The sequence below is a fragment of the Pseudomonas sp. Pmew2 genome (assembly GCF_058129885.1).
Genome location: NZ_CM176702.1, coordinates 4,219,078 through 4,276,748, shown reverse-complemented (window position 1 = coordinate 4,276,748; position 57,671 = coordinate 4,219,078). Strand labels below are relative to the sequence as shown.

The 57,671-nt window shown below is 59.9% G+C and carries 48 protein-coding genes and 2 pseudogenes (2 of these 50 only partly in view); 24 read left to right on the top strand and 26 right to left on the bottom strand.

All coding sequences use genetic code 11. From position 1 onward, the window contains the following. On the bottom strand, nt 1-1,662 hold the 5' portion of the coding sequence (locus AC4ANK_RS19590; protein WP_002554488.1) for an IlvD/Edd family dehydratase. It extends 81 nt beyond the left edge of the window; the window shows 1,662 of its 1,743 coding nt (coding positions 1-1,662); its start codon is at nt 1,660-1,662; its stop codon lies beyond the left edge, outside the window. A gap of 214 nt (nt 1,663-1,876) precedes the next feature. Here AC4ANK_RS19590 and AC4ANK_RS19585 point away from each other — a divergent pair, with 214 nt between their 5' ends. The 5 genes from AC4ANK_RS19585 (at nt 1,877) to AC4ANK_RS19565 (ending at nt 6,241) form a co-directional block, all read left to right on the top strand. Next, complete coding sequence (locus AC4ANK_RS19585; protein ID WP_002554487.1) at nt 1,877-3,190, top strand: MFS transporter; 1,314 nt, start codon at nt 1,877-1,879, stop codon at nt 3,188-3,190. A gap of 35 nt (nt 3,191-3,225) precedes the next feature. After that, a complete protein-coding gene (gene araD1 / locus AC4ANK_RS19580) occupies nt 3,226-4,218 on the top strand; it encodes an AraD1 family protein (RefSeq protein ID WP_002554486.1) in 993 nt (330 codons plus the stop codon). Between the two features lie 127 nt (nt 4,219-4,345). Further along, nucleotides 4,346-4,630, top strand: a complete 285-nt coding sequence (locus tag AC4ANK_RS19575) for a DUF5629 family protein (protein ID WP_005781808.1) — start codon at nt 4,346-4,348, stop codon at nt 4,628-4,630. 80 nt (nt 4,631-4,710) lie between these two features. Then, nucleotides 4,711-5,883, top strand: a complete 1,173-nt coding sequence (locus AC4ANK_RS19570) for a lactonase family protein (protein WP_002554485.1) — start codon at nt 4,711-4,713, stop codon at nt 5,881-5,883. 175 nt (nt 5,884-6,058) lie between these two features. Beyond that, complete coding sequence (locus AC4ANK_RS19565) at nt 6,059-6,241, top strand: hypothetical protein (protein ID WP_011169181.1); 183 nt, start codon at nt 6,059-6,061, stop codon at nt 6,239-6,241. 281 nt (nt 6,242-6,522) lie between these two features. Here AC4ANK_RS19565 and AC4ANK_RS19560 read toward each other — a convergent pair whose 3' ends face one another. The 10 genes from AC4ANK_RS19560 to AC4ANK_RS19515 form a co-directional block, all read right to left on the bottom strand. Then, the gene (locus tag AC4ANK_RS19560) at nt 6,523-10,167 is read right to left on the bottom strand and encodes an AAA family ATPase (RefSeq protein ID WP_044423719.1); all 3,645 of its coding nucleotides are present in this window, start codon (nt 10,165-10,167) and stop codon (nt 6,523-6,525) included. Further along, on the bottom strand, nt 10,164-11,408 hold the full coding sequence (locus AC4ANK_RS19555; protein WP_002554482.1) for an exonuclease SbcCD subunit D C-terminal domain-containing protein: 1,245 nt from the start codon (nt 11,406-11,408) through the stop codon (nt 10,164-10,166). Before AC4ANK_RS19555 ends, AC4ANK_RS19560 begins: the two co-directional genes overlap by 4 nt. A 41-nt stretch (nt 11,409-11,449) precedes the next feature. Then, on the bottom strand, nt 11,450-13,108 hold the full coding sequence (locus tag AC4ANK_RS19550) for a BatD family protein (RefSeq protein ID WP_002554481.1): 1,659 nt from the start codon (nt 13,106-13,108) through the stop codon (nt 11,450-11,452). Beyond that, on the bottom strand, nt 13,105-14,823 hold the full coding sequence (locus AC4ANK_RS19545; RefSeq protein WP_002554480.1) for a VWA domain-containing protein: 1,719 nt from the start codon (nt 14,821-14,823) through the stop codon (nt 13,105-13,107). Before AC4ANK_RS19545 ends, AC4ANK_RS19550 begins: the two co-directional genes overlap by 4 nt. Beyond that, entirely contained in the window at nt 14,820-15,878 is a 1,059-nt protein-coding gene (locus tag AC4ANK_RS19540; protein ID WP_460384737.1) for a vWA domain-containing protein, read from the bottom strand. The genes AC4ANK_RS19545 and AC4ANK_RS19540 overlap by 4 nt, the downstream gene beginning before the upstream one ends. Continuing rightward, the gene (locus AC4ANK_RS19535; RefSeq protein WP_002554478.1) at nt 15,871-16,365 is read right to left on the bottom strand and encodes a DUF4381 domain-containing protein; all 495 of its coding nucleotides are present in this window, start codon (nt 16,363-16,365) and stop codon (nt 15,871-15,873) included. Before AC4ANK_RS19535 ends, AC4ANK_RS19540 begins: the two co-directional genes overlap by 8 nt. Continuing rightward, nucleotides 16,362-17,306 (bottom strand): DUF58 domain-containing protein, encoded by a 945-nt coding sequence (locus tag AC4ANK_RS19530; RefSeq protein ID WP_002554477.1) that lies wholly within the window; start codon nt 17,304-17,306, stop codon nt 16,362-16,364. Before AC4ANK_RS19530 ends, AC4ANK_RS19535 begins: the two co-directional genes overlap by 4 nt. Before the next feature lie 4 nt (nt 17,307-17,310). Continuing rightward, nucleotides 17,311-18,270: an AAA family ATPase gene (locus AC4ANK_RS19525; RefSeq protein WP_002554476.1), complete on the bottom strand. Its 960-nt coding sequence runs from the start codon at nt 18,268-18,270 to the stop codon at nt 17,311-17,313. A gap of 210 nt (nt 18,271-18,480) precedes the next feature. Next, the gene (locus tag AC4ANK_RS19520) at nt 18,481-19,227 is read right to left on the bottom strand and encodes an amidohydrolase family protein (RefSeq protein WP_002554475.1); all 747 of its coding nucleotides are present in this window, start codon (nt 19,225-19,227) and stop codon (nt 18,481-18,483) included. A 46-nt stretch (nt 19,228-19,273) separates the two neighbouring features. Then, a complete protein-coding gene (locus AC4ANK_RS19515) occupies nt 19,274-19,633 on the bottom strand; it encodes a hypothetical protein (RefSeq protein ID WP_002554474.1) in 360 nt (119 codons plus the stop codon). A gap of 366 nt (nt 19,634-19,999) precedes the next feature. On the opposite strand from AC4ANK_RS19515, the gene AC4ANK_RS19510 reads away from it, so the two are divergent. Next, nucleotides 20,000-24,859: an NAD-glutamate dehydrogenase gene (locus AC4ANK_RS19510; protein WP_002554473.1), complete on the top strand. Its 4,860-nt coding sequence runs from the start codon at nt 20,000-20,002 to the stop codon at nt 24,857-24,859. 86 nt (nt 24,860-24,945) lie between these two features. Here the strand turns inward: AC4ANK_RS19510 and mntP are convergent, their stop codons facing one another. Together mntP and acnB are read right to left on the bottom strand one after the other, a co-directional pair. Beyond that, nucleotides 24,946-25,515, bottom strand: a complete 570-nt coding sequence (mntP, locus tag AC4ANK_RS19505) for a manganese efflux pump MntP (protein ID WP_460384741.1) — start codon at nt 25,513-25,515, stop codon at nt 24,946-24,948. Between the two features lie 278 nt (nt 25,516-25,793). Further along, nucleotides 25,794-28,394, bottom strand: a complete 2,601-nt coding sequence (acnB, locus tag AC4ANK_RS19500; RefSeq protein ID WP_002554471.1) for a bifunctional aconitate hydratase 2/2-methylisocitrate dehydratase — start codon at nt 28,392-28,394, stop codon at nt 25,794-25,796. Between the two features lie 402 nt (nt 28,395-28,796). On the opposite strand from acnB, the gene AC4ANK_RS19495 reads away from it, so the two are divergent. The 5 genes from AC4ANK_RS19495 (at nt 28,797) to AC4ANK_RS19475 (ending at nt 33,500) form a co-directional block, all read left to right on the top strand. Continuing rightward, on the top strand, nt 28,797-29,267 hold the full coding sequence (locus AC4ANK_RS19495; RefSeq protein ID WP_002554470.1) for a DUF1289 domain-containing protein: 471 nt from the start codon (nt 28,797-28,799) through the stop codon (nt 29,265-29,267). Between the two features lie 96 nt (nt 29,268-29,363). After that, on the top strand, nt 29,364-29,975 hold the full coding sequence (locus tag AC4ANK_RS19490) for a MiaE family protein (RefSeq protein WP_002554469.1): 612 nt from the start codon (nt 29,364-29,366) through the stop codon (nt 29,973-29,975). A gap of 149 nt (nt 29,976-30,124) precedes the next feature. Next, complete coding sequence (locus tag AC4ANK_RS19485; protein WP_002554468.1) at nt 30,125-30,613, top strand: MarR family winged helix-turn-helix transcriptional regulator; 489 nt, start codon at nt 30,125-30,127, stop codon at nt 30,611-30,613. A gap of 76 nt (nt 30,614-30,689) precedes the next feature. Further along, nucleotides 30,690-31,898 carry an HlyD/EmrA/EmrK family protein gene (locus tag AC4ANK_RS19480; RefSeq protein WP_002554467.1) on the top strand — a complete coding sequence of 403 codons (1,209 nt, stop codon included), beginning with the start codon at nt 30,690-30,692 and terminating at the stop codon, nt 31,896-31,898. Nucleotides 31,899-31,961: 63 nt separating this feature from the next. Next, nucleotides 31,962-33,500 (top strand): DHA2 family efflux MFS transporter permease subunit, encoded by a 1,539-nt coding sequence (locus tag AC4ANK_RS19475; protein ID WP_002554466.1) that lies wholly within the window; start codon nt 31,962-31,964, stop codon nt 33,498-33,500. Nucleotides 33,501-33,683: 183 nt separating this feature from the next. Here the strand turns inward: AC4ANK_RS19475 and AC4ANK_RS19470 are convergent, their stop codons facing one another. Next, nucleotides 33,684-35,138 (bottom strand): TrkH family potassium uptake protein, encoded by a 1,455-nt coding sequence (locus AC4ANK_RS19470; protein ID WP_002554465.1) that lies wholly within the window; start codon nt 35,136-35,138, stop codon nt 33,684-33,686. 173 nt (nt 35,139-35,311) lie between these two features. On the opposite strand from AC4ANK_RS19470, the gene AC4ANK_RS19465 reads away from it, so the two are divergent. Then, nucleotides 35,312-35,872 (top strand): nitroreductase family protein, encoded by a 561-nt coding sequence (locus tag AC4ANK_RS19465; protein WP_002554464.1) that lies wholly within the window; start codon nt 35,312-35,314, stop codon nt 35,870-35,872. On the opposite strand, the gene AC4ANK_RS19460 is transcribed toward AC4ANK_RS19465, so the two are convergent. From AC4ANK_RS19460 to AC4ANK_RS19435, 6 genes are all read right to left on the bottom strand, one after another. Further along, nucleotides 35,869-37,218 carry a sensor histidine kinase gene (locus AC4ANK_RS19460; RefSeq protein WP_031595702.1) on the bottom strand — a complete coding sequence of 450 codons (1,350 nt, stop codon included), beginning with the start codon at nt 37,216-37,218 and terminating at the stop codon, nt 35,869-35,871. The genes AC4ANK_RS19465 and AC4ANK_RS19460 overlap by 4 nt on opposite strands. 86 nt (nt 37,219-37,304) lie before the next feature. Then, on the bottom strand, nt 37,305-37,790 hold the full coding sequence (locus AC4ANK_RS19455; protein ID WP_002554462.1) for a Spy/CpxP family protein refolding chaperone: 486 nt from the start codon (nt 37,788-37,790) through the stop codon (nt 37,305-37,307). 109 nt (nt 37,791-37,899) lie between these two features. After that, nucleotides 37,900-38,577, bottom strand: a complete 678-nt coding sequence (locus AC4ANK_RS19450; protein WP_002554461.1) for a response regulator transcription factor — start codon at nt 38,575-38,577, stop codon at nt 37,900-37,902. 7 nt (nt 38,578-38,584) lie between these two features. Next, a complete protein-coding gene (locus AC4ANK_RS19445; protein ID WP_002554460.1) occupies nt 38,585-38,998 on the bottom strand; it encodes an SH3 domain-containing protein in 414 nt (137 codons plus the stop codon). Between the two features lie 143 nt (nt 38,999-39,141). After that, complete coding sequence (locus tag AC4ANK_RS19440; protein ID WP_002554459.1) at nt 39,142-39,441, bottom strand: YciI family protein; 300 nt, start codon at nt 39,439-39,441, stop codon at nt 39,142-39,144. A gap of 1 nt (nt 39,442) precedes the next feature. Continuing rightward, a complete protein-coding gene (locus AC4ANK_RS19435; protein WP_002554458.1) occupies nt 39,443-40,039 on the bottom strand; it encodes a septation protein A in 597 nt (198 codons plus the stop codon). Nucleotides 40,040-40,104: 65 nt separating this feature from the next. Here AC4ANK_RS19435 and AC4ANK_RS19430 point away from each other — a divergent pair, with 65 nt between their 5' ends. From AC4ANK_RS19430 to arfB, 8 genes are all read left to right on the top strand, one after another. Then, complete coding sequence (locus AC4ANK_RS19430) at nt 40,105-40,968, top strand: PHP domain-containing protein (RefSeq protein WP_002554457.1); 864 nt, start codon at nt 40,105-40,107, stop codon at nt 40,966-40,968. Between the two features lie 13 nt (nt 40,969-40,981). Further along, a complete protein-coding gene (locus tag AC4ANK_RS19425) occupies nt 40,982-41,611 on the top strand; it encodes an L-threonylcarbamoyladenylate synthase (protein ID WP_002554456.1) in 630 nt (209 codons plus the stop codon). After that, nucleotides 41,611-42,429, top strand: a complete 819-nt coding sequence (locus AC4ANK_RS19420; RefSeq protein ID WP_002554455.1) for a segregation and condensation protein A — start codon at nt 41,611-41,613, stop codon at nt 42,427-42,429. The genes AC4ANK_RS19425 and AC4ANK_RS19420 overlap by 1 nt, the downstream gene beginning before the upstream one ends. A 15-nt stretch (nt 42,430-42,444) precedes the next feature. Further along, nucleotides 42,445-43,230 carry an SMC-Scp complex subunit ScpB gene (gene scpB / locus AC4ANK_RS19415; protein WP_044318422.1) on the top strand — a complete coding sequence of 262 codons (786 nt, stop codon included), beginning with the start codon at nt 42,445-42,447 and terminating at the stop codon, nt 43,228-43,230. Between the two features lie 271 nt (nt 43,231-43,501). Next, nucleotides 43,502-43,693 (top strand): DUF1289 domain-containing protein, encoded by a 192-nt coding sequence (locus tag AC4ANK_RS19410; RefSeq protein ID WP_002554453.1) that lies wholly within the window; start codon nt 43,502-43,504, stop codon nt 43,691-43,693. A 184-nt stretch (nt 43,694-43,877) separates the two neighbouring features. Beyond that, nucleotides 43,878-45,104, top strand: coding sequence for a 23S rRNA pseudouridine(2605) synthase RluB (gene rluB / locus AC4ANK_RS19405; protein WP_002554452.1), 1,227 nt, complete (start codon nt 43,878-43,880; stop codon nt 45,102-45,104). Between the two features lie 271 nt (nt 45,105-45,375). Continuing rightward, the gene (locus AC4ANK_RS19400) at nt 45,376-46,785 is read left to right on the top strand and encodes an amino acid permease (RefSeq protein WP_002554451.1); all 1,410 of its coding nucleotides are present in this window, start codon (nt 45,376-45,378) and stop codon (nt 46,783-46,785) included. A gap of 31 nt (nt 46,786-46,816) precedes the next feature. After that, on the top strand, nt 46,817-47,230 hold the full coding sequence (gene arfB, locus AC4ANK_RS19395) for an alternative ribosome rescue aminoacyl-tRNA hydrolase ArfB (RefSeq protein ID WP_002554450.1): 414 nt from the start codon (nt 46,817-46,819) through the stop codon (nt 47,228-47,230). 145 nt (nt 47,231-47,375) lie between these two features. On the opposite strand, the gene AC4ANK_RS19390 is transcribed toward arfB, so the two are convergent. From AC4ANK_RS19390 to phhA, 4 genes are all read right to left on the bottom strand, one after another. After that, complete coding sequence (locus tag AC4ANK_RS19390) at nt 47,376-48,575, bottom strand: MFS transporter (protein ID WP_002554449.1); 1,200 nt, start codon at nt 48,573-48,575, stop codon at nt 47,376-47,378. A gap of 138 nt (nt 48,576-48,713) precedes the next feature. Beyond that, nucleotides 48,714-48,893: a hypothetical protein gene (locus tag AC4ANK_RS19385; RefSeq protein ID WP_002554448.1), complete on the bottom strand. Its 180-nt coding sequence runs from the start codon at nt 48,891-48,893 to the stop codon at nt 48,714-48,716. Between the two features lie 464 nt (nt 48,894-49,357). After that, complete coding sequence (locus AC4ANK_RS19380) at nt 49,358-49,714, bottom strand: 4a-hydroxytetrahydrobiopterin dehydratase (RefSeq protein WP_031595694.1); 357 nt, start codon at nt 49,712-49,714, stop codon at nt 49,358-49,360. Between the two features lie 35 nt (nt 49,715-49,749). After that, complete coding sequence (gene phhA / locus AC4ANK_RS19375; protein WP_460384749.1) at nt 49,750-50,547, bottom strand: phenylalanine 4-monooxygenase; 798 nt, start codon at nt 50,545-50,547, stop codon at nt 49,750-49,752. A 267-nt stretch (nt 50,548-50,814) separates the two neighbouring features. Between phhA and AC4ANK_RS19370 the strand changes: the two are divergent. Beyond that, nucleotides 50,815-52,344, top strand: a pseudogene (locus AC4ANK_RS19370) (sigma-54-dependent transcriptional regulator); the annotation flags it as partial. A 148-nt stretch (nt 52,345-52,492) separates the two neighbouring features. Here AC4ANK_RS19370 and AC4ANK_RS19365 read toward each other — a convergent pair. Beyond that, a complete protein-coding gene (locus AC4ANK_RS19365) occupies nt 52,493-52,759 on the bottom strand; it encodes a DUF2790 domain-containing protein (protein ID WP_002554445.1) in 267 nt (88 codons plus the stop codon). A gap of 315 nt (nt 52,760-53,074) precedes the next feature. Between AC4ANK_RS19365 and acs the strand changes: the two genes are divergently transcribed. The 3 genes and pseudogenes from acs to AC4ANK_RS19350 form a co-directional block, all read left to right on the top strand. Further along, nucleotides 53,075-55,030, top strand: coding sequence for an acetate--CoA ligase (acs, locus tag AC4ANK_RS19360; RefSeq protein ID WP_002554444.1), 1,956 nt, complete (start codon nt 53,075-53,077; stop codon nt 55,028-55,030). 531 nt (nt 55,031-55,561) lie between these two features. Further along, nucleotides 55,562-56,338 (top strand): ABC transporter substrate-binding protein, encoded by a 777-nt coding sequence (locus AC4ANK_RS19355; RefSeq protein WP_002554443.1) that lies wholly within the window; start codon nt 55,562-55,564, stop codon nt 56,336-56,338. A gap of 84 nt (nt 56,339-56,422) precedes the next feature. Continuing rightward, nucleotides 56,423-56,761 (top strand): annotated as a pseudogene (locus tag AC4ANK_RS19350) (ABC transporter permease subunit); the annotation flags it as partial. 181 nt (nt 56,762-56,942) lie between these two features. On the opposite strand, the gene AC4ANK_RS19345 reads toward AC4ANK_RS19350, so the two are convergent. Continuing rightward, nucleotides 56,943-57,671: the 3' portion of an IS91 family transposase gene (locus AC4ANK_RS19345; protein ID WP_460384752.1), read on the bottom strand. The gene runs 501 nt beyond the window's last position; 729 of the gene's 1,230 nt are visible here — the last part of the coding sequence; the start codon falls outside the window, past its right edge; it ends in the stop codon at nt 56,943-56,945.

Genomic DNA, 57,671 nt, shown 5'->3' with positions numbered 1-57,671 from the left:
ACGGTCCACGTACAGTTGGCGATAGCCACCGAGTAACAGCTGCTGCGGTGCCTGCCAATCGGCGAGGCGTGCCGCCAGTTCGGCTTCCGGGATGTCCAGATGCAGACGTCCGCCAGCGCAGTCCAGCTCGATCCAGTCACCTTCCTTGACCACGGCCAATGGCCCGCCGGCTGCGGCTTCCGGTGCCACATGCAAAACCACTGTGCCGTAGGCCGTGCCGCTCATACGTGCATCGGAAATACGCACCATGTCAGTCACGCCCTGCGCCAGCAGCTTGGCTGGCAAGCCCATGTTGCCGACCTCGGCCATGCCGGGATAACCCTTGGGGCCACAGTTCTTGAGGACCATGACCGACGTGGCGTCGATGTCCAGATCCGGATCGTTGATCCGCGCCTTGTACATTTCAAAGTTCTCGAACACCACCGCCCGGCCCCGATGCTGCATCAGTGCTGGCGTGGCGGCAGACGGTTTGAGCACTGCGCCGAGGGGGGCGAGGTTGCCGCGCAATACGCAGATACCGCCATCGGCGCGAATCGGATTGTCCAGCGCACGGATTACCTGGTCCTCGCCATAGATCGGTGAATTGCAGGTGTTTTCGCCAATGCTTTTACCATTGACCGTAAGTGCGTCCGGATTGGGCAGCAAATTGGCTTCGTTCATGCGCCGCAGCACGGCAGGCAGGCCACCGGCGTAGTAAAACTCTTCCATCAGGAAGCGCCCTGAGGGTTGCAGGTCGACGATGGTCGGCATACCGCGGCCCATGCGCGACCAGTCGTCCAGGTCCAGGTCGACGCCGATGCGCCCGGCAATCGCCTTCAGGTGAATAACGGCGTTGGTCGAACCGCCAATGGCCGCATTGACCCGGATGGCGTTTTCGAATGCGGCCTTGGTGAGAATCTTTGACAGGCGCAGGTCTTCACGAACCATGTCCACCGCACGCATGCCGGACATGTGGGCCAGCACGTAACGTCGCGAATCCACCGCAGGAATGGCGGCGTTGTGTGGCAATGAAGTGCCCAGCGCTTCGGCCATGCAGGCCATGGTCGAGGCCGTGCCCATTGTGTTGCAGGTGCCTGCCGAGCGAGACATGCCGGCTTCGGCGGACAGGAATTCATCCAGGCTGATGGTGCCGGCCTTGTAGGACTCATGCATCTGCCAGACGATGGTGCCGGCGCCGATGTCCTTGCCCTGATGCTTGCCGTTGAGCATCGGTCCGCCAGTCACGACGATGGCAGGGATGTCGCAACTGGCGGCACCCATCAGCAGGGCAGGCGTGGTTTTGTCACAGCCAGTCAGCAGCACGACGCCATCGATGGGGTTGCCGCGAATCGCTTCTTCAACGTCCATGCTCGCCAGGTTGCGAGTGAACATTGCGGTAGGGCGCAGGTTGGATTCGCCGTTGGAAAACACCGGAAACTCGACCGGCCAGCCGCCTGCTTCGATCACGCCACGTTTGACGTGTTCGGCGATCTGCCGGAAATGCGCGTTGCAGGGGGTCAACTCCGACCAGGTATTGCAAATGCCGATGATCGGTTTGCCCTGGAACTGATGGTCGGCAATACCCTGATTCTTCATCCAGCTACGGTACATGAAGCCATTCTTGTCAGCGGTGCCAAACCACTGGGCAGAACGGAGGGTCGGTTTTTTATCGGAGTCAGACATGATCGGCTCTCTTATTGTAAGACTTAATGGCGATGCTGCTGGCTAAGGTAAGCCTAAAAAACGCGTATTGGAAGAGTTGTCAGTTCAAATAGTATTACTATATAGTCAGTCGTAGACGAGGGATCATCCTGGCATATGTGCAGCTTCATTCGGCACCCAGTCACAGAGGTGATCCCCGCAGGTTCCATAACAAAAACAATGGGAGACCGCCTACATGAGCCAGGAATTGCGGCTTATACGCCGCATTACGTTCAAACTGATTCCATTTCTTATCCTGCTTTACCTGATCGCTTATGTGGACCGCTCTGCCGTGGGCTTTGCCAAGCTGCACATGGGCGCCGACATCGGTATCGGCGACGCGGCCTACGGGCTGGGTGCCGGACTGTTTTTCATCGGCTACTTCCTGTTTGAAATCCCCAGCAACCTGATGCTCGAGCGTTTTGGCGCACGCCGCTGGTTCGCACGAATCATGATCACCTGGGGCGCGATCACCATCGGCATGGCCTTCGTCCAAGGGCCGCACAGCTTCTATGTGATGCGTTTTCTGCTCGGTGCTGCCGAGGCGGGCTTCTTTCCCGGTGTGCTGTACTACATCACCCAGTGGTTTCCGGTGCGCCATCGCGGCAAGATCCTTGGCCTTTTCATCCTCTCGCAACCCATCGCCATGATGATCACCGGGCCGGTGTCCGGTGGTTTGCTGGGCATGGACGGCATACTCGGCCTGCATGGCTGGCAATGGCTGTTCATCGTCATCGGCACGCCAGCGATTCTGTTGACCTGGCCGGTGCTGCGCTGGTTGCCGGACGGTCCGCAACAGGTCAAATGGATGGACCAGACCGAGAAAGACTGGCTGACCGGTGAGCTGAAAAAGGACCTGGAAGAATACGGCCAGACTCGCCACGGCAATCCCTTGCATGCCTTGAAAGACAAGCGCGTGCTGCTGCTGGCGCTGTTCTACCTGCCGGTGACGTTGAGTATCTACGGTCTGGGCCTGTGGCTGCCGACGCTGATCAAACAGTTCGGTGGCAGTGACCTGACCACCGGCTTTGTGTCTTCGGTGCCGTACATTTTCGGCATCATTGGCCTGCTGATCGTGCCGCGCAGTTCCGACCGCCTCAACGACCGTTACGGGCATCTGGCCGTGCTGTATGTGCTGGGTGCCATCGGCCTGTTCTGCAGCGCCTGGCTGACCCTGCCGGTGGCGCAGCTGGCTGCATTGTGTGTCGTGGCGTTTGCGCTGTTCTCCTGCACGGCGGTGTTCTGGACATTGCCAGGGCGGTTCTTTGCCGGTGCCAGTGCCGCAGCCGGTATCGCGCTGATCAATTCGGTCGGCAACCTGGGCGGCTACATCGGGCCGTTCGTGATCGGTGCGTTGAAGGAAATCACCGGCAGCCTGGCATCGGGCCTCTATTTTCTGTCGGGCGTCATGGTCTTCGGGCTGCTGCTGACCGGCATCGTCTATCACGTGCTGGAGCGCAAGCATGTGCTGCCAGTGTCCGACTTCGCGGCGAGTGCCAAGGCGAGATAGGTTTTCAGCGGCCCATTATCTGGAAGGAGAATTTCATGCGGTTAGTACAGTTTGAATTGAGCGACGGTCAGCGCCGGGTCGGTCTGGTCGACGGTGATCAGGTACGTGAGGTCCAGGGTGTCGAAAGTGTTCGCGAGCTGGCGCTGGCGGCAATCGAGGCGGGTTCGGCTCTGGCGCACCAGGTCGAGCAGCGTGGCGTTGGCGAGACGCACGACTATTCGCAGTTGCTTGAGGCGTTGCTGATCCTGCCGCCGCTCGACCATCCTGATCCGGCGCACCTGCTGGTCAGCGGCACCGGGCTGACCCATCTGGGCAGTGCGTCGGCACGCGACAAGATGCACCAGCAGTCCGGCGACGAAGCTTCGATGACCGACACCATGCGTATTTTCAAATGGGGCGTCGAAGGCGGCAAGCCGGCTGCGGGGCAGGCCGGTGTTCAGCCAGAGTGGTTCTACAAGGGTGATGGCAGCATTGTCGTGCGCCCCGGCCATTCGTTTTCGCTGCCGCCCTTTGCCGAAGATGGCGGGGAAGAGCCCGAGCTGAGTGGCCTGTATGTGATCGGTCATGACCGCAAGCCTTATCGTCTGGGCTTCGCCATTGGTAATGAATACTCCGACCACGTCATGGAACGTCGCAACTACCTGTATCTGGCGCATTCGAAACTGCGCGCTTGTTCGTTCGGGCCGGAGTTGCGCGTGGGCGACTTGCCGCAAAGCCTGTCGGGCACCAGTCGGGTCTGGCGCGACGGCAAGGTGCTGTGGGAAAAAGAGTTCCTCAGTGGCGAAGCGAACATGTGCCACAGCCTGGAAAACCTTGAATACCATCACTTCAAGTACGCACAGTTCCTCAGGCCCGGTGACGTGCATGTGCATTTCTTCGGCACCGCGACACTGTCGTTTGCCGATGGCGTGCGCACCCAGCCGGGCGATCGTTTCGAGATCAGTCAGGCCGAGTTCGGCAAGCCGCTGGTCAACGGTTTGGCACCGAGCGAGCCGGTGTTTCAGCCGGGCGGCATCGGCAAGCTGTAAGCGCAGTCCCTGTTTGATTGCTCACCGTGCCAGCGCTCGGCGCTGGTACGGCTCTACTTACGCTCCGACTGTATCTACGCCTGCCTTTTGCCCTATCATTCGCGCTTTTGCTGGCCGGATGAATTTCATGACTACCACACCCACCACACTGCTCGCCGCACTCGAAGCCACCACCATGCTGGAAATCGACGGTCTGCACGCTTGGGATTTCTCTCTGGGCGATGAACTGAACGTCGAATGCATGGACGGCCGTGAGCGCAAGGTCTGGCGCTTCACCAAGGCGCAAGTCGATGCTGCGACCTTCGATGAATCCCTGCAAAGCTGGGTGATCAATGACGGCAACGCCGATCACCGGATCATCTGCCTGGATGCCTTTACACCCTCCGATGAAGATGATTCTGCGCAGGATTGAGTAAATGCGGGCTGGCGCTGTCATAGACCCCGACAGTGCCGTAACAGGCATCAATAATTTCGACAAAAAGGGATGCCCCCATGCCTCATAAATTTCTGCCGTGGCTGGCGATTGCCAGTGCCATGAGCGCGTTTACCCTGCAGGCCCAAGCCATGCCCGATACTGAATTGCTGATAGGTTCCTACACACAAGGCAAGAGTGAAGGGATCTATCGTTTTGCCTTCAACAGCGAAACCGGGATGATCGATGCCAAGCCGCTGCAAGTGGTCAAAACCGAAAACCCCTCGTGGCTGACAGTGTCCAGAGACCAGCGTTATCTGTTCGCGGTCAATGAAAACGGCCCAGGGCAAAAAGATGTGGTCGGTAAGGTCAGCAGCTTTGCAATCGACCCGAAAACCCGTCAGATCACGCCGATCAATCAGGTTCAAAGCCGCGGTGAAGAACCGACGCACTCCAGCCTGAGTTATGACGGCCGCTACCTGTTCGTTGCCAACTACGCAGTAAACCCTGAACCGGGCGGCGCGCTGACAGTGGTGCCAGTGGGCAAGGACGGTACGTTGAGCGAGGCCGTTCAGGTCTTGCCGCTGGGGCCCGGAAGCAAGGTCAACAGTGAGCGGCAGATGTCGTCACATGTGCACCTGGCCGTGCCGACCCCGGATGACAAGTACGTAGTGAGCGCTGACTTGGGCGCTGACAAGCTGTTTGTGTATCGCTACGACGCGAGCCAGGCCAAGCCACTGCAGCCAGCCAAGGAGCCGACCGTGCAATTGCCGGGTGGCTCCGGACCACGTCACACCCTGTTCAGTGCTGATGGCAAGCATGCCTGGCTGGTGCTGGAAATGACGGCGCAGGTCGCGGTGTTTGACTACCATGACGGCGTCTTCAAGCAGACCCAACTGGTTGATATGAAGAACAAAGGCGTGCAGGAGAAAAACGGTGGCGGTGCCTTGCACACCTCACCGGACGGCAAGTTTCTCTATGTGACCAATCGTGGTGACGCGAATCAGGTCGTGGTATTCCGTATCGATCAGGCCAGCGGCAAGCTGGAAGAAATTCAGCGCCGTTCCCTGGAAGGCAAGGAGCCACGCGAGTTCGCCTTTGACCCGACTGGCAAGTACATGCTGTTCGCCAATCAGAAGAGCAACCAGATCGTAACCGTGCGCCGTGATCCGCAGAGCGGGAAGATCGGTGAAACTGTGCAGAAATTTAATGCAGATTCACCTTCTTATCTGCGTTTTCTGACTGACAAGTAAGCCTTTCCAGCTCCAGCCCTCTAGATACAAGGGCTGGAGCCGTTATCATTCTTGATGATATGGGTTAGTGCTACAAAAGATTTCTGCTGAACCACCCTCGGGCGTAAGTTTGAGTCACGGCCAAGACGGCTAACACTTCAAGCAAACGCTAACCGGATAACGAGGGGTGACCGACATGAATTTCAATCTTTTCTCCATCATTGCTGCATCGGCTGTTTCCGCAAGCGTTGCGCTTCCAGCCAGTGCCAGTGTCGATGTAACTGACAAAAAAGCCCACGCTGCTCAGACCTACACCTCGAAATACCTGCAACAGAGCGCTAATTTCTACGCAGCGCTGGATCACAAATCCGCTCAATGATTCATCAGCCGTCACGCTTTCGCGAGCATGTTCGCCAACACAGGTCCCTGCGACTTACTGCCCACTGCGCGGCAGACCATGCACGGAATGTCAGGCGAGCCTGTTCGCGAAAGCATTGACGGCGATGGCGTATTCAAGACCGGACGCAGAGCGTCCATAACGGCATGCGACGCGGAGCGCCGCACGATAGTTGAAAGCGTCCAGAACACGATAGTTGAGATTATCGTTCCGCACGCTCCAGCGTGGGAATGCCGTTCGTGACGCTCCGCGTCACAGCTCTTTCAGTTACCCAACTCGATTGTGCTCAACCCATTCCCCTGGCGACGCACTTTGATCTGCACCGGAATCCGTTCATGCATTTCCTGTACGTGGGAGATCACGCCGACCTTGCGACCCTGTGCCTGCAAGCCGTCCAGTGCGTCCATCGCCAGTTGCAGCGATTCCGGGTCGAGGCTGCCGAAGCCCTCGTCGATGAACAGCGATTCGATACGCAGCGTGCTGGAGGCCATCGACGCCAGTCCCAGCGCCAACGCCAGCGAGACCAGGAAGGTTTCGCCACCCGACAGCGAGTGAACCGAGCGTAGTTCGTCGCCCATTTCGGTGTCCATGACCAGCAGGCCGAGCATGCTGCCGCCGCGTTTCAGGCGGTAGCGGCGCACCAGTTGCCGGAGCTGCGCATTGGCATGGTGGACCAGCAGGTCAAGGTTGTAGGCTTGGGCGATCTTGCGGAATTTGTCGCCTTCGGCCGAGCCGATCAGCGATGCCAGGCGTGCCCAGCGCAGGTATTCGTCATTGGCATCGTTGATGCGCGCCTGCAACTCGCTGTTGGCGTTGCGACGGCGCTGATCTTCGCTGAGTTCGGCGCGCAGGTCGGCGCATTGCTGCTCGCCGAGCGCGGACTGTTCATGGGCCTGTTGCAGCGCTGCCGCCAGTTGCGTGCTGTCGCTAAGGTCGCTGTGTTGCGCCTGATGCTGTTGCAGGCGCTGATCGCGCTCCTGCAGCAATACTTTTGCCTGCTCCAGCGCTTTGTCGGTAGCGTTCAGTTGCAGACGCAGTTGCTCGACATGCGCGTCATCGTAAGTCAGCAGCGTGTCGAGCGCGGTATCGTCCAGCTCGGGATGCTGGCCGCGCCACTCGCTGATCTGCACATCAAGTTCAGCCAGTTCCTGCTGCAAGGATTGCTGTTGTTGCTGGGCGGACTTGAGTTCGGCAGCCAGCTGGATCAACTGGCTTTGAATCTGCTGCAGAGCCTCGGCGGCCGAGCTTTCGGTTTGCCTGGCTTGCTCGATGGCGTTTTCCAGCGCCTGTTGCCAGTGCTCGGCAGTCGCATGCTCGCCCAGCAAGCCGGTCAGTGCCTGCTGGCTGGCCTGTTGCTGCTCGCCTAGCCGGGCGACTTCCTGCGCCAGTTCGGTCTGGCGGTGCAGGCGAGTCTGCTGCTCGATTTGATGCTTTTCGATCTTCTGCTGGCGCTCGCTCTGCTCCTGCTGCTCTTCGTGTTGCTGCTCAAGTTGATCCAGACGCTGAGTCACCTGCTGCTCAAGCTGCATCACCGTTGCCGATGCATCGCTGCGCAGCCCCTCAAGCACGTGTGGCGAGACCAGCGGCGTGAATGCGCTCAGTTCTTCTTCCAGCCGCTGCCTGTCGACGTCCAGCTGCTTGAGCTGCTCGGCAACATGGCTCGCCGCGGTCTGACTGGCTTCTGTGGCTGCCTGAAGTTGCTGCTGCAAGCGGGCGGCGTCTTTCTGCAGGGTCAGCAACGCTTCCTGGCGTTGCTCGTCACGGGTGATGACTTCGCTCAGGTTATTCAATTGCTGGCTCAACCAGCTGTCACGCTTGCCTGCGTCGTGGTCGAGCAATTGAGCCGCGAGGGGATGAGATTCCAGGTCCGGTGCAAGGGTTTGATGGCGCAGGGTGAGCTGTTCGTGCTGACGCAGCAGCTCTTTCTGGCGAGCGATCACGCCGCCAACCTGCTCGCGCAATTGGTTGCGCTGTTCGGTCAGTTGGTCCACCGCCTTCTGCGCGCTGGCCTGCTCGTTGTCATCATGTTGCGTGAGGCTTTCCAGCAAAGCTTCCGGCTGATGCCAAGGGTGTTCGATGCTGCCACAGACCGGGCAGGGCTGGTCGTCCTGCAACTGGACGCGCAATTCTTCAACGCTGGCGCTGCGGGCCAGGCGTTGACGTTCCAGCAGTTGCCGGGTAACGGTCAGGGTCTGTTCGGCGACGGTCAGTTCATCACGAACGCGAATGCCTTCGCTGTTGAGCTGTTCGCGTTGCTGCTGAGCGCTTTGCTGTTGCTGCGCCAGATCGGCCAGTTGTCGGTCTACGTCCTGCTGGCTGGCCCACAGACGGGCCAGGTCTTCGAATGCGCGTTGCTGCTTGCGATTGTCCTGCAGCAGGCTGCCGAGAATCTGTACCTGTTCAGTCACCGCATCCACTTCGCAATCGGCTTCGCGGTACAGCAATTCCAGCGCGCTGCGTTGCTCGGTCAACTGTTGATCGGCCGTGCTGGCACGTTGCTGCAGTGCAGGCAGTTCACTCTGCCCGTGCTTGAGGCGGTTGGCGATCAGCGTGAGGGATTTCAGGCGGTCGCGCCAGGCGCTCCAGGCCTGAGCCAGCGGGGCCAGTTCGCTGCTGTGCTCCAGTTGCTCGGCAATACGTTCAAGGCGCTGCGAAACCTGTTGCTGCTGGTCGAGCAGAATGTGCAGGCTGGCCTGACCCTCAGTACAAAGCTGTCCGGTTTGCTGATGCAGGTCAGACACCTTGGCCAGTTCCTGGGCCAGGTGGTTCAGCGTGTTCTGTGTGTCAAAAGCCTGCTGCAACAGCGGTTTGGCGTTGCTGTGGGTTTGCTGGGCCGCCAGCAGACTGGCGTGCGCCTGGGTGCGGCGGGTCTCCAGTTGTTGCTGCTGATCTTGCAGCGAAGCCTGCTGTTGCTGATGCTGACGAATTTGTTCCGCCAGCGGGTTGAGCTGGGCGTTCAGCGTGACCCGACGCGTGAAACGGTGGCGCTGCGGGCCCAGGCGTTCCAGTTGGCCGAGGGTCTGACGTGCTCCGCTCTGGTCGTCCCAGGCCTGTTGAGTACGGGTGATCGCTTCCTGAGCGGCAAGATGTTCGTCGCGCAGGCGGTGCAGCTCGATCAGCCACTGCTGTTTGATTTCCAGTTGCCGTTGCTGTGCCTGGTGCGCCTTGAGCTGCTGCTGCGCATCGTTGAGGCGTTGCTCCAGTTCGGCCAGCAGCTCCGGAGCCAGCGGGACGATGTTGCTGGCTTGAGCAGTGAGGGTTTTAAGCGCTTCCTCGGCCTCTTTGCTCTTGCTGTAAGCGCGCCGCCCGAGCTGGCTGTAGATGGCGGTATTGGTCAGCTTCTCCAGCAGTTCGCTGCGTTCCTTGTCGTCGGCCTTGAGGAAGGCGCTGAACTCGCTCTGGGCAAGCATCACGGCACGGGTGAACTGCTCGAAGTTGAGCCCCAGACGCTGCTCGATCAGTTGCTCGAATTCACGCTTGCTCTGGTTGCTGAGCACCTGTTCGCTGTCCAGGTCGGTCAGGGTCTGGCGGCTGGCCTGCAGCTTTTTGGTCGCGTTGTCGCGTGCGCGGTTGGTTTCCCAGCGGGCGCGATAACGGCGCTGATCGATGCCGATAAAGTCCACTTCTGCGTAACCGCTGCCCGTGCCACGCCGCAGCAGGGTGCGCGGGTCGCTGGTGGTGATGTCGCCGTCGATGTCCGGGACCTTGGACTGGCCGATATTACTCAGCCGCGGAATCGCTCCGAACAGCGCCAGGCACAAGGCGTCGAGCAGGGTGCTTTTACCTGCGCCGGTCGGGCCGGTAATGGCGAACAGACCGGCGCTGGCCAGCGGCTCGGCAGTGAAATCGATTTCAAACGGCCCGGCCAGCGAGGCAAGGTTTTTCAGGCGAATGGCAAGGATTTTCATGGCTGTTCGCTCTCCTGCTGGACTTCACGCAGCAGCGTGGCGAAATCGGTCAGGGTCTGTTCGTCGACCTCGCTGCCGAAGTTGTCCTGCCAGGCACGGCTGAACAATTCCTGAGGCGTTAGCTGGTCCAGCTCGATCAGGGCGGCTTCACCCTCGTTGCCGTCGGCACTGCTTTTACCGGCGTATTCAGCACCGATGCGCACCAACCGCACGGCTTTGCCTTGCAGCGCGGTTTCGATCTGGTTGCGCAGGTCCGGTTGCGGTTCATCAAGACGCACGCGCACTTCCAGCCACGGCTGGCGGTCCGGGTCGGCAAGCAGGTCGATGTCCGGCAGCGCCTTGAGCTGTACCAGCAAATCGGCCAAGGGCGCAGGCCCCAGGCGTTGCAGGTTGACGGCGCGAGGGATGAGCAACGGCTCGACACTGGTCAGCGTCTCACCGTCGCAATTGATCTCGAGAATCTGGTGCTGATAGCTGATTTCCGAAAAGGACAGCGGGATCGGCGAGCCGCTGTAGCGAATGCGCTCTTCACCATTGACTCGTTGCGGCTTGTGCAAATGGCCAAGCGCGACATAGGTGATGCTCGGCCCGAACAGGCTGGCCGGCAGGGCTTCGGCGTTGCCGATGATTAGGCTGCGCTCGGAGTCTTCCGAGACCGAACCGCCCGCCATGTGCGCGTGGCTGATGGCGATCAGTGCCTGACCTGGCTGGCGCTTGAGGTTGGCTGCTTCGATCAGCAACTCATGAACCCGACCGATACCGCGCAGGTAGTCGTCACCCAGCGTCGGGCCGGTGACCTCGGCAGGACGCAGGAAGGGTAGCGCCAGGCACCAGGCTTTGACGTTGCCTTCGGCGTCCGGCAACGGTAGCAGCAGGCGTTCGGCGTCCAGCACACCGTCGTCCAGCCACATCACCCTGCCCAGTGCGTGTGTGCGCAAACGGCGCATCAGGGGTGCAGGGAGTTCGATACGCGAGCCGGAGTCGTGGTTGCCTGCGATCATCACGATGGTCAGCAGCGGCTGCCGTTCATGGGCGTTGACGATGAAGTCGTACAGGCGTTCCTGCGCTTTGACCGGCGGGTTGACGGTGTCGAAGATGTCGCCCGCGATCAACAGTACATCAGGTTTTCGTTCGGCCAGACGGGCCAGCAGCCAGGTCAGAAAGCAGGCGTGTTCGAAATCCCGCTCCTGACCGTGCAGGTTCTGACCCAGATGCCAGTCAGAGGTGTGAAACAGACGCATTGGTTTACCTTGTCGTGAGAGGTGTTGCCTGAGCTGCATCCTCACTTGGGATACAGCGGTGGCAACCCGGCATCGCCTGCCGGGTCCTTGATATGTTCGGCGGCGGGCAGCTTGCGCACGGCGCGCCAGAGGTCTTCACCCAGCCACAGCTTGCCGGTCTCGCTATAAAGCGCGCCGTTCAGACCGTCCAGTGCATCGGACAGCGGCACGAAACGCGCGGCCATTTCGGCCAGGGTTTCCGGCTGCTGGCGTGCCCACGCGTCGAGTGCCTGACGGGTGCCTTGAGGGTCGTTGGCCAGGCAGGCGCGTTTGAGGTCATCCAGTACGGTACGCGGGCTGGGCCCGGTCTGCACGGCCCGGGCGATTGCCGGCTGCCCGCGGGCCCGCCACCACAGGGCGAAACCGTAAAAGGTGGTGCAGGCCAGCAATAGCGTGCTCAGTTGCCACGGCCAGACCGGCGGGCCGATCACCGTCACGCCGCTCATGTCGTTGTTCACCGGCGTGTCCACTGCCAGGCCGGGGTTGCTGCTGATCTGCAGGGTACGTGCGGCCAGGCTGGTGTGTTCCAGGTGATCTTCACGGGTATTCCACCAGGTCACTTCAACCGCAGGCAGGTCAATTGCCCCGGCGCGGGTTGGCACCAGTGCCTCGCGTTCTTCGCGGGTACCGATCAGGCCGCGTTCGCTGGGCAGGTTGCGCAGCTGTGGCTGATCCGGATAACGCCGCAGGCCGGGCACTTCGGTGGGCGGCAAGGGTGGCAGTTGCGCACCGGCCAGGCCTTCGGCCTTGAGTATGAGGGTGCGGGTCAGTGAATCGCCGACCTGAGTGGTGCCGGGCTCGGGGCTCCAGCTCTCTTCAAGGCTGATACTGCGCGCCGGCAACCAGGCGACATCAGCCGGGTAGTCGGCGGGCTTGGGTTTGACGGTCAACGGCACTTCGGCGGATTTGACCCGCACCGATCGACCTGGTTGCGGGCCGAACGGGTTGGCATCCTGGCCTTGCGAGCCTTCGGCAGGTGTCTGCACCAGCGTAGCGCTGAACACTTGTGCCGGTATCTTCAGCACGCCGCTTTGCTGCGGATAGATCGCGTAGCGTGTTTCGATCACGCCATGACGCACACCATTGATCAGCTTTTCGTAGGTGCGCGAATCACCCAGTTTTTCGACCCGTGCGTCCGGTACTTGCAAAGGGCTCAGGCTGCTGTCGTCGAACAGCGACACCGAGTGGTAGACGCGCAGGGTCAGCACGGTCTGGGCCTGAACATAGACGCTGTCCTGATCGAGGCTCGCTTCGATGAAGATCGACGCCAGATGGCTGCCTGGGTCCTGGGGCTCGCTTTGCAGAACCTGTAGCGTCAGTGGCTGGCTTTTCAGCTCACCCAGTTGCAACAACGGGATCAACACGCTGCCGGTCTCGCGAGGCAGCAGGGTGACGATCCAGCGAGTGGTGGCCTGACTGCTGCCGTCCAGGGTTTTCAGGCTGTTGAGCTGGCGCGTGTCGCGCACCTCGAAACTGCTTTCCAAGGCGCTCATGTCCGGCTTGCCGAACTGCGTCACATCATCGGTTTCCAGCGTCAACTCGACAGTTTCCCCGGCGTTCAGGCGCGTGCGGTCGACGCTGGCGGTCAGTTGCGCAGCCTGCAATGACAAGCTGATCAGGCTCAGCAGCAGGCCGATCAATAAGGTGTACACGCGACTCATCGGGTCTTTTCCTGATGTTGCTGTTCGTAGCGAAATTTGCGCCGCAGCAGCTCGCCCGGATCATCCGGAATCTGCCTCAGCCACTGTTCCAGTTCCTGACGCCGCTCGCCGGTAATAGGGGTGTCTGCGGCCTGGAGCGGTGGGCGGGTAGTTTGCTCGTCGTCCGCCGATTCGCCTGAGGTGGCCTGACCGCTGACGTCTGGCGGCAGGCTCTCGCTGGCACCGGGCTGATCCGAGCGGGACGGGTTCTGATCGGCTGGCGATGCACTGCTGTTGGGGTCCTGTGACGCTTGCTGGCCTTCTTCGCCCTGATCGGCCTTGTTCTGTTCATCCTCGGCAGGCTTCTGGACATCGGCCTTGTCCAGCAGGCTTTGTACCAGCGCCCGGTTGGTTTGTGCCGCGGGAAACTCGGGCTGGCGGTCCAGGGCCTGTTCGTAGGCATCCAGTGCTGCCGCCAGCTCGCCGCTGCGCGCCAGGGCATTGCCGCGATTGTAATGGTCGGCGGCGCTGTTGCCTTCGGCAAACTGCTGGGCGGCGCTGACGTAGTCTTCGGCCTGGTAAAAGGCCACGCCTTTCCAGCGCGGGTCTTCGAAGCGTTGTGCGGCCTCGGCTGGCCGATGCTGCTCCAGTAGCCGCTGGCCCTGTTGATCGGGACGCAGCCACAGGTCCTGAAACTCGAACGCCTGGCTGTTTTGCGGAAACATGAACAGTAGCGGCAGACAGAACAGCCAGCCGCGCCGACCAGCCAGGGCTGCGATCAACAATAGCGGGAGCAGGAACCAGTGGCCCTGATCGGCCCAGGTATCGAGTTGCACGACCTGCCCGTCGCTGCTCATGTGCTGGGGGCTGGCCAGCAGGCCAAGGCTGTGCAAATCTTCTTCATCGCCTCGTGCCTGACGATAGCTGCCGCCGACCTGATCGGCGAATTCGTTGAGGCTGTTGCTGTCCAGGCGCGACACCAGAATGGCGCCCTGGTCGTCCTTGAGCAGGCTGCCGTTTTCCTGCATGACCGGCGCGCCGTCAGCCGTACCGATGCCAAGGATCAGCAACGGCGGCGATTGCCCGCGCAACGCCGTACGGATGCCCTGACGTTCCTGTTCGCTCAGTGACGAGGTGATCAGCAGAATTCGCCCTTGGCCCAGTGCGCCCTGTTTCAGCAGGTGCAGGGCTTTCTGGACCGCCAGATCGGCACGCTGGCCGGTCATGGGCATGATCGACGGCCTGATGGCTTCCAGCAGGTTATGGCTGGTGACCAGGTCATCGGACAGCGGCACCAGCGTGTGCGCGCTGCCCGCATAGACGACGATGGCGGTCTGCGCATCGCTGCGCTTTTGCAACAGGTCCAGCAGTTTGCGTTTCGCCTGTTCCAGGCGGGTGGGCGCATTGTCGGTGGCGAGCATCTGCGGGGTGAGTTCAAGTATCACCACCAGCGGATCGACCGGTTTCTGGCTGATCTGTTCGACACGCTGCCAGCTGGGGCCCAGCAACGCGAAAAGCGCCAGCAGCCATGCCAGCCCGAGTGCGACCCACGGCAGTTTACTGTTGCTGCCGCGCCCACCGTTGAGCAGTACGGCATGAAAGTGGGTCGGCAGAAGCATTTGCCAGCGCCCGGCGCGTTTCTGCCGATGCCAGAGCCGCCAGATCAACAGCGCCAGCAACGGCAGGATCAGCAGCCATTCGGGGCGAAACCAGTGCGGCCACAGAGAGGCGATCATCGCGACCTCCAGAGGCTTTTGACGCGCTCACGCCAGTTGACGGAACGCACGACGGTCAGCAGGCGTTGCAGCGCATTGTTTGGCCACAGTTCACGCAGTACCAGCAGTACGCTCAACAGCAGGGCTGTCGCCAGCGGCCATTGATAAAGCGTCTGCGCCGGACGTGCCTGGGTGGGCTGCTGGGCAACCGGTTCCAGGCTGTCCAGGGTGGCGCGAATCTTTTCCAGTTGGTCGCCGTCGCGAGCACGGAAATACTGGCCGCCACTGAGGCTGGCGATTTCCTTGAGCGTCGGCTCGTCCAGATCAAGGCTCGGATTGAGGCCGAGGACGCTTTGCAGCGCGTCCTTGTCGGGGTCCGAGCCAATACCGATGGGGTAGATTTTTACGCCTTCTTCGGCAGCCAGCCGCGCGGCAGTGATCGGATCGATCTGACCGGCGTTATTGGCACCGTCGGTGACCAGCATCAGCACGCGGCTGGTGGCCGGGCGCAAGCGCAGGCGTTTCAGGCCCAGACCGATAGCATCGCCAAGCGCAGTGTTCTTGCCTGCAATACCGATTTTTGCCTCGTCAAGCCAGACCCTTACAGTGCGCCGGTCATAGGTGAGCGGTGCCTGGACAAAAGCCTGAGTGCCAAACAGGATCAAACCGACCCGGTCGCCCTTGCGGCCCTCGAGAAAGTCACCGAGCAACTGTTGCACCAGCACCAGTCGGCTGACTTCATCGCTTTTCCACTGCATGTCGGGGTAGTCCATGGAACCGGACACGTCGACAGCCACCAGCAGGTCGCGCCCGCTGGCAGCCACTGGCAGTGGCTCGCCCAGCCATTGCGGTCGCGCGGTGGCTATCAACAGCAACAGCCAGATGAGCAGAAAGGGCGCACGCTGTCTCCAGACCGGCAGATTGGCCTTGGCGCGGCGTCCACTCAGCCCTTCGAGTTCACTGAGAAAACTGACCTTTAGCGCCGGCTCGCCGCTGTCGGCCATGGGCAGCAGGGCGCGCATCAGCCACGGCAGCGGCAGCAGGGCGAAAACCCAGGGCCAGACGAACTCAAACATGTTTGCGGATCCAGGTATCAACCGCCTGGGTCAGCCCGGTGATGGCCTTGTCGTCCAGCTTGCACTCGGGTTTGTAGGCACCTTCGACCAGAATCATCCAGCGCGTCAGGCCTGCCGCCGGGCAGCGGTTGTCGAGGAACGCCAGCCATTTTCGGCCGTTCAGCGTGTGGCTCTGGCTGTGCGGATAATGGTTGCGGCACAGGCGTTTGAGCAGGCCGTTGATCTGCTGCAGCCAGGCACCTGCCGGGGCGCCATCGTAGGGCTTGGGCAAGCTGGCGAGTTCCGCCAGGGCGGCGAGGCGAACCGGGTCCAGCGGTTGTTCGCTGCGAACCTTGCGCGCCTTGACCGGCAGCAGTACACGCAAACGCCACAGGCCCCAGCCCACTGCCGGGATCAGCAACAGCAGCAGCCACCACCCCGGGGCAAGCGGCCAAAAGCCGACGGCTTCGGGAGCAATCAGCGGCTCGAGCTGATCAAGCGGATTCATTTGCGCTTCACCGGACGCTTTGCGTTGAGGTATTCGCGCAATTGTTCAACGAGTTCCGCCTGGGTGCTCAAGGGCATTAGCAATACCCGCAGTTTCTGCGCCAGCAATTCCCAGCGCGCAGAGCGGTCTTCGCCCTGTTGCCGGTAGGCGCGGCGCAGTTCGGGGTTGAGGGTATCGAGTTCCAGCTGCGCGCCGCGTTCGGCAAAGCGCAGCAGGCCCGCAGCGGGCAGCGCACGGTCCAGTGGGTCGGACAATGGCAGCAACAGCAGGTCGCTGTGGCGTGACAGCAGGCTCAACTGTTGTTCGGCAGCATCGGAAAGGGCGCGTTCGTCGCACAACACGATGACCAGGCTGCCAGGGCGCAGCACTTCCCTAGCGCGACGCAGCGCAGTGCCGAAGGCATCGCGGTCTGCCGGGATCTCGGTGTGCAGTGACTGATTGACCCGCACCAGTCGGTTGAGCAACTGCAACAGGCTTTGTTTGCTGCGTCGGGGCTTGATCTCGTAGTGCTCGTTATCGCCGAACACCAGCCCGCCGACCCGGTCGTTGTGTTCCAGCGCGGCCCAGCCGATCAGCGCGGCAGCCTGGGCCGCGAGTACCGACTTGAACATCAGGCCGGAGCCGAAGAACAGTCGACGGCTTTGCTCCACCAGAATGAAAATCGGCCGCTCGCGTTCTTCGTGGAACAGCTTGGTGTGCGGCTCCTGAGTGCGTGCGGTCACTCGCCAGTCGATGCTGCGCACGTCGTCGCCAGCCTGATAGACCCGCACCTGATCGAAATCCACGCCGCGCCCGCGCAGTTTGGAATGGTGCAGGCCGATCAACGGGCTGCGTTGGCTGGGCGTAGAGAACAGCTGCACTTCCCGCACCCGATGACGCATTTCGATCAGCTCGCTGAGGCTGACGCGGATGCCCGGCTGGGGGATCAGGTAGGGTTGCATGGGCTCAGGCGACGGCCACGACGTCGAGGATGCGCTGAATCACGCGATCCTGATCGATACCGGCAGCTTCGGCTTCGAACGACAGGATGATCCGGTGGCGCAATACATCGAACAGCACTGCCTGAATGTCTTCGGGGCTGACGAAGTCACGTCCGGCCAGCCAGGCATGTGCGCGGGCGCAGCGGTCCAGCGAAATGGAACCACGCGGGCTGGCACCGTAGGCAATCCACTCGGCCAGTTCCGGGTCGAATTTGGCCGGGGTCCGGGTGGCCATGACCAGTTGCACCAGGTACTCCTCGACCGCATCGGCCATGTACAGGCCGAGAATTTCCTTGCGTGCGGCAAAGATCGCCTGCTGGCTGACACGGCGTTCCGGCTTGGTTTCGCCATTCAGGGCTTCGCCACGCGCCTGTTGCAGGATCTTGCGTTCGACGGCGGCATCCGGGAAACCGATCTTGACGTGCATCAGAAAGCGATCGAGCTGAGCTTCTGGCAACGGGTAGGTGCCTTCCTGCTCAATGGGGTTCTGGGTGGCCATGACCAGAAACAGCGGTGACAGGTCGTAGGTGCTGCGGCCCACGCTCACCTGGCGTTCGGCCATGGCTTCGAGCAGCGCTGACTGAACCTTGGCCGGCGCACGGTTGATTTCGTCGGCCAGTACCAGATTGTGGAAGATCGGCCCTTGCTGGAATACGAAACTGCCGGTTTCCGGGCGATAGATTTCCGTACCGGTGATGTCGGCAGGCAGCAGGTCGGGGGTGAACTGAATGCGGTGGAACTGTGCTTCGATGCCTTCTGCCAGTTCCTTGATGGCCTTGGTCTTGGCCAGGCCGGGTGCGCCTTCGACCAGCATGTGACCGTCGGCAAGCAGGGCGATGAGCAGGCGTTCGATCAGCTTTTCCTGGCCAAGGATCTGCGTTGAAAGAAAGGTTCGCAGCGCAATCAGCGCTTCACGATGTTCCATCGGTGACGGTTCCTGGCAGGGTGATCAGCTGTGTCTGGTGACTGCTGAGCTGGGGGCGATACTTTAATCCATCCAGGCAGGTATCGACTAACGACTACCGCGTTTTTTATTGCATTTAGAGACGCATACGTCATTTAACTGGGAATTGCCCTACATGTTCTGTGTATGGGCGTGTAGGACGACAGGGTCAGGCCGTCGAATGCGGCAGGGTTAGAGCCGATAGAATTCAGCTGCGTTATCCCACAACGCCTGACGGGCGCCGCCTTCACCCAGTGCGTCGATCAGCAATTCGATATCGTCAGGCTGGAAAGGGCGGGGCGCTCGCGTGGAGGGCAGGTCAGTGCCGAACATCAACGCATTCGGATTGGCGGCATGGATATCCCTGAGTGCTTCGCGCACCGGGAAGTCAACGCGTCCAAAACCACAGGCCTTGACCCGCACACCGCGCTCGGCAAGACGCAGCACCACGGGCAATCCTTCGGCGCTCAATCCCAGGTGATCGATGCTGATCGCTGGCAATTTCAGCAGACGGGTTTCTATTTCCGCCAGTTCTCGGGAGTCGATGTACAGCTCCGAATGCCAGCCTGCGCGTTCATGCACTCGCACGGCCAGCGCTTCCAGCTGGTCGAGCTGCTCCGAGCCGCCGCGCTTGAGATTGAAACGCAGGGCGCGCACGCCTGCGGCATTGAGGGTGTCCAGTTCAGTATCGGTGACACTGGCGGGCAGTTGAGTGACACCGACGAAGCCCGGCCCCAGCAAGCGCAGCGCCTGAAGTAAATAACCCTGATCAAAGCCCTGAAAGGACCCGGACACCACCGCGCCGCCCTGAACGCCCAGCGGCTGGACCGTCGCAAGGTAGTCTCCGACGCCGAACGGGTCCGGCAGGTAGCCGTTATTGGCGATCAGCGGGAAGTGCGGGTCGATGATATGGCAGTGGGCGTCGAAAATGCGGTTCATGACGGGCTCCTGTACGGCGAAGTACTCACTCTAGCGGTTTTGCCCGTTAACTGATCGTGCTGGTGTACTCGCCCACGTTTTCAAGAATGATCTGTAGCGTGTGGTGAACATCCTGCAGCTCGGCTGCGTCGGTGCCGTGCAGAATTTCATACTGGTGGTGGCCATCGAGCTGCTTCGCGTCCTCCGGGGTGATTTCCACCAACAGGCGCTCGGCACTGAAGCTGACTTTCAGGCTGGACACATTCAGTGACTTTTCATCGCTGACAGTGATTTCCACTTCGTTCTCGTCCGGGAAGCGGGTCAGGGAAAACAGCACGCCGTTCTCTGCGTGGCAGCAAAGCAGCGCCATGTCGTCGTATTCGTCGTCGCACGGGTTGGCGATGAGGCTGGCGGTCTTGATTTGCATGATGGGGCTCCGGGTCTTGGCAACTGAGGCGTCAGGGGGATTTTGCCAGTCCCGAGTAAATTTTGTCGGGGATGTTTGGCACCATCGTGCGGATTTTAACGCGACCTGATGACCGAATATGTCGCAGCCTCGTAAGCAGCACGCCGTCAGCTCTCGTTAAGCTGCATGGCAGACGAGTGGTGTACGGTGTCGGATGCGCGCAGTTTTTTATTCCCGCATTCAAATGTGACTACCCTGACACAGCGCGCGTTAGTACTTTAGCTTTACACTCGATCAGGTTATGCCCACGCAAGTGAATGTAAGGGCACACCGGTCGCAACACCTTCTTCAAGCCTCCCCAATAAAAGCCAAAGCGGAGTACCACAGATGGCGTTCTTCACCGCAGCCAGCAAGGCCGACTTCCAGCATCAACTGCAAGCGGCACTGGCTCAGCACATCAGCGAACAGGCACTGCCACAAGTGGCGCTGTTTGCCGAGCAATTCTTCGGCATCATTTCCCTCGACGAACTCACCCAGCGGCGTCTGTCCGACCTGGCAGGCTGCACCTTGTCCGCATGGCGCCTGCTGGAGCGTTTCGAGCACGCTCACCCGCAGGTCCGGGTCTACAACCCTGATTACGAGCGCCACGGCTGGCAGTCGACTCATACTGCCGTTGAAGTGCTGCATCACGACCTGCCGTTTCTGGTCGACTCCGTGCGTACCGAGCTGAACCGTCGCGGTTACAGCATCCACACCCTGCAGACCACCGTACTGAGCGTGCGTCGCGGCGCTGCTGGCGAACTGTTGGAGCTGCTGCCCAAGGGCACCACCGGCGAGGACGTGCTGCAGGAATCGCTGATGTACCTGGAGATCGACCGCTGCGCCAACGTCAGCGAGTTGAATGTGCTGGCTCGCGAGCTGGGGCAGGTGCTGGGCGAGGTACGTGCTGCCGTCGAAGACTTCGGGCCGATGAAAGCGCGTCTGCATGAGCTGCTGGCCAGTATCGATGCCAACGAATCCAATACCGACGTCGAAGAGAAGGCCGAGATCAAGGTCTTCCTGCAATGGCTGGTGGATAACCACTTCACCTTTCTGGGTTATGAAGAGTTTGAAGTACGCAACGACGCCGAAGGCGGCCAGTTGGTGTATGACGAGTCGTCTTTCCTGGGGCTGACCCGACTGTTACGCCCCGGTCTGACCCGCGAAGAGCTGCACATCGAAGACTACGCAGTGAAATACCTGCAAGAGCCGGTGCTGCTGTCGTTTGCCAAGGCGGCGCATCCAAGCCGCGTACACCGTCCTGCCTATCCGGATTACGTGTCGATCCGGCAGATCGATGCCTCGGGCAAGGTCATCAAGGAATGTCGCTTCATGGGCCTGTACACCTCGTCGGTGTATGGCGAGAGCGTACGGCAGATCCCGTACATCCGTCGCAAGGTCGCAGAAGTCGAGCGCCGTTCCGGTTTCGACGCCAAGGCGCACCTGGGCAAGGAGTTGGCGCAGGTCGTCGAAGTGCTGCCCCGTGACGACTTGTTCCAGACGCCGGTGGACGAGTTGTTCACTACGGTCATGTCCATCGTGCAGATTCAGGAGCGCAACAAGATTCGCGTGTTCCTGCGCAAGGACCCATACGGCCGTTTCTGCTACTGCCTGGCTTATGTGCCGCGCGACGTGTATTCAACCGAAGTGCGCCAGAAGATCCAGCAGGTATTGATGGATCGCCTGAAAGCCAGCGATTGCGAGTTCTGGACGTTCTTCTCTGAATCCGTGCTGGCGCGTGTGCAGTTGATCCTGCGGGTCGATCCGAAGGTCAATCTGGACATCGACGTTGCCCAGCTGGAAAACGAAGTCATTCAGGCCTGTCGCTCGTGGAAAGACGACTACGCCAGTCTTGTGGTCGAGAGCTTTGGCGAGGCCCACGGCACCAACGTGCTGGCCGATTTCCCGAAAGGTTTCCCGGCCGGCTACCGCGAGCGCTTTGCTGCGCATTCGGCGGTGGTCGACATGCAGCACGTGCTGAGCCTGAGCGAAACCAATCCGCTGGTGATGAGCTTCTATCAGCCACTGGCTGGTGGCCGCCAGCAATTGCATTGCAAGCTGTATCACGCCGACACACCGCTGGCACTGTCCGATGTGTTGCCGATTCTTGAAAACCTCGGTCTGCGTGTACTGGGCGAGTTCCCGTATCGCCTGCACCACGCCAATGGTCGCGAATTCTGGATTCATGACTTCGCCTTTACCTATGGCGAAGGTCTGAACCTCGATATTCAACAGCTCAATGACACCTTGCAGGATGCGTTCGTGCATATCGTGCGCGGCGACGCCGAAAACGATGCGTTCAACCGTCTGGTGCTGACTGCCGGTCTGCCTTGGCGCGACGTGGCGCTGCTGCGTGCCTATGCGCGCTATCTGAAGCAGATTCGTCTGGGCTTCGATCTGGGCTACATCGCCAGCACGCTGAACAACCACACCGACATTGCCCGCGAGCTGACGCGTCTGTTCAAGACCCGTTTCTACCTGGCGCGCAAGCTGGGTTCCGACGATCTGGATGACAAGCAGCTGCGTCTGGAACAGGCGATTCTGACTGCCCTGGACGACGTTCAGGTGCTCAACGAAGACCGCATCCTGCGTCGTTATCTGGACCTGATCAAGGCGACCCTGCGGACCAACTTCTATCAGGCTGATGCCAACGGGCAGAGCAAGGGCTATTTCAGCTTCAAGTTCAACCCGCGCCTGATCCCCGAATTGCCAAAGCCGGTGCCCAAGTTTGAAATCTTCGTCTACTCGCCGCGCGTCGAAGGCGTGCACCTGCGCTTCGGCAACGTGGCGCGTGGCGGCCTGCGCTGGTCTGATCGCGAAGAAGACTTCCGTACCGAAGTGCTGGGCCTGGTAAAAGCCCAGCAGGTGAAGAACTCGGTCATCGTGCCGGTCGGCGCGAAGGGCGGTTTTGTGCCGCGCCGTCTGCCGACCACTGGCAACCGTGATGAGGTGCAGGCTGAAGCGATTGCCTGCTACCGCATCTTCATCTCGGGGCTGCTGGACATCACCGACAACCTCAAGGAAGGCGTGCTGGTACCGCCGGTCAATGTGGTGCGTCATGACGATGATGACCCGTATCTGGTAGTCGCAGCCGACAAGGGCACCGCTACCTTTTCCGACATCGCCAACGGCATCGCCATCGACTACGGCTTCTGGCTGGGTGACGCGTTCGCGTCCGGTGGTTCGGCCGGTTATGACCACAAGAAGATGGGCATCACCGCCAAGGGCGCGTGGGTAGGCGTGCAGCGTCACTTCCGTGAGCGCGACATCAATGTCCAGCAGGACAGCATCAGTGTGATCGGCATCGGCGACATGGCCGGTGACGTGTTCGGCAACGGCTTGCTGATGTCCGACAAGCTGCAACTGGTTGCCGCATTCAACCACCTGCACATTTTCATCGATCCGAATCCGGACCCGGCCAGCAGCTTTGTCGAGCGTCAGCGCCTGTTCAATCTGCCGCGCTCGTCCTGGACCGACTACGACACCAGCATCATGTCCGCTGGCGGCGGGATCTTCCCGCGCAGCCTGAAGAGTATCGCCATCACCGAACAGATGAAGGCGCGCTTCGATATCAAGGCCGACAAGCTGACCCCGACCGAACTGCTGCATGCGCTGCTCAAGGCGCCGGTCGATCTGTTGTGGAACGGCGGTATCGGCACGTACGTGAAGTCCAGCGAAGAATCGCATGCCGATGTGGGCGACAAGGCCAACGATGCGCTGCGCGTCGATGGCAACGAGCTGCGCTGCAAGGTGGTGGGCGAGGGTGGCAACCTGGGCATGACCCAGCTGGGCCGTGTCGAGTTCGGCCTCAATGGCGGCGCGACCAACACCGACTTCATCGACAACGCCGGTGGTGTGGACTGCTCCGACCACGAAGTGAACATCAAGATCCTGCTCAACGAGGTGGTGCAGGCCGGTGACATGACCGGGAAGCAGCGCAACCAGCTGCTCGAAAGCATGACCGACGAAGTGGGCCACCTGGTGCTGGGTAACAACTACAAGCAGACTCAGGCACTGTCGTTGGCAGCACGCCGTGCTTACGAGCGGATTGCTGAATACAAGCGTCTGATGAATGACCTGGAGGCCCGTGGCAAGCTCGACCGCGCCATTGAGTTCCTGCCTGCTGAAGAGCAGATCGCCGAGCGGGTGGCGGCCAAACAGGGCTTGAGCCGTGCCGAACTGTCGGTATTGATCTCATACAGCAAGATCGACCTCAAGGAAGCGTTGCTGGAATCCCGTGTGCCGGATGACGATTATCTGGCGCGCGATATGGAAACTGCATTCCCGCCATCGCTGGGGGCCAGATTTTCAACGGCCATGCGCAGTCATCGTCTGAAACGCGAGATCGTCAGCACCCAGATCGCCAACGATCTGGTCAACCACATGGGCATCACCTTCGTGCAGCGGCTCAAGGAGTCGACCGGCATGAGTGCTGCGGCTGTGGCTGGTGCTTACGTGATTGTGCGCGACATCTTCCACCTGCCGCACTGGTTCCGTCAGATCGAAGCGCTGGACTACAAGGTTTCCGCCGAGATCCAGCTGGCGCTGATGGATGAACTGATGCGTCTTGGGCGTCGTGCAACGCGCTGGTTCCTGCGCAGTCGTCGCAACGAGCTGGATGCCGGTCGTGACGTGGCGCACTTCGGTCCGCACCTCGCCGCACTGGGCCTCAAGCTTGACGAGTTGCTGGAAGACGGGCCTACCCGCGAGATATGGCAGACGCGTTATCAGGCTTATGTCGAAGCCGGTGTGCCGGAACTGCTGGCGCGTATGGTGGCGGGTACGACGCACCTGTACACGCTGCTGCCGATCATCGAAGCCTCCGACGTGACCGGGCAGAACGCTGCCGACGTGGCCAAGGCGTACTTTGCCGTGGGCAGCGCGCTGGACATCACCTGGTACTTGCAACAGATCAGCAGCCTGCCGGTGGAAAACAACTGGCAGGCCCTGGCGCGTGAAGCGTTCCGTGACGATGTCGACTGGCAACAGCGGGCGATCACCGTGTCGGTCCTGCAAATGGCTGACGGTCCTTCGGAGATCGATGCGCGTCTGGCCCTGTGGCTGGAGCAGCACTCGCTGATGGTCGAGCGCTGGCGTGCCATGCTGGTCGAGCTTCGTGCGGCAAGCGGCACGGATTACGCCATGTACGCCGTTGCCAACCGTGAGCTGCTGGACCTGGCCATGAGTGGGCAGGCCCTGACGGTCTGACCGCTGTCGTAGCAAGGCCGTAAGCAAAAAAACCGCATCGAAAGATGCGGTTTTTTTGTGCGTGGTTACAGGCTTCAGGCTGTCGATCAAGCCGCTGACAGGTGCTCGTACAGAATCGTCGCGCCGACGATGATCAATACGATGCCGCCGACGATTTCAGCGCGCTTGCCGACCATGGTGCCGAGCACTCGGCCCAACATCACCCCGATGGTGACCATTACCGTGGTTGCCAAGCCAATCGCCAGGGCGGCAATCACGATATTGACGTCGACAAATGTCAGACCTACGCCGACCGCCAGTGCATCGATGCTGGTGGCGAATGCGGTGACGGCGAGAATCCAGAACGAGTGCTGGCCGGGTTTTTCCTGTTCTTCATCGTCATCGTGTTTGATGCCGTTGTAGATCATGTGCAGGCCCAGTACCAGCAACAAGGTGAAGGCAATCCAGTGGTCCCAGCTTTCAGCGAAGCGGGCGGCGACCTGACCGATGCCCCAACCGATCACCGGGGTGATGGTCTCGATAGCGCCGAATATCAAACCGGTACGCAACGCTTCGATAAAGCGCGGTTTATGCAGGCTTGCTCCTTTACCAAGGGCCGCAGCAAAGGCGTCCGTGGACATGGCAAGCGCGAGAAAGAGGAGGGAAATCGGGTTCACGGTTATATCCAGTCGGGCTATGAGTCAACGACGCAACCACACGCCCGACTTTAGGCATGGATGCATCGTTGGTCTCGCCAACCAGAAGGTGTCCGCACCACGGCATGCAGCCGAGAATGTTGATGCGAACGCTCAGTGACCGGAGTCAAGAGCAGGCTACTCCCCAACAAGGGTCGCTACTATAGCCATCCGAATGTGAAAAATATATGTACGAGGGTGATTCAAACAAAAAAAACCCCATCACGAGGATGGGGTTCTTTTAACGCCTGCTTTCGTGCTTACACTTGAACGGCCGGGATGTTGGCGTTCGCAGCGGCTTCACGGAACTCGGCGATCTGATCGAAGCTCAGGTAGCGGTACACGTCCGCTGCCATGGTGTCGATCTGGTTGGCGTAGCCCATGTACTCTTCGACGGTCGGCAGGCGACCCAGAATCGAAGCAACGGACGCCAGCTCGGCGGAGGCCAGGTAGACGTTCGCGCCGTCACCCAGACGGTTCGGGAAGTTACGGGTCGACGTCGACACTACGGTCGAGTTCGGTTCCACGCGTGCCTGGTTACCCATGCACAGCGAGCAGCCCGGCATTTCCATACGCGCGCCAGCCTTACCGTAGATGCCGTAGTAGCCTTCTTCGGTCAGTTGGTGAGCGTCCATCTTGGTCGGCGGCGACAGCCACAGACGCGTCGGCAGCTGGCCCTTGACCTGATCCAGCAACTTGCCCGCAGCGCGGAAGTGGCCGATGTTGGTCATGCAGGAGCCGATGAACACTTCGTCGATCTTCTCGCCCTGTACCGAAGACAGCAGGCGGGCATCGTCCGGGTCGTTCGGCGCGCAGAGCACAGGCTCTTTGACGTCGGCCAGATCGATTTCGATGATTTCGGCGTACTCGGCGTCCTTGTCGGCTTCCAGCAGCTCCGGGTTGGCAACCCAGGCTTCCATCGCCTGAGCACGACGCTCCAGGGTGCGCGGATCACCGTAACCCTGTTCGATCATCCAGCGCAGCAGGGTGATGTTCGAATTCAGGTATTCAATGATCGGCTCTTTGGCCAGCTTGATGGTGCAACCGGCAGCCGAACGCTCGGCAGAGGCGTCAGACAGCTCGAAAGCCTGCTCGATGCTCAGGTTGTCGAGGCCTTCGATTTCCAGGATGCGGCCGGAGAATGCGTTCTTCTTGCCTTTCTTCTCTACGGTCAGCAGGCTAGCCTGAATGGCGTAGTAAGGAATGGCGTGAACCAGGTCGCGCAGGGTGATGCCGGGTTGCATCTTGCCCTTGAAGCGAACCAGGATCGACTCAGGCATGTCCAGCGGCATGACGCCGGTAGCAGCGGCAAACGCCACCAGACCGGAACCGGCCGGGAAGGAGATACCGATCGGGAAGCGGGTGTGCGAGTCGCCACCGGTGCCGACGGTGTCCGGCAGCAGCATGCGGTTCAGCCAGCTGTGGATGATGCCGTCGCCTGGACGCAGGGAAACGCCGCCGCGGGTCATGATGAAGTCAGGCAGCGTGTGGTGCGTCTTGACGTCGATAGGCTTTGGATAGGCTGCAGTGTGGCAGAACGACTGCATGACCAGGTCGGTCGAGAAGCCCAGGCATGCCAGGTCTTTCAACTCGTCGCGGGTCATCGGGCCAGTGGTGTCCTGGGAACCGACGGTGGTCATCTTCGGCTCGCAGTAGGTGCCAGGACGAACGCCTGCAACGCCGCACGCCTTGCCGACCATCTTCTGCGCCAGGGTGTAACCCTTGGTGCTTTCGGCTGGCTGGTCAGGGGTCTTGAACAGGTCGAACTCAGGCAGGCCCAGTTCGGCGCGCGCCTTGCTGGTCAGGCCGCGACCGATGATCAGCGGAATACGACCGCCTGCGCGAACTTCGTCGAGCAGCACCGGGGTCTTCATTTCGAAGGTGGTGATGACTTCGTCGCTGTCGTGCTTGCACACCTTGCCGGCGTACGGGTAGACGTCGATCACGTCACCCATGTTGATGTTCGAGACATCGAATTCGATCGGCAGGGCGCCAGCATCTTCCATGGTGTTGTAGAAGATCGGGGCAATCTTGCTGCCGAAGCAGAAACCACCGGCACGCTTGTTCGGCACGTAAGGAACGTCGTCGCCGAAGAACCACAGTACCGAGTTGGTTGCCGATTTACGCGAGGAACCGGTACCGACCACGTCGCCGACGTAGGCAATAGGGAAACCCTGACCGCGCATTTCTTCGATCTGTTTCATCGGGCCGATAGAGCCCTGAACGTCTGGAACGATGCCGTCACGGGCCATTTTCAGCATGGCAAGGGCGTGCAGCGGGATATCCGGACGGGACCAGGCATCAGGTGCCGGGGACAGGTCATCGGTGTTGGTTTCGCCGGTGACCTTGAAGACGCGCAGGCTGATCTTGTCGGCCAGCGTCGGACGCTTCTTGAACCACTCGCCGTCAGCCCAGGACTGCAGGACAGCCTTGGCGTGAGCGTTGCCGTTTTTGGCTTTTTCGGCCACGTCGTGGAAGGCATCGAACATCAGCAGGGTGTGCTTGAGCTGTTCGGCGGCGACCGGCGCGAGGGTGGCGTCGTCGAGCAGTTCAACCAGGGTGACGATGTTGTAGCCGCCCTGCATGGTGCCCAACAGTTCGGTTGCACGTTTTTTGTCGATCAGGGGAGAAGTGGCTTCGCCCTTGGCCAGGGCAGACAGGAAACCGGCCTTTACGTAAGCGGCTTCGTCAACGCCTGGCGGAACGCGGTTGGTGATCAGATCGACAAGGAAAGCTTCTTCGCCAGCCGGGGGATTCTTCAGCAGCTCGACCAGGCCTGCAGTTTGTTCGGCGTTAAGCGGCTGGGGCACGATGCCCTGGGCGGCACGCTCTTCGATGTGTTTACGGTAGGCTTCAAGCACAGTATTAACCCTCATCAGTGGTCCCAAATGGGTGTCCGGGACGCTCATCCAGAAATCGTCCGTACCCACGCAAGGCTTATTGAGCCTTGTTGGCAGGGTGTCGGCGATTCCTAACAGAAGCTGTTTTCAAAGTTTTACGCCTGCAGAACGGGGGGAGTGACGGTCGACACGGCCATTCTTGATGAGGGAATGGCCTGTCGACGCCGCAATGCGGGGTTAACCTGACTGTGCTCGTGACGCTTTGAAAACAGCTTCCAACGGACATTGGCGCCTTAAAAGGCTCGCTGATTCTACGCCAAAACTTCGCTAAAGGTAAGTTAGCCCCTACATCTTCGGGGGTGAACTTGCTTAGACAAAGGGCTAACATTAGCCCCTGTTTCGCCTTCCCCAGTCCTGCCTGACATGCCCGATTACATTATCAAAACCCCCTGCGTCGGCCTTTGCTCCACTGTTTATGGGGACCTGGTGTGCCGTGGCTGCAAGCGGTTCCACCACGAGGTCATCCACTGGAACGGCTATAACGAGGATGAAAAAAGAGCGGTATGGCTGCGTCTGGAACAATTGCTGGTCCAGGTGATGACTGCCAAGCTTGAAGTCTTCGATGCCGACAAGCTGCGCGCGCAGCTCACCCAGCGCAAGATCCGTTTCGTGCCGCATCAGTCCGAGTATTGCTGGGCCTACCAGTTGATCGCGCGCGGCGCACGGGTCATTAGTCAGGTTGAGGCCTACGGCTTTGTGCTGCTGCCGGAGTTTCGTGACTGGACGCTGCCGGAATTGCGCGATGCGATCGATCGCGAGTTTTTCCTGCTGTCCGAGGCGCATTATCAGCGTTACATCGCACCGGGCTTTCTGCGCGATGCGTTCGGGGCCTGATCAGGCAGCCGTCCTTCATTGCATGCATTTGTATCGCGAGGCATCGTCGCTCCTCGTATAATGCCGGGCTTTGTCTCTCTGTCATTCTGTGAGCTTATGTACCCGATCCCCGAAATCGAAGCCTTCCTGCTTTGCCGCACCCCCGACAGCTGGGTTCAGGCCGCGTTGCGCAACCTGGATATCTTGCTGATCGACCATGCGAACAATGAGAAGAAGGCGGCCGGGGCTGCGTTTCAGTTCATGTTTCAGTACAACGACAAGTTCGACCTGTTGAGCAAGATGTCGCGTCTGGCTCGGGAAGAGCTGCGCCATTTCGAGCAAGTGATCAGCATCATCAGAAAGCGCCAGATCCCTATGGCCAACATCAGCTCGGCGCGTTATGCCGGAGCGCTGCGCAAACTTGTGCGCAATCACAATCCTTACCGACTGACCGACGCGCTGATCGTCGGTGCCATTGTCGAGGCCCGTTCCTGTGAGCGCTTCGCTGCGCTGGTGCCTCACCTGGACGAAGAGCTGGCCAAATTCTACGGCGGCCTGCTGAAATCCGAAGCGCGGCATTTTCAGGATTATCTCAAGCTGGCTTACAGCTACGGCGACAAGGCTGATGTCGATGCCAAGATCGAGGAAATCCGTCTGGCCGAGCGTGAGCTGATCGAAAGCCCTGACGAAGAGTTTCGCTTTCACAGTGGTGTGCCCTTCGCCGCCTGATTCCCCGCGCGCACCTTCAAAAACGACCGCCTTGCCAGCGGTCGTTTTTTTATGGGTATTTAGTAAGCAAGCTAATAAATGCTTTGACAACGGCTGCCTAGGCAGTAATATTTTGCAATCACTGCCTAGGCAGCTATCTGGATGATTTTTTGAAACATTTCAGCCCCGACAATTTCGATTCCAGCCTGATCGGGCTGCTGGTCGGTCGTACCAATGCGCTCAAAGACCGCATGCTCGACAAGTACCTGCTGCCTTATGACGTGACGTTCGCGCAGTTCAAGGTGCTGATCATCATTGCCCAGTTCTCGACTGACACCCCTGTGGAATTGTGTCGTCACCTGTCGCTGGACAGCGGTTCGATGACCCGCATGCTCGATCGTCTGGAGCAGAAAGGGCTGGTTGTGCGCCAGCGGTCAGCGACTGATCGTCGCCAGGTGCGCCTGGCGCTGACGGAGCAGGGGCAGGCGCTCTCGGACCTGCTGCCGCAGATTGGTGCGGACGCCATGAATGACACCTTTGCCGCGCTCGACAGTGGTGAGGTCGAGACCCTGACAAGGATTCTCACCAAGGTACTGGTGGCCGCCGATGACCACATCACCCTGACTCGTCTGAGCTTCAACCCCAAAGCTAAAAGCTGAGCGGCAGACCTGTCGGCAGGCGTGCGCCTGCCGCTCGTTCCTGTCTCGCCGCTTCGCTGATAAAAAGGTAACTGCCATGGCCACTGCCGCCACTGAAAACACATCTGCCCCGTCCTCACAGCAAACGCCGAAGCCCGGCAAGCGCAAGTTCCTGCTGATCGGGCTCGCCGTCATCGTCGTGATTCTTGGTTTGGCCATCTGGGCCTGGTACGAGTTTTACGGCCAATGGAGCGAAGAGACCGACGACGCCTACGTGAATGGCAATGTCGTCGAAATCACCCCGTTGGTTACCGGAACCGTTATCAGCATTGGTGCCGACGACGGGGATCTGGTGCACGAAGGGCAGGTGCTGCTCAAATTCGACCCGAGCGATGCCGAAGTTTCGCTGCAAAGCGCCGAGGCCAATCTGGGTAAGGTTGTGCGTCAGGTGCGTGGTTTGTACAGCAATGTCGATGGCATGAAGGCACAACTGGCTGCGCAGCGCACCGCCGTGCAGACCGCTCAGGAGAACTACAACCGTCGGCGCAGTCTGGCTGCGGGCGGGGCGATTTCCCAGGAAGAGCTGTCGCATTCCAGAGACAGCCTGACCAGCGCGCAAAGTGAGTTGAACAACATTCAGCAGCAGTTGAGCACCAGCGTGGCGCTGGTCGATGACACGGTTGTTTCTTCACATCCCGACGTCAAGGCTGCTGCCTCCCAGTTGCGTCAGGCCTTTCTGGCCAATGCACGCAGTACGCTGGTAGCGCCGGTCACCGGTTATGTGGCCAAGCGCAGCGTGCAACTGGGCCAGCGCATCCAGCCGGGCACCGCGACCATGGCTGTGATCCCGCTGGATCAGTTGTGGATCGATGCCAACTTCAAGGAAACCCAACTGGGCAAGATGCGCATCGGTCAACCGGTGGAGATCAGCTCCGACCTGTATGGCAGCGATGTGAAGTACAGCGGCACCATCGACAGCCTGGGCGCAGGCACCGGCAGTGCCTTTGCGCTGTTGCCGGCACAGAACGCGACGGGTAACTGGATCAAGATCGTCCAGCGTGTGCCGGTCCGTGTACATATCAACCCTGAAGAGCTGGCGAAGCATCCGTTGCGCATCGGTCTGTCGACCACCGTCGAGGTCAATCTGCATGACCAGAGCGGTCCGGTGCTGGCGCAACAGCCGCGCAAGCAGGCCGCTTTCAGCACTCAGGTTTACGCCACGCAGCTTGCCGACGCTGATGCGTTGATCGCCCGTCTGATTCACGAGAACAGTGCTTCCAGTGGCAAGACTGCCGTTCAGCGCTGAACCGCCAATCCGTGAACCCCGACCACTTGGCCGGGGTGTCGCACTCGTCTTCAGGGATTTGCGATGAGCAACAACGCCCCCGCTTCTTTTACCCCGCCAAGCCTGTTGCTGTGCACCATCGGTCTGTCGCTGGCGACCTTCATGCAGGTGCTCGATACCACGATTGCCAACGTGGCGTTGCCGACCATCGCCGGCAACCTGGGGGTCAGCTCCGAGCAGAGCACCTGGGTGATTACCTCGTTCGCAGTCAGCAACGCGATTGCCTTGCCGCTGACCGGCTGGCTCAGTCGCCGCTTTGGTGAGGTGAAGCTGTTTCTGTGGGCAACCATTCTGTTCGTGATGGCGTCGTTTTTGTGTGGCATTTCCCAGTCCATGCCGGAACTGGTGGGGTTCCGGGCGTTGCAGGGCATGGTGGCCGGTCCTCTGTATCCGATGAGCCAGACATTGCTGATCGCGGTTTATCCTCCGGCGAAAAGGGGCATGGCGCTGGCATTGCTGGCGATGGTGACGGTGGTTGCGCCTATCGCCGGGCCGATCCTCGGTGGCTGGATCACTGACAGTTACAGTTGGCCGTGGATTTTCTTTATCAACATCCCCATCGGCCTGTTTGCGGTACTGGTGGTGCGTTCGCAGATGGCTAAAAGGCCGGTCAGCACTGCTCATCAACCGCTGGATTACATCGGCTTGCTGGCCTTGATTGTCGGTGTCGGCGCGCTGCAGATAGTGCTCGACAAGGGCAATGATCTGGACTGGTTCGAGTCGAACTTCATCATCTTCGGTTCGCTGATTTCGCTGGTTGCGCTGGTCGTCTTCGTGATCTGGGAAATGACCGACAAGCACCCGATCGTTAACCTGCGGCTGTTTGCCTACCGCAATTTCCGTATCGGTACGCTGGTCATGATCGGCGGCTATTCAGGCTTCTTCGGTATCAACCTGATTCTGCCGCAGTGGTTGCAGACCCAGATGGGCTACACCGCGACCTGGGCGGGGCTGGCCGTCGCGCCGATTGGCATCCTGCCGGTGCTGATGTCGCCCTTTGTCGGCAAGTACGCGCACAAGTTCGACTTGCGTCTGCTGGCAGGGCTGGCGTTTCTGGCGATGGGGCTGAGCTGTTTCATGCGTGCCGGCTTCAATACTGACGTGGATTTCGAGCACGTGGCGCTGGTGCAGTTGTTCATGGGCATCGGTGTGGCGCTGTTCTTTATGCCGACCCTGAGCATTCTGTTGTCCGACCTGCCACCCAATCAGATCGCCGACGGCTCGGGGCTGGCGACCTTCCTGCGCACCCTGGGCGGCAGCTTTGCGGCGTCGCTGACCACCTGGATCTGGATCCGTCGCGCCAACCAGCATCATGCCTATCTGAGTGAAAACATCAGCACTTTCGACCCGACAACCCGGCATGCCCTCGACAGCCTGGGCGGCGCGAGCCCGCAGGCCTACGCACAGCTGGAACGCACCCTCAACGCGCAGGCCTACATGATGTCCACGGTGGATTATTTCTACCTGCTGGGCTGGGTATTCGCGGGGCTGATACTGCTGGTCTGGCTGGCCAAACCGCCGTTTGGCGCCAAGGCGGGGCCAGCGGCGGGTGGCGGGCACTAGTTGCTATGCGCCTGGCTGAACCGAGCCTTGGCCAAACCGCCCCAGGGCGCTTTTAAACCGCGATGGCACTGACGACGCAGAGTGCGACTGCATTACCACCCGGAGCTTGGGAACGATAAATCAAATGCCGTCTTCGCGAATAAGCGAAGCGTCGCCCGGTCTGCTCCCGCGCCCAGCCAGACCTCAATGCCGCCAGAACGCCGGCACACACAGCACCAGCACGGTAATGATCTCCAGGCGGCCGAGCAGCATGCCGCCGGACAGAATCCATTTGGCAGCATCGGGTAGGGTAGAGAAGTTGCCCGCAGGCCCAATCACCTCGCCCAGCCCCGGCCCTACGCCGGACACAGTGCTGGCAGCCCCGGTCAGTGCGGTCATCCAGTCCAGCCCGAGCAGCGACAACATCAATGCGATCAGGCAGATGGTGATGGTGAAGAAAAACGAAAAGGTCAGAATCGAGCGAACGATTTCGTCGTCCAGTCTATGGCCGTTGTATTTCTGCTTCATCACCGCGCGTGGGTGAATCAGTTGATTAAGGTTGGTCTTGAGCAGGATATAGGCGACCTGAAAGCGGAAGATCTTCACCCCGCCCGCCGTCGAGCCCGAACAGCCGCCGATGAAACCCAGATAGAAGAACAGCATCAGCGAGAAGTTGCCCCACAGGCTGTAGTCACCGAGTGCAAAACCGGTAGTCGTCACCACCGACGTCACGTTCAGGGCCACGTGACGCAGCGCCTCGGTCCACGGCAGGTCGGTGGTGTTGGCGTACCAGACGGTCATTACCAGCCAGGTGACCAACAGCAGCCCGATCAGCCCCTGCACCTGCTCATCCTTGATCAACGCCTTGCGATTACCGCGCAGGGTCGCGACATACAGGGTAAAGGGCAGGCTGCCGAGGATCATCACCACAATCGCGACCCAATGCACCGCAGGCTGCGGCCACTTGGCCAGCGACAGGTCGGAGGTAGAGAACCCGCCCGTGGAAATGGCCGACATCGCATGGTTGATCGCATCGAACAGGCTCATGCCCGCCGCCCAGAAGGCCAGGCTGCCCAGCGCGGTAAAGCCGACATAGGCCAGCACAATGAACTTGGCCACCATGTGCGAGCGGGGCATGACCTTTTCCGAGCGGTCCGACGATTCGGTCTGGAACAGGCGCATGCCACCAATGCGCAGCAACGGCAGAATCGCCACGGCCATACCGATGAAGCCGATACCGCCAAGCCAGTGCAGCATCGAACGCCAGATCAGAATGCCCGGTGACATGCTGTCCAGATGGCTGAGCACGGTGGAACCGGTGGCGGTGATGCCTGACATGCTTTCAAAGAACGAATCGGTGTAACTGATGTGCTGGGTCAGCAGAAAGGGCAGGGCGGCGAAGATGCACACCACGATCCAGCTGGAGACGGTCAGCATGTACATGTCCCGCGGGCGCAACTGGACGTTGTCGGGGCGTCCGGGCACCACCAGCGCCAGGCCGGCGATAAAGTTGATGGCGCTGGCCCACAGAAACTCGCGCAGGTCCTCGAAACGGTCGTAGATGACCAGCGTAGCCATAGGCACGATCATGGCGACAGCCAGGGTGATCAGGAAGATGCCGATAATGAAACCGATGATGCGAAAGGTCGGCAACGACATGAATGGCTCGGGCGGGTGTGAGGGAAGGCGCCATTCTACCCGCGCTTGAAGGCATGTAAACCAGTGCAGCCAGGGGCAGGGTTCGACAGAGTGGGTAAGGAATTGTCCGTCGCGCTCGTTATTGACGGTAAACAGGCTCTAGAATGCTCGATCACTTTTCAAGGAGACAGTCCATGCAGGCGCTCGACGTTTTGCTCAATCGTGTATCGGTTCCACGACTGGTCGACCCGGCCCCGGACGCTGCGCAGCGGGAAATCATGTTCGGTGCGGCGCTGCGCTCACCGGATCATGGACAGCTCAAGCCTTATCGTTTCCTGACCGTCGAAGGCCCGGCCCGTGAGCGCATGGGCGAGCTGCTGGTGGAAGCGCTGCAGCAAAGTAGCGGTGAGATTACCCCGCAGGCGCTGGAAAAGGCCCGTCTGGGACCGTTGCGCGCACCCTTGGTCGTGGTGGTGATCGCTCGCTTGCAAGACCATTTCAAGGTTCCGCGTTCGGAACAACTGATCACCGCCGGGTGCGCCGCCCACGGCGTGTTGCTGGCGGCATATGCACTGGGTGTCGGCGCGGTCTGGAGGACGGGTGAGCTGTGCTATACGCCACACGTCGCCAAAGGGTTCGGGCTTGAGGCCGACGAAGAGGTGATTGGCTTTCTATACCTCGGCACCCCGCAGAACCCGCCGCGCGAAGCCCCGAAAGTCGACGTTGGCGGGTTTGTCAGCGAGTGGCAAGGCTAAACAGATGATGAGCTGAGCGGTTCTCTGGGCAGATCCAGCGTGGCAATGAAGCCGCCGTCCGGGTGATTGCCCAGTATCAGGCTGCCGCCATGCCGTTCCGCTGCGCGTTTGGCGATCGCCAGCCCCAGGCCGTGTCCCGGCGTCGTCTGGCCGGGGGCGCGGTAAAACGGCTCGCCCAGTTGTGCCAGATGTTCGTCCGCAACCCCCGGGCCATGATCGCGGACGCTCAGACGGACGTAATCGCCGACCTGAGTTGCCTGCAGATCGATGCGCTGACCGGTGGAGTTGAAGCGCAGCGCGTTGCGCAGCAGGTTGTCCAGCGCACGTTCGATCATGTCCGGCCAGCCTTTGAGCTGCAGGTTGTCCTGCACCTCGACGCGAATGTTCTGGTCGATACCGTCCAGTTGGGTGTCGTTCTTCAGGCGCTGCAGCAGCGCTTCGAGGTCGACAGGCTCAGGGCCGCGAAGCTCGGCGTCGAGGCGCGCCAGGGCCAGGATCTCGCTGATCAGCGCCTCCAGCCGGTCGCATTCACGACCCAGCCGTGGCCAGAGCTTTTCCCGCTCGGCGGGCTCCGCACGTTCAGCCAGCGCCAGGGCGATACGCAGCCGGGCCAGTGGCGAACGAAGTTCATGTGACACATCACGCAATAGCTGCCGCTGGCTGCCGATAAGGCTTTGCAGGCGTGCGCCCATACGGTTGAAGTCAGTGGCCAGTACGCCGAATTCGTCACGCCGATTGGCCAGTTGGCCGAGGCTGTGCTGTTGATAGCTGGTCTGCCCCAGATCATGCACGGCGCCGCGCAGACGGCTCAGCGGTCGGGTGATCGAGAGTGTCACGAACAGGCTGAAAAGGGTCAGCACCACCAGTGCAATGCCCAGCGCACTCAGCGGCCACATCAGGCTCTGGCGATGCCACTCGTCGAGCTCCGGGTGTGGAACGCGGTAGATGAACAGGTACGTTTCACCGGTTTTCGGGCTGCTGTATTCAGTGGCCAGGCGGCGCCATGGCAGTTTGCGGCCCTGATCCTCGTCGGCCTGCTGTCGGGCTTCCAGCGCGGCGGCGCGCGGCGGGAAAGTGCCACGCACCATAGGCTCGCCGCTGTCGCTGAGCACCTGAACGTCGATACGATTGCGTCGTTTGATGTCCTGAAGGAAATCCTGAGCGTTATCCGCGCCCTTTTCCTCGAAGCGCTGTGTCCATTGTTCCGGCAGTGAGTTGAGCACCGGATGACGATTGAGAATCCATGCGTCCTGATTGAGCATGTGCCCGACGAGCACCGACAGGCCTCCCACCAGAGCAATGGCCAGCCAGAAGCTGGCCAGGATTCGCCAGAACAATGAACGCACAGGATTTCCTCGGTCTCAGTAAAAAAGCCCGGCATGCGCGTGCATGCCGGGTTGTGTTCAGCTTATCGGGCCGCGAGGCCTGATGATTACAGCGTTTTTGCCGCTTTTGCTGCTTTCCAGGCCTTGAACTCGGCCCATTCGGCGCGACGCTCATCTTCTTTCTTCTTGATTTCGTCAAACAGCTTCTGCTGGTCAGGCCTCAGCAGTGCACGAACTTCGCTGTCGGTCTTGGAGCGTTTGGCTTCGATTTCGTCGTGCATTGCTTTCTGGTCGGCAGCAGGCATTTTTTCCAGGTAGCTCTGAGTGATTTCGCGGCGCTCGTGCCGTTGCTCGCGCATCAAGCGTTCGATCTGCTGACGCTGTTCACGTGTCAGGTCCAGCTTGGCCATCGGTCCCATCGGGCCAGGGCCGCGATCCATACGTGGGCCAGGGCCAGGGCCGCGGTCATCGCGATCCATGTGCATGGCAGGTGCGTCAGCATCCGGGCCACCGGCAGGTGGCGCTGGTGGTGCGGCCATGGCAATGGTCGGCAGGGCAGTGGCGAACATCAAAGCGATCAGGGTCTTGCGCATGGTGTATCTCCTTGTCTCTAGTGCGGCTCGATGCCGATGAGCCCAGTTTAGGGAGATCAAGGTCAAGCGCAGTCAGCGCTTGGTAAAGCTTGTGTAAGGGGGCAGTTGCTTACAAAGCATAATAATAGCCGCGGCTGCGCAGGGCGACGATGCGTGGACGACCGTCAGCGTGAGGGCCGATTTTCTTGCGCAGGTTGCTGACGTGCATGTCCAGGCTGCGGTCGTAGAGCGTCAGTTTGCGGCCCAGCGCCAGTTGCGCCAGCTCCTGCTTGTCCAGTGGTTCGCCGGGCTGGCGCATCAGTGCTTCAAGCAGACGGCTTTCGGAGACGGTGAGGGTCAGTTCCTTTTCGTCGACACTGACCACGCCGCGCATCGGGCTGAAGGTCAGGTCACCCAGTTCCAGTTGCGTAGACGACGCCACCGGGTGACTGCGACGCAGCACGGCGCGCAGGCGGGCGGTGAGCTCACGCGGGTCGCAGGGTTTTGCCAGGTAGTCATCAGCGCCCAGTTCAAGGCCCAGAATGCGGTCCAGCGGTTCGCCACGTGCCGAGAGCATGACCACCGGCAGGTCCGGGTGGTCATTGCGCAATTGCTTGAGCAGTTCCAGGCCGCTGCCATCAGGCAGCATCACGTCCAGCACCACGGCCGCCGGAGCTGCATCGGCCAGAGCCTGACGCGCACTGGCCCCGTCGTGACAGGCGCGCACCTGAAAGCCTTCCTGGCTCAGCCAACTGCTCAGCAGTTCGCACAGCTCCTGATCATCATCAATTAGTAACAGCTCGCTCATGACTCACTCAATTTAGCCACTGCCGACGTTGCCTACGCCAACCGCTGACCAATATACCGCACAGAAGGGCGAACATCGCAACGCCACCGCCTGCGATGAACCATTGTTGCTGCTCTGTCAGCAGGCGCGGGGGCACTGCGGACAGTGCTTCTTTGAGCTGCAACTTGAGCTTTTGGTTCTCCTGGCGCAAACGTGTCAACAAGGCGTTGTCGCGTTCCGGATCGACGTTTTGCAACTGCCGTGTCAGCTCGTCGCGCTGACGCTCGCTGTCCTTGAGCCGCAACTGAAGGTCGGCAATCTGATTGGCGGGGCTGGGCAGGTGCAAAGGCTGCACTGCGCCGCTCTCATTGACCGTCTCGGCGTTCACCTGAAACCCCGTCGCCATCAAAACTGCCAACAGACACCACGTACCTGAACGCATCTGAACTCCCTTTTACCGAGCCGTATAAATTCGCACATTGAGCAGGGTATCGGCAGGGTGTCAGGAAGGATGAGCAAGAGGCGGGGTTCAATACGGCTCTGCCTCGGTTGAGGCAGAGCGCTTAAGGGTGTCCGAGGAGGTGATCAGGGCAGGACGAGCTTGAATGGCTTGACCACGACATTGGCATAAACGCCTGCCGCAACATATGGATCGGCTTCGGCCCACGCCTTGGCGGCGCTTTGCGATTCAAACTCGGCCACGATCAGGCTGCCGCTGAAACCGGCAGCACCCGGGTCGTTGCTGTCGACTGCCGGGTGTGGGCCGGCCAGCACCAGACGGCCTTCATCCTTGAGCGCGTTTAGGCGCTCAAGGTGTGCCGGGCGCACGCTGAGGCGTTTTTCCAGCGAGTTTTCGACGTCGGTGGCGATGATTGCGTAGAGCATGTCAGTCCTCGGATTTGGTCGTATTGGGTGCGGTGTCGTGCAGATGGCGTGACAGGTAGATCCCCTGGCCGACCAGGAAGATCAGGGTCATGCCCAGGCTGCCGAATACTTTGAAGTCGACCCAGAATTCCTGATAGGTGAAGGCCACGTACAGGTTGGCCGCGCCGCAGAACAGGAAGAATACGATCCAGGCGATGTTGAGCCGGGTCCAGATCGCCGCTGGCAGTGTCAATGCGTGGCCCATGATGCGCTGGATAAGCGGGCGGTCACCGATGAAATGACTGCCGGCGAAAGCCACGGCAAATAGCCAGTTGACCACCGGGGCTTTCCATTTCAGGAAGGTTTCGCTGTGGAAGGCCAGTGTCAGACTGCCAAACACCAGACAGGCGACCAGTGTGAGCCACTGGCTTTTTTCCAGCTTGCGCTGTTTGAGGTAAAGAATGCCGTAGACCACCACCGAACTGATGATCAGCATCGCCGTTGCGCTGAAAATGCCGCCTACCATATAGGTATTGCCGAGGATATCCACGGCACGCGGCTCGGTTTTGTAAACGATGAAAAACAGGAGCAGCGGGATGAAGTCGATGAATTGTTTCACAATGGCAGCCAGAAGCAGGATGTGGCGGCATAATAACAAACATCAATGAACACGAAAGCACCACTATGAATGTTGACCTGCACTGCCACAGCACCGCTTCCGACGGGGCGCTCTCGCCCACGGCACTGGTTGCCCGTGCTCATGAAAACGGCGTGCGCGTCCTTTCGCTGACCGACCACGACACCCTCGAAGGGCTTGAAGAAGCCCGCGCGGCAGCGCATTCATTGGGCATGCAGCTGGTCAACGGGGTGGAGCTGTCCTGCACCTGGGGCGGTGCGACCATCCATATTCTGGGCTATGGATTCGATACCCAGGCCCCGGCGCTGACTGAAGCTATCAGCCGTTTGCATGAGGGACGCTGGCTGCGTGCTGAAGAAATCAGCCGCAAATTGGCGATCAAAGGTATGCCTGGCGCGCTGGAAGGCGCTCGCGCGATCCAGCAGGAGCTGGGTGACAGCGGTAATGCGCCTGCTCGCCCGCATTTTGCTGACTTCATGGTGCGCGCAGGTTTCGTCAAGGACCGCGCCGAGGCGTTTCGCAAATGGCTGGGTGCTGGCAAACTGGGCGATGTGAAGCAGCACTGGCCAACGCTGGAAGAAACCGTCGCCACCTTGCGGGCATCGGGTGCATGGGTCAGCCTCGCGCATCCTTCACATTATGACTTTACTCGCAGTAAACGGCGTAAACTGGTCGGCGATTTCGTCCAGGCCGGTGGGCACGCCATAGAAGTGGTCAATGGCATGCAGCCTGCCGATCAGGTGGGGACCCTGGCCATCCTTGCACGCGAGTTCGGTCTGCTGGTTTCTGCCGGCAGCGACTTCCACGGTCCTGGCAACTGGGGCGAGATCGGCACTTATCGTCCCGTGCCTGAAGATCTACCGCCTTTGTGGTGCAGATTCAAACATGAACAGCCTACTGCCGCCGTCTGAACAGGAAGTTACCGTGAGTCAATTTTTCCAGGTCCATCCGGAAAACCCGCAGCCGCGCCTGATCAAACAGGCCGCGGAAATCATAAAAGCCGGCGGGCTGGTGGTGTACCCGACAGATTCGTCCTATGCGCTGGGTTGCCAGATCGGTGACAAGAGCGCCATCGAGCGTATCCGCCGCCTGCGTCAGCTGGACGACAAGCACAACTTCACCCTGATGTGCTGCGACCTGTCGCAACTGGGGCTTTTTGCCAAGGTCGACACTGGCGCTTTCCGTGCCCTCAAGGCTCACACCCCAGGGCCTTACACCTTTATTCTCAACGCCACCCGCGAGGTGCCGCGCCTGGTGCTGCACCCCAAGCGCCGCACTATTGGCCTGCGCGTGCCGAGCCATCCCATTGCCCAGGCCTTGCTCGAGCAATTGGGCGAGCCGCTGATGAGCGTCAGCCTGATCATGCCGGGTGACACTGTGCCGCTCAGCGATCCCTACGAGATGCGCCAGATTCTCGAGCATCAGGTGGACCTGATCATTGATGGCGGGATCGGCGGTATTTCGGCGTCCACAGTCATCAACCTGGCTGGCGGAGAGCCAGAAGTGGTTCGGGTTGGCTGCGGTGATCCAACGCCGTTCGGTGAACGCGCTTAATGACCGTCGTCGAGTCCGTCGACAGCCAGGCAGACGCCCAGCAGGAGCTGCCGTTCGCGCTGGTCTACGGGCGTGCGGTCACGCAGATGCCGCTGGACCTGTACATTCCGCCCGATGCGCTGGAGGTCTTTCTTGAAGCGTTCGAGGGGCCGCTCGACCTGCTGCTGTACCTGATCCGCAAACAGAACATCGATATCCTCGATATTCCCGTGGCCGAGATCACCAAGCAGTACATGGGGTACGTCGAGTTGATGAAAACCGTGCGCCTGGAGCTGGCGGCCGAATACCTGGTCATGGCCGCCATGCTGGCTGAGATCAAGTCGCGCATGCTGCTGCCGCGCTCGGCGGAAGTCGAAGAGGAAGAGGGCGACCCGCGCGCCGAGCTGATTCGCCGCCTGCAGGAATACGAGCGCTTCAAGGCCGCTGCTGAAGGTATTGACGGCCTGAGCCGGGTCGGCCGCGATGTCATCGTACCGAAACTGGACGCCCCCGAAGCCCGTGCGCGCAAGTTGCTGCCGGATGTCAGTCTTGAAGAAGTGCTGATGTCGATGGCCGAAGTGCTGCACCGCGGCGACATGTTCGAAAGCCATCAGGTCAGCCGCGAGGCGCTGTCGACGCGTGAGCGCATGAGCGACGTGCTGGAACGTCTCAAGGGCAGCGGTTTTGTACCGTTCGCCGAGCTGTTTACCGCAGAAGAAGGGCGTTTGGGTGTGGTCGTGACATTTATGGCGGTGCTGGAGCTGGTCAAGGAATCCCTTGTCGAGCTGGTCCAAAACGAGCCCTTTGCGGTGATCCATGTCCGGGCGCGAGCCGAGTAGAGCAAGAACACACCCATGAACCTCAACGAACCGCGTGAACTGGCCCCGTTGCTTGAAGCCTTTCTGCTGGCCTCCGGAAAGCCGCAGACACTGGAGCGGCTGTATGAGCTGTTCGAAGAGGGCGAGCGTCCCGAACCGCCGATTTTCAAAAAAGCGTTGGAGGTGCTGCGTAAGTCCTGCGAGGGGCGTGCTTTCGAACTCAAGGAAGTCGCTTCGGGGTATCGCCTGCAGATTCGTGACCGGTTCTCCCCTTGGGTCGGACGGTTGTGGGAAGAACGGCCGCAGCGTTACTCCCGCGCCATGCTGGAAACCCTGGCTTTGATCGCTTATCGCCAGCCGATCACGCGGGGCGAAATTGAAGACGTGCGCGGTGTTGCGGTGAACAGCCACATCGTCAAGACCCTGCTGGAACGCGAGTGGATTCGGGTGGTGGGCTATCGTGACGTGCCCGGTAAGCCGGCGATGTTTGCCACCACCAAGGGTTTTCTGGATCACTTCAACCTCAAAAGCCTGGACGAGCTGCCGCCGCTGGCCGACCTGCGCGAGATGGAAACCGAGCCGGTCCTGGATTTCGAAGACGCCCCCGTACCCGCGCACCTGCAGGCCCTGGCCGACGCCAGCCTCGATCCGGAAGCGGAACCCGAAGCACCTCGCGACGAAACCAGCTTCCGCAGCCTGCTGGTGGAACTGGATTCGATGGAGCAAGGCCTCAAGACCGACTTCGACGACCTGCTGCGGGCGGAGCCAGAGCCAGAGCCAGATCCAGATCCTGAAGACGACAAAGGCGACGATGAGGTCTGATTGACTATCGCTCCCACGCTGAAGCGTTCAGCGTGATACACAAGTCTCGTGGGAGCGAGCTTGCTCGCGAAGGCGATGGTGCAGGCTCGCTATTTTCGGATTCTGTAAGGGCCCTTTCGCGAGCAAGCTCGCTCCCACAAGACCTGTATGTAGCCATGAGCGTTCTGCGTCCTCTTGATACCTCGTCCTGGAGCGTGCAGCGCACTTCGGTCGAATTCATACGCCTGACCAGAGTCACAAACTATATCCCTCGCCATGAGACCCGCTGCCCATGAGTTCGACCAAGAACCCCTGCATCAGCCTGTGCAAGTTCGATGATGATATCTGCCTGGGCTGTGGCCGCAGCAAGCGGGAAATCAAGGCCTGGAAGAAACTCGACAAGGATGACAAGCGCACGGTACTCGAGGAGTCTGCCAAGCGGCTGGCGAAGCTCAAGACCGCCGGTCGTAAAAAGAAGAAGTGATTCGGGCATTTGCCACTGACGCTGGATGCGTAAACCGACGCAGGGGCGTATGATGGCCGACCCTCGGCGATCAAGTGTCGCCCGGGCTTTCAAGTATTTCGCCCTGCCGCTATCCACAGCGTGCCGGGCACAGGTCTTGCCGGTTCTCGGCCAGCCCTGATTCGACACACCGGGAGGTGCCCAGATGAGTGAAAAAGACAAGCAGGACAGCCAGGAAATCGGACCCGCAGGCGAAAAGCTGCAGAAGGTTCTGGCGCGCATTGGCGTGGGTTCACGCCGTGACGTAGAAGCCTGGATTACCCAAGGCCGCATCAAGGTCAATGGCAAGGACGCGACCCTCGGTCAACGCGTCGACCTGCATGACGCCATCAGTGTCGATGGTCGCGTCATCAAGCGCGAAGAAGCAGCCGAAACGGTTCGCCGCGTGATCATGTACAACAAGCCCGATGGCGAAATCTGCACCCGTGACGACCCTGAAGGTCGTCCGACCGTGTTCGATCGTCTGCCGCGCCCGAAAGAGGGTCGCTGGATCAACATCGGCCGTCTCGACATCAACACCACCGGTCTGCTGATGTTCACCACTGACGGTGAACTCGCCAACCGTCTGATGCACCCGTCGTTTGAAATGGACCGCGAATACGCGGTTCGTGTGCGTGGCGAAGTCGATGACGACATGCTGCTGCGCCTCAAGAATGGTGTGATTCTTAAAGACGGTCCGGCACGTTTCACCGACATCCAGCAGGCACCAGGCGGCGAAGGTTTCAACCACTGGTATCACTGCGTGGTAATGGAAGGTCGTAACCGTGAAGTGCGCCGTCTCTGGGAATCCCAGGGGCTGGTGGTCAGCCGTCTGAAGCGCGTGCGTTACGGGCCGGTGTTCCTCAACTCCGACCTGCCGATGGGCCGCTGGCGCGAAATGAGCCAGTACGAAGTCGACATTCTGGCTGCCGAAGTCGGTCTGCAACCTGTGGCCCAGCCGCAGATGAATGCCAAGACCAAAGACAAGATGGAACGTCTGCAGCGTCAATCGTCGCGCCCTCTGGGCAAAGGCGAGCGCGTTCGCACCTTGCGTCCGGCTGCTGGCGCTCCGGCGACTGGCGACCGCGCACCGCGTCAGCCGCAAATTACCGGCAGCGAACGTGATCGTCCGCGTGGCGGCGACTCCACGCAGCGTCCTTCGCCGCGCAAGGACTCGGGCAAGCCCGGTTCTCGTGCACCGCGTCCGGCAGACAACAGCCGTGGCACACCGGTCGCCGAGCGTCCGAGCGAGATGAATAAGCGCCCGGCCAAGCCTGGGCCAAAGCGTGTCGGCATCAAGCTGGTCAACGACGATGCGCCGTCAGGCAAGCGTCGCGGTCCACCGGCAGGTTCAGGTCAGCGTCCAGGCTTCGGTCGTCGCAAGCCTGAGTGATCCTGTGGTGTGAATGAATGGCATCGCCAGCCCCAAGGGCTGGCGTTGTCGTTTTTGGCGATGTGAAAAACCTTGTCATACAGCCCCGCTGCATTCATTTCCCTGTTTCAAACCTCAACCTGGATGCAGGTGTACAATGCCGCGCTTTTTTCTGTGAATCATTGCTGCTCAATACTTCGGATCACCCGTCCGGGGTGCTGCAATTCTGTTGCGTCACAAGCGCGGCAGTTCCTTTTCGGTCACAGAACAAGAACAATCAGGTAGCTATCGAATGAGTGAAACAACTGCATCCTCGGGTGAATTGAAGCGCGGTCTGAAGAATCGGCACATTCAGCTGATTGCTCTGGGCGGCGCTATCGGCACTGGCTTGTTTCTCGGCTCGGCGGGCGTGCTGAAATCAGCCGGGCCGTCGATGATTCTCGGTTATGCCATCTGCGGCTTCATCGCCTTCATGATCATGCGCCAGCTTGGCGAGATGATCGTCGAAGAACCCGTCGCCGGGTCGTTCAGCCATTTTGCCCACAATTATTGGGGCGGTTTCGCCGGGTTCCTGTCCGGCTGGAATTGCTGGCTGCTGTACATCCTGGTCGGTATGTCGGAGCTGACTGCTGTCGGCAAGTACATTCATTACTGGCTGCCGGACATCCCGAGCTGGGTTTCAGCGGCTGCGTTCTTCATTCTCATCAATGCCATCAACCTGACCAACGTCAAGGTGTTCGGCGAGACCGAGTTCTGGTTCGCGATCATCAAGGTGGTGGCGATTATCGGCATGATCGCGCTGGGCAGTTACATGCTGGTCAGTGGCAGTTGCGGCCCGCAGGCGTCGGTCAGCAACCTCTGGGAACACGGCGGATTCTTTCCCAATGGTGTCGGCGGGCTGGTCATGGCGCTGGCAATCATCATGTTCTCGTTTGGCGGCCTGGAAATGCTCGGCTTCACCGCTGCCGAGGCCGAACAGCCGAAGACCGTGATCCCCAAGGCGATCAATCAGGTCATCTACCGCATTCTGATTTTCTACATCGGCGCACTGGTGGTGCTGTTGTCGCTGACACCCTGGGACAGCCTGCTGGCCAGCCTCAATGCCTCGGGTGACTCCTATAGCGGCAGCCCGTTCGTGCAGGTGTTCTCGATGCTGGGTAGCGATGCGGCGGCGCATATCCTGAACTTCGTGGTACTGACTGCAGCGCTGTCGGTCTATAACAGCGGCACTTATTGCAACAGCCGCATGTTGGTAGGCATGGCCGAGCAGGGCGATGCGCCCAGGGCGCTGGCGCAGGTCGACAGGCGCGGGGTGCCGGTCAAGGCTATCTTTGCGTCTGCCGCGGTGACCGTGGTGGCGGTTCTGCTCAATTACTTCGTGCCGCAGCAGGCGCTGGAGCTGTTGATGTCGCTGGTAGTGGCCACCCTGGTCATCAACTGGGCGATGATCAGCTATTCGCATCTGAAATTCCGCCAGCACATGAACCGTACCGGCCAAGTGCCGCTGTTCAAGGCGCTGTGGTATCCCTACGGTAACTACGTGTGTCTGGCGTTTGTGCTGTTTATCCTCGGCATCATGCTGATGATTCCCGGCATCCAGATATCGGTTTACGCGATACCGGTCTGGCTGGCGGTCATGTGGGTGTGTTATCGAGCCAAGAACAGGCGTAGCGTTGTCATGAATGCCGAGACTGGTAAATAACCGTGCCTGGAGCAGAAAAGAAGATGCCCCGATGCTGGTGATTTCCAACAATGTCCATCTGCCGGACGCCGAGATCGAGTTGACGGCCATTTGCGCCCAGGGCGCGGGCGGTCAGAACGTCAACAAGGTCTCCAGCGCCGTGCATTTGCGTTTCGACATCAACGCCTCGTCGCTGCCGCCGTTCTACAAGGAGCGGCTGCTGGCGTTGAGTGACAGCCGCATCACCAGAGATGGCGTGATCGTGCTCAAGGCCCAGCAATACCGCACTCAGGAACAGAACCGCGCCGACGCGTTATTGCGCTTGAGCGAGTTGATCGTCAACGCCGCCAAAGTCGAAAAGAAACGCCGCCCGACACGGCCGACCCTGGGTTCCAAGACCCGCCGCCTGGAGTCCAAGAGCAAACGCGGCTCGATCAAGGCCGGACGCGGGAAAGTGGATTTCTGAGTACGGCTGGCCCTTCAAGATCGGACGCAGAGCGTCCAGAACGGCGTTACCACGCGGGAGCGTGGGAACGATCAGCCCGAATATCGTGCGTCGCTCCGCGTCGCATGCCGTTCTGGAGCGCGGGAGCGATGACCGGAACAGATCATCACTGGCGTACCACCTGCGTCTGCTTGTACAGATAGACGCTCAACGCCAGCCCGGTAAGTGACGCCAGCGCCGCGAACAGGAAGATCGAGACAAAGCCGAAGCCTGCGGCAATCGCGCCTGCCAGTGGGCCGGTGATGCCCAGGGACAGGTCGATGAACAGCGAATAAGCGCCGACCGCAGCGCCCCGGCTGGAGGCAGGGACGAGATTGACGGCTTCCACGCCCAGTGCGGGAAACACCAGCGAGAACCCGAAACCGGTCAACGCCGCGCCAGCCAGTGCCAGCTCCGGAGTGGGGGCCATCCACAGCAGCAACAACCCCAGGCTTTCCACTGACAGGCAGACAATCGCTACCCGAAAGCCGCCCAGACGATTGATCAGGTTGCCGAACAGCAGGCGCGCCGCGATGAAGCTGCCACCGAACAGGGTCAGACACAGCGCCGCATTCGGCCAGTGGTTGCTCGCGTAATACAGGGTGATAAAGGTGGCGATGGTGCCGAAGCCGATGCCGCCCAGCGCCAGGCCCATGCCGTGTGGAAACACTCGCCCCAGTACGTGCATGAAGGGCAGCCGTTCACCTGGCACAATCGGTGCGGCCTGCTTGTGCCAGGTCAGGTACAGGCCCAGTGCGCAGAGCAGCATGATGCTGACACCTACTGTCCACAACCCGAGTGAGTCAACCATCCAGACACCCAGCGGTGCGCCGATGGCCAGAGCGCCGTAGCTGGCGATACCGTTCCAGGAGATCACTTTGGCAGTGTTCTGCGCGCCGACCCGGCCGATGCCCCAGCCAATCGAGCCCGAACCTACCAGACTTTCCGCGCTGCCGAGAATCACCCGGCCAATCAGCAGAATCACCAGGCTCGCCATCGGCCAGCTGTCCAGCCAGACCGGCACCAGCATGAACACACCGCTCAGTCCGCAGCCGGTCAGGCCGATCTGCACGGCTTTCTTGCTGCCCAGATTGTCGATGATACGGCTCGCCCATGGTCGACTGATCAATGTCGCCAGGTACTGCACGCTGATCACCAGGCCTGCGATAACCGCGCCGAAGCCTAAATCGCTGTGGACGTAGCCTGGCAGTACGGCAAGCGGAATACCGATATTCAGGTAGCCGATAAACGTGAACATCACAATGGAAATGACGGTCTGGGTAACAGCCATAGAGGTTTGCGGCGTGGTTTGCTGTGTCTCGGGCATGGGGCAGGCTTTCATTCTGTGCGGGTATGGCGTTCGAGCGGGCAGGGAAAAACCCTTAGCAAGCTCTCGAAGTGCTTATCATACCGACGCATCGCGTCATGCAGGTGCAACGAAGTGAAATAAACGGCGAATGGAGGATTATTTGTTTGCCGGGGCTACAAGCTGTGTGGTCACGAGGGCGGCCAAGGCGTTTTCCTGAGTACCGAAACGGGCGAGCAGGGCGCTCTGTTTTTCCGGGCTGAGGCGTGACCAGATTTCGATCATTTTCTCGGCGGTGCCAATCAGGGCATTGGCTTGCGTTTCAGTGAAGTCGCTCATAAAAATCTGCTGTTTGCTTGTTACTGGTTTTCCAGGCGTATTGAAAATCGGCAGAACCGTTTTTCGATACGCCTGAAAACAATCGCCTTCAGTCTTTGCTTCCGGCTTTCTGGCTGTCTTGAGCCGAGGGTGCTGCTTTCATTGCGACAGGTTGACCAAGCTCCTGTTGAGCCAGGGTCGACTGTTGTGGTTCCTGTTGGCCTGGTGGGAAGTTAGGGATTTCATGCATCGTCGTCGCTCCTCGCAAGGGGTTGCAGATAGAACCGTGCTTTAAAAAAGCCTGCGCAGGATACCCCACTGAAAATGACAATCAGGATATTTTTTTATCCTCATTGGCTTGTCAGCGAAACAAAATCGCATTTTCACTGTCCGGGCCTATGCCTTGCGAGTCGCTGCACGCTTTGGTTTTACTGCGTTATGGCTGCATCAGGGCGCAATAACCCTCGTAGACCTTCTCGCAAAAATTATTTGCGGCCCTCGGCGCCACGGGCCACTTCATCGGTGCGTGCGGCCATGATGAAGTCGTTGCGGTGCAGGCCTTTGATCGAGTGGCTCCACCAGGTCACCGTCACTTTGCCCCATTCGGTCAGCAGGCCTGGATGGTGGCCTTCAGCCTCGGCAATCTCGCCGACCGCGTTAGTGAACGCCAAAGCGAATTTGAAGTTCCTGAACAGGAACACTTTTTCCAGCTGCATGACGCCGTCGCGCACTTCAATGTTCCAGTCGGGGATCTGTTTGAGCAGTTCCGGCAGCTCGGCTTCGCTGACTTGTGGGGCGTCTGCTCGGCAGGCTTCGCAATGGGCTTGATTCAAGGTACTCATAAACAGGGTTTCCTTTTCAGATACCTGGCCGCGTTTCAGGCCGCGTGGCTTTTGGTTTTAGGTGGGAATTTCGGGGCGTGCAAGCCCAACTGCATGCCCTGTTCTACCAGCGCCATGATGTCTTCCTGCGCCAGGTCGAACAGGCGCTTGAGGCTTGGCAGAACAAAATACAGCGGTTGCAGAATGTCGATGCGGTACGGCGTGCGCATCGCTTCAAGCGGGTCGAATAGCTGGTGTTCGGGAGCCGGCGACAGGCTGTACACCGCTTCCTTGGGCGAAGAAAGAATACCGCCGCCGTAGATTTTGCGCCCCTGTGGTGTATCGACCAGACCAAATTCGATGGTCATCCAGTACAGCCGGGCCAGGTACACGCGTTGTTCCTTGCTCGCGCTCAGGCCGAGTTTGCCGTAGGTATGGGTAAATTCGGCAAACCACGGATTGGTCAGCACTGGGCAGTGACCAAAGATTTCATGAAAGATATCCGGCTCCTGAAGATAATCCAGTTCTTCCTCGGTGCGAATAAAGGTCGCCACCGGGAAGCGCTTGCTGGCCAGCAGTTCAAAGAACGTCTGGAACGGGATCAGCGCTGGCACTCGCTCAACCTGCCAGCCGGTGGTTGCACCCAGCACCTTATTTATTTCACCCAGCTGCGGAATGCGCTCATGGGGCAGGCCCAGTTGCTCGATACCGTCCAGATACTCCTGGCAGGCCCGACCTTGAATGATCGTCATCTGCCGGGTAATCAGAGTGTTCCATACCGAATGTTCGGCTGCTGTGTAATCAATGAAGCCCGAAGCGTCCGGCTCGCGTGCCACGTAAAGCGTCTGGGCCATGCTGATGTCCTCGAAAGGCTGCTCTTGTAAACGTATTTTTGTAAAAGCCTGCCTGCAGGAATAACCCGCTTTCGACGATGGGTCTGCCTGCGAAAGCCGTCGCGCTCCCATCTTGTCGCCCAAATTCGTAACGAAAACTTTACTTATGGTTCCCGTGGACCATGAATTCAGCAGATTTCTCTCTCGCGAAGCGTGCCTCTGTAACGTATTGTTGACGGAAAACTTTGCCACTCTCTAAAAACCCACGTTCACAGGGGCGACCGAATCATGCGCATCAAGGTGCATTGCCAGAACCGGATCGGCATTCTTCGCGACATTCTCGATCTGTTGGTGGCCTACGGCGTCAACGTGGCGCGTGGTGAAGTGGGGGGCGAGCATGGCGACGCTATCTATCTGCATTGCCCGAACCTGATCAATCTGCAGTTTCAGGCCCTGCGCCCGAAGTTTGAGGCGATCACCGGTGTATTCGGCGTCAAGCGCGTTGGGCTGATGCCCAGCGAGCGTCGGCACATGGAGCTTAACGCCTTGCTCGGCGCGCTGGAGTTCCCTGTGCTGTCCATCGACATGGCCGGTGCAATCGTCGCAGCCAATCGTGCCGCCGCGCAGTTGTTGGGCGTGCGGGTGGATGAAGTGCCGGGGATGCCGTTGTCGCGCTATGCCGAGGATTTCGACCTGTCTGAGCTGGTGCGGGCCAGCCAGTCGCGGATCAATGGTCTGCGGGTCAAGGTGCGCGGCGATGTGTTTCTCGCCGACATCGCCCCGTTGCAATCGGAGCACGATGACAGCGAAGCCATGGCCGGGGCTGTATTGACCCTGCACCGCGCTGATCGGGTTGGTGAGCGCATCTACCATGTGCGCAAACAGGAGTTACGCGGCTTTGACAGCATCTTTCAGAGTTCGAAGGTCATGGCTGCGGTGGTCCGCGAGGCGCGGCGCATGGCACCACTCGATGCGCCGCTGCTGATCGAGGGCGAAACCGGCACCGGCAAGGAATTGCTGGCCCGTGCCTGCCACCTTGCCAGCCCGCGTGGCCAGTCACCGCTGATGGCGCTCAACTGTGCCGGGCTGTCGGAGTCCATGGCCGAGATTGAGCTGTTCGGCTACGACCCCGGTGCGTTCGAGGGCGCGCGAGCGGAAGGCCGGCTCGGGTTGCTGGAGCTGACAGCAGGCGGCACGCTGTTCCTTGATGGTGTGGGTGAGCTGAGTGCGCGAATGCAGGCCAAGCTGCTGCGTTTCATTCAGGACGGCAGCTTTCGCCGGGTCGGCAGCGACGAGGACATGTTTCTCGATGTGCGTGTGATGTGTTCGACCCAGGTCGACCTGTCGGAGCTATGCGCCCAAGGGGTCTTCAGGCAGGACCTTTATCATCGCCTCAATGTGCTGTCGCTGCACATACCGCCGTTGCGCGATTGTCTGGACGGTCTTGAGCCGCTGGTGGAGCACTTTCTGGATCACGCCAGCCGCCAGATCGGCTGCCCGTTACCAGGCATTGCGCCGGCTGCCATCAAGCGCCTGAGTCAGTACCACTGGCCCGGAAATGTAAGGCAATTGGAAAATGTATTGTTTCAGGCTGTATCGCTGTGTGACGGCAGCAAGGTGCAGGCCGAGCATATTCGTTTGCCGGATTACGGTGTGCGGCCAGGGCTGAGCGACGTGTCTCTGGAAGGGGGGCTGGACGCTATTATCGGGCGTTTCGAAAAATCGGTGCTGGAACATTTATATGCGCAATATCCCAGCAGTCGCCAATTGGGCAAACGCCTGGGGGTGTCACATACAACCATTGCCAACAAGTTGCGTGGCTATGAGTTGAGTTGGGGCGTGAGTCAGGCCGGCACGCAGCCGATCAACAATCCGCTGATTGACCGCCCGGCAATCAACGCTCGTGTATACGCCCCGCAATCAATATCTGCGAGGCGTCGAGCACGGGTCGCAACAGCGAAAAGCATCAACCGTTACTGCAGCCGTTGCCCATCACCTGGTAGCTCATGGTGTGCCTTGCGCCTTGCGAGTCTTCATAGACCATGCGCGCCGGGACCACTTCGCAGACATTGGGGATCTGGCTGATGGAAATAACCCGGGCGATATCCAGATGAGTGCCATACGTGTATTGCTCGACACGGGCTTGCTGGGCAGCAACTTTGGTCTGCGATTCTTCGGCCATGGCGAAGCTGCTGACACCGCACAGTGCCAATGTCACTAATAAAGCTTTCATTGTGTTTTACCTTTTTGAAAGTGAGCGCGTCCGCATCACGTTTTTAGCGTCATGTACGAACTCTGTTTGATATCAAGAAGCGGGCTGCGTGGGGGCAGCTGATAGTTGCCGTATTGGCGAGATGAATTCTAGGCCTGTTGCATGGCGACATATATAAAGACTTTGGATAAGCGCTTTCATCAAAACGGTAATAATCCGGGGGGGGGGCGCTTGACGCTCCGGTCCCGCCGGTAATACCAACGTCGAATGGCCCCACCGGGTGGGGCGGGATACAACGGGTGCATAAAACAACAACTATCCACCGAGGTAACCAAGATGAGTGCAGCTTCCCTGTACCCCGTCCGCCCAGAAGTCGCAGCGACTACGCTGACGGATGAAGCGACCTACAAGGCCATGTACCAGCAGTCGGTGGTCAACCCTGATGGTTTCTGGCGTGAACAGGCTCAGCGCCTCGACTGGATCAAACCTTTCAGTGTGGTCAAGCAAACCTCGTTCGACGACCATCGGGTCGATATCAAATGGTTCGCCGACGGTACGCTGAACGTTGCCTATAACTGCCTGGATCGCCATCTGGCAGAGCGCGGCGACACGATTGCGATCATCTGGGAAGGCGATGACCCTTCCGAGCACCGTGAAATCACCTACCGCGAGCTACACGCCGAAGTCTGCAAGTTTGCCAACGCACTGCGCGGGCAGGACGTGCACCGTGGTGACGTCGTCACTATCTACATGCCGATGATCCCCGAGGCTGTGGTCGCCATGCTGGCGTGCGCCCGGATCGGTGCGATTCACTCGGTGGTATTCGGCGGTTTCTCGCCGGAAGCACTGGCTGGCCGGATCATCGATTGCAGTTCCAAGGTGGTCATTACTGCGGATGAAGGCCTGCGCGGTGGCAAGAAGACTGCGCTCAAGGCGAATGTCGACCGTGCACTGACCAATCCGGAAACCAGCAGCGTGCAGAAGGTCATCGTCTGCAAACGTACCGGTGGCGAAATCGAGTGGAACCGTCATCGTGACATCTGGTACCACTCGCTTCTGGAAGTGGCCTCCAGCACCTGCGCGCCAAAAGAGATGGGGGCCGAAGAGTCGCTGTTCATCCTCTACACCTCGGGCTCGACCGGCAAACCCAAGGGTGTGTTGCACACCACTGCGGGTTATCTGCTTTACGCGGCGCTGACCCATGAGCGTGTGTTCGACTACAAGCCGGGCGAAATCTACTGGTGCACCGCGGACGTCGGCTGGGTCACCGGGCACAGCTACATTGTCTATGGCCCCTTGGCCAATGGTGCAACCACGCTGCTGTTTGAAGGTGTGCCGAACTACCCGGACATCACGCGTGTGTCGAAAATCATCGACAAGCACAAGGTCAATATCCTCTACACCGCGCCTACCGCGATCCGCGCCATGATGGCCGAGGGCACCAAGTCCGTTGAAGGTGCCGACGGGTCCAGTCTGCGTCTGTTGGGTTCGGTGGGCGAGCCGATCAACCCGGAAGCCTGGGGCTGGTACTACAACACCGTTGGCAAACAGAACTGCCCTATTGTCGATACCTGGTGGCAGACCGAAACCGGTGGCATTCTGATCAGCCCGCTGCCAGGCGCAACAGCGCTGAAACCGGGCTCGGCAACACGTCCGTTCTTCGGCGTGATTCCGGCGCTGGTGGACAACCTGGGCAACCTCATCGAGGGCGCGGCCGAAGGCAATCTGGTGATTCTCGATTCCTGGCCGGGTCAGTCACGCTCGCTGTATGGCGACCACGACCGTTTCGTCGACACCTACTTCAAGACCTTCCGTGGCATGTACTTCACCGGTGACGGTGCCCGTCGCGATGAGGACGGCTACTACTGGATCACCGGGCGCGTAGATGATGTGCTCAACGTTTCCGGCCATCGCATGGGCACCGCAGAGATTGAAAGCGCGATGGTTGCGCACCCGAAAGTCGCCGAAGCCGCAGTGGTCGGTGTGCCACATGACTTGAAAGGGCAGGGCATCTACGTCTACGTCACCCTCAACGGTGGCGAAGAACCGAGCGACGCGCTGCGCACTGAGTTGCGCAACTGGGTGCGCAAGGAGATCGGCCCGATTGCTTCGCCTGATTTCATCCAGTGGGCACCTGGATTGCCGAAGACCCGTTCGGGGAAGATCATGCGCCGTATCCTGCGCAAGATTGCCACCGCTGAGTACGATGCGCTGGGTGACATCTCGACGCTGGCCGATCCGGGTGTGGTGCAGCACCTGATTGACACGCACAAGACCATGAACGCTGCCTGACCGCTCATTGACTGAGCGCGCCTCGTCCGGTTAATGCCGGGCGGGGCGCTTTTGTTTGTGCGGCCCGGTATCGGAAACGAGATATATATATCGGTTTGTTACGGGTTTACACGGCGTTGTCGGACGGTGCTTCATTGTGGGACGTTCTCTGGCTTTCTTGTAGGAAGCTGCGACGCATCAGGGCGTTTCATCCGCCATATGGAACGCTGGGCTTGCCGGATTAGAAGGGTTTGCCAATAATGGGCGCGCTTTTTGCTGTTATGACAGGTTTGGCTGGCTCTGCTGGATCAGCAGAAATATGCTTCGTCAATAGCTGGTAGTGGGTTTTTCGGTGCATCTGTAACTAGTTGTCGCATTGAAGAAATATCGACTTCGAGCCTGTCGTTAAAATGCCCGTCATTCGCCGAAGGTCCGTGAGCCACCAATGCGGTGTCACGCCCCCGGCGTCGCTCTCCCCCGAGATTGTCCTTTCGCACATTGGGCGCTTGCTCACTTTGCCACTTGTCGTGCTTTACCGATGGAGTCCTGGAAATGAAGAAGCTCATGCTTATTGGCGCGATGGCGTTGTCCGTGCTCGCCCAGCCGATCTTTGCTGATGAAAAACCGCTGAAAATCGGCATCGAAGCGGCTTACCCTCCGTTCGCTTCCAAGGCTCCGGATGGCAGCATCGTCGGTTTTGACTACGACATCGGCAATGCGCTGTGTGAAGAAATGAAGGTCAAGTGCACCTGGGTCGAGCAGGAATTCGACGGCCTTATCCCGGCGCTGAAAGTGCGCAAGATCGACGCGATCCTTTCTTCCATGTCGATCACCGACGACCGCAAGAAGTCTGTGGATTTTACCGGTAAGTACTACAATTCCCCGGCCCGTCTGGTCATGAAAGACGGCACCGTGATCAGCGACAGCCTGGCGGAACTCAAGGGCAAGAAAATCGGCGTGCAGCGCGGTTCGATCCATGAGCGTTTCGCCCGTGAAGTTCTTGCCCCCAAAGGTGTGGAAGTGACGCCGTACGGTTCGCAGAACGAAATCTACCTGGACATCGGTGCGGGTCGTCTGGATGGCACGATTGCCGACGCCACCCTGCTGCAGGACGGTTTCCTGAAGACCGACGCAGGCAAGGGCTATGCGTTCACAGGTCCATCGTTCACCGACCCGAAATACTTCGGTGACGGCATCGGCATCGCCGTGCGCAAGGGTGACAAGGCCAACCTTGAGCGCCTGAATGCCGCCATTGCAGCCATCCGTGCCAACGGCAAGTACAAGGCTATCCAGGACAAATATTTCGACTTCGATATCTACGGCAAGTAAGTCGTCATACCGATCCTGATCAATGGCGCAAACAGAATTGCCTGGCTTGCGCCATTTTTATTCCACGCTTGAGGACCGCACATCATGTTGAAAGGTTACGGAGCTGTCATCCTCGAAGGTGCCTGGCTGACGTTGCAGCTGGCCCTGTCGTCGATGGCTCTGGCGATCGTTCTCGGTCTGATCGGCGTGGCGCTTCGTCTGTCGCCGGTACGCTGGATTGCCTGGCTGGGCGATCTGTACAGCACGGTCATTCGCGGCATTCCCGATCTGGTCCTGATATTGCTGATTTTCTACGGCGGTCAGGACCTGCTCAACCGCGTTGCGCCGCTGCTGGGTTTTGATGACTACATCGATCTTGACCCCTTGCTGGCCGGGATCTGCACTCTGGGCTTCATTTTTGGTGCCTATCTCTCGGAAACCTTTCATGCATAGGAATTTCAAAATGCCTATGCATGAACCTGACGCTGTGAAGGAGGCGTCATGCCTTCATAGCGATGCGTAGGAAGACGCTGATGCGTTACTTATGCAGTGAAAATCCCTATCAATCCGAATTTGTGCAGGTTATTTTACCGCTGAGCCTAGGTGCGGACGCACCTTCCCCCTGTCAGGGCTTCACGTACCTCATCTGCGCGATTGCCTGAGCGTTGAGGACCAGTCCCTGCACCGTCAGCCCGCTGATTGCCGCCGTGTAGACCATCCGCGCGCCACACAGCACGCAGCGGAACGGATCGACGTTTAGAAAGGCTTTGGCCATCTGCACAAAATACAGCTTCGGTGTCGGTCCTGGCGTCGCCATCTTCAATGCTTCATAGACCTTCGGCAGGTATTTCCCACACACCCGATTGGCCAGAAAACCAAAATACCGGATCATCCGGAAATGCTTTTCCGGGATGTGCTGCACCACCCGGCGCAGCATGTCGGCCTGGCTCAGCGTTTCCTGCTGATAGGTCTGCGTGCGGTGATCCAGGTAGGTAAAGCTCAACGTGGCCCCGCAGGTGTAATGGGCCAATCGGCTGCCCGAGATGGGCGGTTTTTTCAGGTAGCGGCCCAGGTAATTGACGGTCTTTCGGCCGTTTTTCGTCTTCTTCGACAAGTGGATGTGCCAGTGCTGGCCACCAGCGGTCAGTATCAGACGGCGCCAGTCGCTTTCACAGTGGATGTGGGCCAGCTGCGGCGGCATCGTCAATTGCGAAAGCGGCTGTCCCAGCAGGTAATCGCGCACCAGCCACATCCAGCGCCGCCGCAGGGCCTCTTTGTGGAACGACAGATTTTTCCAGACGCCCTGCTCATCCAGGCCGCCCGCGGTCACCGACAGGTGGACGTGGGGATGCCA

Bases quoted from the DNA above. Each gene is read 5' to 3' on its own strand.
- AC4ANK_RS19585 (WP_002554487.1), top strand. From the start codon at position 1,877: ATGAGCCAGGAATTGCGGCTTATACGCCGCATTACGTTCAAACTGATT.
- AC4ANK_RS19400 (WP_002554451.1), top strand. From the start codon at position 45,376: ATGAGTGAAACAACTGCATCCTCGGGTGAATTGAAGCGCGGTCTGAAG.
- AC4ANK_RS19455 (WP_002554462.1), bottom strand. From the start codon at position 37,790: ATGCGCAAGACCCTGATCGCTTTGATGTTCGCCACTGCCCTGCCGACC.
- scpB (WP_044318422.1), top strand. From the start codon at position 42,445: ATGAACCTCAACGAACCGCGTGAACTGGCCCCGTTGCTTGAAGCCTTT.
- AC4ANK_RS19560 (WP_044423719.1), bottom strand. From the start codon at position 10,167: ATGAAAATCCTTGCCATTCGCCTGAAAAACCTTGCCTCGCTGGCCGGG.
- AC4ANK_RS19570 (WP_002554485.1), top strand. From the start codon at position 4,711: ATGCCTCATAAATTTCTGCCGTGGCTGGCGATTGCCAGTGCCATGAGC.
- AC4ANK_RS19510 (WP_002554473.1), top strand. From the start codon at position 20,000: ATGGCGTTCTTCACCGCAGCCAGCAAGGCCGACTTCCAGCATCAACTG.
- AC4ANK_RS19475 (WP_002554466.1), top strand. From the start codon at position 31,962: ATGAGCAACAACGCCCCCGCTTCTTTTACCCCGCCAAGCCTGTTGCTG.
- AC4ANK_RS19470 (WP_002554465.1), bottom strand. From the start codon at position 35,138: ATGTCGTTGCCGACCTTTCGCATCATCGGTTTCATTATCGGCATCTTC.
- AC4ANK_RS19385 (WP_002554448.1), bottom strand. From the start codon at position 48,893: ATGAGCGACTTCACTGAAACGCAAGCCAATGCCCTGATTGGCACCGCC.
- AC4ANK_RS19445 (WP_002554460.1), bottom strand. From the start codon at position 38,998: ATGCGTTCAGGTACGTGGTGTCTGTTGGCAGTTTTGATGGCGACGGGG.
- AC4ANK_RS19530 (WP_002554477.1), bottom strand. From the start codon at position 17,306: ATGCAACCCTACCTGATCCCCCAGCCGGGCATCCGCGTCAGCCTCAGC.
- AC4ANK_RS19520 (WP_002554475.1), bottom strand. From the start codon at position 19,227: ATGAACCGCATTTTCGACGCCCACTGCCATATCATCGACCCGCACTTC.
- acs (WP_002554444.1), top strand. From the start codon at position 53,075: ATGAGTGCAGCTTCCCTGTACCCCGTCCGCCCAGAAGTCGCAGCGACT.
- AC4ANK_RS19380 (WP_031595694.1), bottom strand. From the start codon at position 49,714: ATGAGTACCTTGAATCAAGCCCATTGCGAAGCCTGCCGAGCAGACGCC.
- AC4ANK_RS19450 (WP_002554461.1), bottom strand. From the start codon at position 38,577: ATGAGCGAGCTGTTACTAATTGATGATGATCAGGAGCTGTGCGAACTG.
- araD1 (WP_002554486.1), top strand. From the start codon at position 3,226: ATGCGGTTAGTACAGTTTGAATTGAGCGACGGTCAGCGCCGGGTCGGT.
- AC4ANK_RS19430 (WP_002554457.1), top strand. From the start codon at position 40,105: ATGAATGTTGACCTGCACTGCCACAGCACCGCTTCCGACGGGGCGCTC.
- AC4ANK_RS19540 (WP_460384737.1), bottom strand. From the start codon at position 15,878: ATGTTTGAGTTCGTCTGGCCCTGGGTTTTCGCCCTGCTGCCGCTGCCG.
- AC4ANK_RS19365 (WP_002554445.1), bottom strand. From the start codon at position 52,759: ATGAAAGCTTTATTAGTGACATTGGCACTGTGCGGTGTCAGCAGCTTC.
- phhA (WP_460384749.1), bottom strand. From the start codon at position 50,547: ATGGCCCAGACGCTTTACGTGGCACGCGAGCCGGACGCTTCGGGCTTC.
- AC4ANK_RS19535 (WP_002554478.1), bottom strand. From the start codon at position 16,365: ATGAATCCGCTTGATCAGCTCGAGCCGCTGATTGCTCCCGAAGCCGTC.
- AC4ANK_RS19495 (WP_002554470.1), top strand. From the start codon at position 28,797: ATGCCCGATTACATTATCAAAACCCCCTGCGTCGGCCTTTGCTCCACT.
- AC4ANK_RS19490 (WP_002554469.1), top strand. From the start codon at position 29,364: ATGTACCCGATCCCCGAAATCGAAGCCTTCCTGCTTTGCCGCACCCCC.
- rluB (WP_002554452.1), top strand. From the start codon at position 43,878: ATGAGTGAAAAAGACAAGCAGGACAGCCAGGAAATCGGACCCGCAGGC.
- AC4ANK_RS19565 (WP_011169181.1), top strand. From the start codon at position 6,059: ATGAATTTCAATCTTTTCTCCATCATTGCTGCATCGGCTGTTTCCGCA.
- arfB (WP_002554450.1), top strand. From the start codon at position 46,817: ATGCTGGTGATTTCCAACAATGTCCATCTGCCGGACGCCGAGATCGAG.
- AC4ANK_RS19515 (WP_002554474.1), bottom strand. From the start codon at position 19,633: ATGCAAATCAAGACCGCCAGCCTCATCGCCAACCCGTGCGACGACGAA.
- AC4ANK_RS19575 (WP_005781808.1), top strand. From the start codon at position 4,346: ATGACTACCACACCCACCACACTGCTCGCCGCACTCGAAGCCACCACC.
- AC4ANK_RS19410 (WP_002554453.1), top strand. From the start codon at position 43,502: ATGAGTTCGACCAAGAACCCCTGCATCAGCCTGTGCAAGTTCGATGAT.
- AC4ANK_RS19465 (WP_002554464.1), top strand. From the start codon at position 35,312: ATGCAGGCGCTCGACGTTTTGCTCAATCGTGTATCGGTTCCACGACTG.
- AC4ANK_RS19555 (WP_002554482.1), bottom strand. From the start codon at position 11,408: ATGCGTCTGTTTCACACCTCTGACTGGCATCTGGGTCAGAACCTGCAC.
- AC4ANK_RS19545 (WP_002554480.1), bottom strand. From the start codon at position 14,823: ATGATCGCCTCTCTGTGGCCGCACTGGTTTCGCCCCGAATGGCTGCTG.
- AC4ANK_RS19480 (WP_002554467.1), top strand. From the start codon at position 30,690: ATGGCCACTGCCGCCACTGAAAACACATCTGCCCCGTCCTCACAGCAA.
- AC4ANK_RS19440 (WP_002554459.1), bottom strand. From the start codon at position 39,441: ATGCTCTACGCAATCATCGCCACCGACGTCGAAAACTCGCTGGAAAAA.
- AC4ANK_RS19355 (WP_002554443.1), top strand. From the start codon at position 55,562: ATGAAGAAGCTCATGCTTATTGGCGCGATGGCGTTGTCCGTGCTCGCC.
- AC4ANK_RS19550 (WP_002554481.1), bottom strand. From the start codon at position 13,108: ATGAGTCGCGTGTACACCTTATTGATCGGCCTGCTGCTGAGCCTGATC.
- AC4ANK_RS19420 (WP_002554455.1), top strand. From the start codon at position 41,611: ATGACCGTCGTCGAGTCCGTCGACAGCCAGGCAGACGCCCAGCAGGAG.
- AC4ANK_RS19525 (WP_002554476.1), bottom strand. From the start codon at position 18,270: ATGGAACATCGTGAAGCGCTGATTGCGCTGCGAACCTTTCTTTCAACG.
- AC4ANK_RS19390 (WP_002554449.1), bottom strand. From the start codon at position 48,575: ATGCCCGAGACACAGCAAACCACGCCGCAAACCTCTATGGCTGTTACC.